Source organism: Pseudomonas putida, from assembly GCF_002741075.1.
GTDB lineage: Bacteria > Pseudomonadota > Gammaproteobacteria > Pseudomonadales > Pseudomonadaceae > Aquipseudomonas > Aquipseudomonas putida_T.
Window position 1 is genome coordinate 1 of record NZ_CP016634.1, and the last position, 56777, is coordinate 56777.

Sequence of the window (56777 nt, forward strand, 5' to 3'; positions counted from 1 at the left end):
GAGCAGAAGAAGGGGTTGAGTGACGTCACGTGGCTTGATCGAACCTAGACGAGAAGACAACATGAAAAAAATAGAAGGACATATAAAAAGCTTTTCTGAAGAACTTATAGATCTTTAGTGGATAACCTTCTGTGGATAACTACCGATAGCCCTTTGTTCACACTGGTTACAGAGAATCATAACCTTGTCGGTAAGCCGTGCCCTCGCTGTGCTGATGAGGCGCAAAACCTGTGGATCGAATAGACTGTTACCCACAGATGAGTTATCAACAGGCTTGTTGTCAGGGTTGTGCATAGCTCTCAAAGCTGGTTATCCACAGAGCTTATTCACAGCGCAGAAAGGGTATCTAGGGAGTTTTTTGACCGATTTGGCACTGCGCAAGTCGATGCCACATGTGGATAAGTGGTCTACCTCCCGGTACAATGGCGGTTTGTTTTTGCCTCATCCGGCTTTCAACTCAGGGGATATCCGTGTCAGTGGAACTTTGGCAGCAGTGCGTGGAGCTTCTGCGCGATGAACTGCCTGCCCAGCAATTCAACACCTGGATCCGTCCGCTACAGGTCGAAGCCGAAGGCGACGAGTTGCGCGTCTATGCGCCCAACCGTTTCGTTCTCGATTGGGTCAACGAAAAGTACCTGGGTCGTCTGCTCGAGCTGTTGGGCGAGCGTGGCAACGGCATTGCGCCTGCCCTTTCCTTATTAATAGGCAGCCGTCGCAGTTCAGCTCCGCGTGCCGCTCCCAATGCGCCTGTCAGTGCTGCGGTCGCTGCGTCGATGGCCCAACAGACTCAAGTCCAGCAGGCAGCACAGGTCGTGCAACCGAGCGAGCCGGTCGTTGAGCCTGCACTCGAGCTGGCCCCTGCGCTCGAGATCGAAGAACCGTCTTCGCGCGACAGTTTCGATGCCATGGGCGAGCCGGCTTCTGCGCCAGCTACCACTCGCACCGAGCAACGCACGGTTCAGGTCGAGGGGGCGCTCAAGCACACCAGCTATCTCAACCGTACCTTTACCTTCGAAACCTTCGTCGAAGGTAAGTCCAACCAGTTGGCTCGCGCCGCAGCCTGGCAGGTTGCCGACAACCCCAAGCATGGTTACAACCCACTGTTCCTTTATGGTGGGGTGGGCTTGGGTAAGACCCACCTGATGCATGCTGTGGGTAACCACCTGCTGAAGAAGAACCCGAATGCCAAGGTGGTCTACCTGCATTCCGAGCGTTTCGTCGCCGACATGGTCAAGGCGCTGCAGCTCAATGCAATCAACGAGTTCAAGCGCTTCTATCGTTCGGTCGACGCTCTGCTGATTGACGATATCCAGTTCTTCGCGCGAAAGGAGCGTTCCCAGGAGGAGTTTTTCCACACCTTCAACGCCCTGCTAGAGGGTGGTCAGCAGGTCATTCTCACCAGCGACCGTTACCCGAAGGAAATCGAAGGGCTGGAAGAGCGTCTGAAGTCGCGCTTCGGTTGGGGCCTGACGGTTGCCGTAGAGCCCCCGGAGCTCGAAACCCGTGTGGCGATCCTCATGAAGAAGGCCGACCAGGCGAAGGTGGAGTTGCCCCACGATGCGGCATTCTTCATCGCCCAGCGTATCCGCTCCAACGTGCGTGAGCTGGAGGGGGCCCTGAAACGAGTGATTGCCCATTCCCACTTCATGGGACGGGATATCACCATCGAGCTGATTCGTGAGTCCCTCAAAGATTTGCTGGCGCTGCAAGACAAGCTCGTGAGTGTGGATAACATTCAGCGCACTGTGGCCGAGTACTACAAGATCAAGATCGCCGATCTGTTGTCCAAGCGGCGTTCGCGCTCGGTCGCACGTCCACGCCAGGTTGCCATGGCGTTGTCCAAGGAGCTGACCAACCACAGTCTGCCGGAAATCGGCGATATGTTTGGCGGTCGCGACCATACCACCGTGCTGCACGCCTGCCGCAAGATCAACGAATTGAAAGAATCCGATGCGGACATCCGCGAGGACTACAAGAACCTGCTGCGTACGCTGACGACCTGATGACCGTCGGTGCAGCTAATTGAAGGCAAGGGACTAGACCATGCATTTCACCATTCAACGCGAAGCCCTGTTGAAACCCCTGCAACTGGTCGCAGGCGTCGTCGAGCGCCGCCAGACCTTGCCGGTCCTGTCCAATGTGCTGTTGGTCGTGCAAGGCCAGCAACTGTCGTTGACCGGTACCGACCTGGAAGTCGAGCTGGTTGGCCGTGTACAACTGGAAGAGCCGGCCGAGCCGGGCGAGATCACTGTCCCGGCGCGTAAGCTGATGGACATCTGCAAGAGCCTGCCGAGCGATGTCCTGATCGACATCAAGGTCGATGAGCAGAAGCTATTGGTCAAGGCTGGTCGCAGCCGTTTCACCCTGTCGACGCTGCCGGCCAATGACTTCCCGACCGTCGAGGAAGGCCCTGGCTCGCTGACCTGCAACCTGGAGCAAAGCAAGCTGCGTCGCCTGATCGAACGCACCAGCTTCGCCATGGCCCAACAGGACGTGCGTTACTACCTCAACGGCATGCTGCTGGAAGTTTCCACTGATACCCTGCGTGCTGTTGCTACCGACGGTCACCGTCTAGCGCTGTGCTCCATGCACGCCGCCATTGGCCAAGCCGAGCGCCACCAGGTCATCGTGCCACGCAAAGGTATCCTCGAACTGGCACGTCTACTGACTGAGCCGGAAGGTATGGTCAGCATCGTTCTGGGCCAGCATCACATTCGTGCGACCACCGGCGAGTTCACCTTCACCTCCAAACTGGTGGACGGCAAGTTCCCCGACTACGAGCGTGTACTGCCAAAAGGCGGTGACAAACTGGTGATCGGTGATCGCCAGGCTCTGCGTGAGGCCTTCAGCCGTACCGCGATCCTCTCCAACGAGAAGTACCGTGGGATCCGTTTGCAGCTGGCTTCCGGCCAGTTGAAGATTCAGGCAAACAACCCCGAGCAGGAAGAGGCCGAAGAAGAGATCAGCGTCGATTACAGCGGTAGCTCGCTGGAGATCGGTTTCAACGTGAGCTACTTGCTGGATGTGCTGGGCGTTATGACCACCGAGCAGGTTCGTCTGATCTTGTCCGACTCCAACAGCAGCGCCCTGCTTCAGGAAGCCGGCAATGATGACTCTTCCTACGTCGTCATGCCGATGCGTCTGTAACCTGTAGCAGGCCAAATGTCACTTCGACGTATCATGGTCACCGCGGTGCGCAACTTGCACCCGGTGACTCTCTCCCCCTCCCCCCGCATCAACATCCTTTACGGCGCCAATGGCAGCGGCAAGACCAGCGTGTTGGAAGCAGTCCATCTGTTGGGGCTCGCCCGCTCCTTTCGCAGCACGCGTCTGAATCCGGTTATCCAATACGAGCAGCCAACCTGCACGGTGTTCGGTGAGGTTCAGCTCGTTGAGGGCGGGACCAGCAACCTCGGTATATCGCGAGACCGCCAGGGGGATTTCACTATCCGGATTGATGGACAGAATGCTCGCAGCACAGCCCAGTTGGCCGAGCTGTTGCCGCTGCAACTGATCAACCCGGACAGCTTCCGGCTGCTCGAAGGCGCTCCCAAGGTGCGTCGGCAGTTTCTGGATTGGGGAGTGTTCCACGTGGAACCTCGATTCATGACTGCTTGGCAGCGCCTGCAGAAGGCGCTGAGGCAGCGGAACTCATGGTTGCGTCATGGTACACTTGACGCTGCTTCGCAAGCCGCCTGGGACCGGGAGTTATGCCTGGCCAGTGCGGAGATAGATGAATACCGTCGCAATTACATCAAGGCCTTGAAGCCTGTCTTCGAGCGAACCCTGAGCGAACTGGTTGAGCTGGACGGGTTAACCCTGAGCTACTACCGAGGCTGGGACAAGGACCGGGAACTCAACGAAGTACTCGCCTCTTCTCTTCTTCGCGATCAGCAAATCGGGCACACCCAGGCGGGTCCGCAGCGTGCTGATTTGCGTCTTCGATTGGGCGCAAACAATGCCGCCGACATTTTGTCCCGAGGTCAGCAGAAACTTGTGGTCTGTGCCTTGCGGATTGCCCAGGGCCACCTCGTCAGTCAGGCACGCCGCGGTCACTGTATTTATCTCGTGGATGACTTGCCGTCCGAATTGGATGAGCAGCATCGTCTCGCGCTTTGTCGCTTGCTTGAAGAATTACACTGCCAGGTTTTTATCACCTGTGTAGATCACGAATTACTGAGGGAAGGCTGGCAGACGGAAACGCCAGTTGCCTTGTTCCACGTGGAACAAGGCCGTATCACCCAGACCCACGACCATCGGGAGTGAAGGCATGAGCGAAAATCAAACGTACGACTCCTCCAGCATCAAGGTGCTGAAAGGGCTGGATGCCGTGCGCAAACGCCCCGGCATGTACATTGGCGACACCGATGATGGCAGCGGCCTGCACCACATGGTCTTCGAGGTGGTCGACAACTCGATCGACGAAGCCCTAGCGGGGCATTGCGACGACATCACGGTCATCATTCACCCGGACGAATCCATCAGTGTTCGCGACAACGGTCGCGGCATTCCTGTCGATGTGCACAAAGAAGAAGGTGTATCGGCGGCGGAGGTCATCATGACCGTCCTCCACGCGGGCGGTAAGTTCGACGACAACTCCTATAAGGTTTCTGGCGGTCTGCACGGCGTAGGGGTTTCAGTTGTAAACGCCCTGTCCGAAAAGCTGGTACTGACCGTTCGCCGTAGCGGCAAGATCTGGGAGCAGACTTACGTTCACGGTGTTCCACAAGCCCCGATGGCAGTGGTCGGTGAGAGCGAAACTACCGGTACCCACATCCACTTCAAGCCTTCGGCGGAAACCTTCAAGAACATCCACTTCAGTTGGGACATCCTCGCCAAGCGTATTCGCGAGCTGTCGTTCCTGAACTCGGGCGTCGGTATCCTGCTCAAGGATGAACGCAGCGGCAAGGAAGAGTTCTTCAAGTACGAAGGTGGCCTGCGCGCGTTCGTTGAATACCTGAACACCAACAAGACCCCGGTCAACTCCCAGGTGTTCCACTTCAATGTTCAGCGTGACGATGGCGTCGGTGTCGAAGTCGCCCTGCAGTGGAACGACAGCTTCAACGAGAACCTGCTGTGCTTCACCAACAACATTCCGCAGCGTGACGGTGGTACCCACCTGGTTGGCTTCCGCTCCTCGCTCACCCGTAGCCTGAACAACTACATCGAGCAGGAAGGTCTGGCCAAGAAGAACAAGGTCGCGACCACCGGCGATGATGCCCGTGAGGGCCTGACCGCGATCATCTCGGTCAAGGTGCCGGATCCGAAGTTCAGCTCGCAGACCAAAGACAAGTTGGTTTCCTCGGAGGTGAAGACCGCCGTGGAACAAGAGATGAACAAGTATTTCGCCGACTTCCTGTTGGAAAACCCCAACGAAGCCAAGGCGGTTGTCGGCAAGATGATCGATGCTGCCCGTGCCCGTGAAGCGGCGCGCAAGGCGCGTGAGATGACTCGTCGTAAAGGTGCGCTGGACATCGCTGGCCTGCCGGGCAAACTTGCCGACTGCCAGGAAAAAGACCCTGCCCTATCCGAACTGTACCTGGTGGAGGGTGACTCCGCGGGTGGCTCGGCCAAACAAGGCCGTAACCGTCGCACCCAGGCGATCCTGCCGCTCAAGGGCAAGATCCTCAACGTCGAGAAAGCGCGTTTCGACAAGATGATCTCGTCCCAGGAAGTGGGCACACTGATCACCGCCCTGGGCTGTGGCATCGGCCGTGAAGAGTACAACATCGACAAACTGCGTTATCACAACATCATCATCATGACCGATGCTGACGTTGACGGTTCGCACATTCGTACCCTGCTGTTGACGTTCTTCTTCCGCCAACTGCCGGAACTGGTCGAGCGCGGCTACATCTATATTGCCCAGCCGCCGCTGTACAAGGTGAAGAAAGGCAAGCAGGAGCAGTACATCAAGGACGACGACGCCATGGAAGAGTACATGACGCAGTCGGCCCTGGAAGATGCCAGCCTGCATCTGGACGAATCGGCTCCGGCGGTTTCTGGCGTTCAGCTTGAAAGCCTGGTGAACGAATTCCGTTCCGTGATGAAAACGCTCAAGCGTCTGTCGCGTCTGTATCCGGAAGAACTCACCGAGCACTTCATCTACCTGCCTGAAGTCACCCTGGAGCAATTGGCCAACCAGGCCGCCATGCAAGGTTGGCTGGGCAAACTCCAAGAGCGCCTGAGCAACAGCCAGAAGTCTGGACTCACTTACCAGACCAGCCTGCGTGAAGACAAGGAACGCAACCTCTGGCTGCCGGAAGTGGAAATCACCTCCCATGGCCTGGCCAGCTACGTCACCTTCAACCGCGACTTCTTCGGCAGCAACGATTACCGCACGGTAGTCGCCATCGGCGCCAAGCTCAGCACCCTGTTGGGCGAAGGTGCCTATGTGCAACGTGGCGAGCGTCGCAAGGCGGTCACGGAGTTCAAAGAAGCCCTGGACTGGCTGATGAACGAAACCACCAAGCGTCACACCATCCAGCGATACAAAGGTCTGGGTGAGATGAACCCGGATCAGCTGTGGGAAACCACCATGGACCCAACTGTGCGCCGGATGCTGAAGGTGACCATCGAAGATGCGATCGCTGCCGACCAGCTGTTCAACACCTTGATGGGTGATGCAGTCGAGCCGCGCCGTGACTTCATCGAAAGCAATGCCCTGTCGGTGTCCAACCTGGACTTCTGATCAGGTGTAGGTTCACAGAAAAGCTGCACGCTTTCACAAATAGATGACCGGCCGGGCTTCAACCATGGCCCCTGTCGGTCACCATCAAGCCCGCCTTCGCGGGCTTTTTTTTGCCTGGAATTCCTGCCGGGGCGCCCTACTCCGCTCATTGGAAAATGATGCAGATGGGGGGATTTGAGGAAGTGATTTGATGGGGCGCTGGAAGTGCTGAGAGGGTCGGCGGGCGGATCTGAGCAGCAGAGAGATTGAGAGGACTTTAAAACTAATATTTGAACACCTTAATAGTTAATTAAGCGTACGTGTTAAGTATTAATTTGAACAATTTAGTATGGAAATGGAATTTGGTGGAAGTTGCCATTTTGGATTTTTTGTAGATTTCGAAGGGATGTTGGAATAAGATCTATGACCAACTTTTCCGCTTTGCACTGAAGATTTTCAGCCAAATCAGCTGTTTGAAGCGAGAGCTTCAGACCTGATCCAAATTGCTCCAGCGATCACGAAGTGGCCGTTTAGAAATAAAGAGAGCAAGCCGATTGCTTTAGATTCTGATCAGTCATGAGAGTCATGACCAATGAGAGAAAAGGAGACCTGAAAATGTAGAAAAACGCGATCAATCCCGAGAGGACTGACCGCGCTTAGCGAAGCAGACTTGCGTCCTCAGAACCCGCAATGTCTGCTTTTTCGAAGCGACTGTCAATCCTCTCCCATTTTTTCGACCTTAGCGAGGTTACTCGACGGCACAGTGTTGCCTGTCGAAAGGCCTCACTTCGCCCGCCCTGCGCCTTGATTTTTTGGCGCAGCGTCGGCGCTCGTTTCGAGATTTTCGGAGGTGTTTCATGACAGTACGAAAGGTGGTCACGCGGCGGTCCAACCATTACCGCGGCTACTTCCCATCGCTCAAAAATAAAAAGCCTGTGCCCTGGGAGTCCCAGCTCGAAGGCGCTCTTTTTCGGCTTCTTGAGCTGTCTCCTGCGGTCATCGGCTACGTCCCGCAGCCCAGTGAGGAACGTGTTCCATCGCTCCAGGGCTACTTCAAATATTACCCAGACGTACAGGTTTTCCTCGCGGATGGGCGCGAGTGGTGGTTTGAAGTGAAGCCTCACGATCGACTGAAGATTGCCAGCGTCAGGCAGCGACTGGATGCCGCTGAGCGCTACTTCAACGCCACTGCCCGTAACTTTTCGGTGATCACTGAAAAGTTAATTGAAGCTGAACCCCTGGCTACCAATCTTAGAAGGCTGATGTATCACCGGCGCGGTCCAGAGCTTTCGCATCAGGCGTTGGAGGAGGTAATGGCGACCTTCAACGAATGGCCGCCTATGACCGTTGCAGATCTGCTCTACGTGGTTGGTGAGGGGAAAGCCTGGCGCTTGTTAGGCCTTGGGGTGGTGGGCATTGACCTTGATAGGTCAATTGACACTGACTCCCCGGTCTTCCTGCAAGGGGGGCACCGTCATGCAAACCTTTTCCCTTAGGGTGAAATTGGTCGTCATCGTTCGTGGCGTACTGATGGTGCTTGAGAAGAGGCTTATTGACCGGAAGCTGCTCTTTTTCGATGAGCTTGGTGAGCCCACGAAGCTATCCGAGAAGGAGTTCTATGAGGCCTACGAGAAGCGCGAGATCGAGATCTCCGCTGATCAGCCATACCTTGGGAGGGTTCCGTATGTGCGGAACGTCCCTCCAGATATTTCATGCTTCCCCAAAAAACATGGAGATGAGGCATTGCGTCGACGCAAGTATCTGGACGACCTAACTAAGCGCGGTAAATACAAGCTACCGGGTGACGAAGACATGATCAAGAAGCTTAGAGATATCGCCAAAAAGATTGGGGATGCGTGCGCACCCTCGGTTTCCACTATTCGACGTTGGGCAGCCAAATACATTGGCCAGAACGTAGTAAAGCTTATCCCTCAGCATGCCAAAAAGGGTCGGGCTGCCGCGATACAGGGAGAGCTCGAAGTTATTCTTGAAGGGGTGATTAATAAAACCTACCTGCAGGATACGATTCCAGCGGTCAGCGTGGTCGTTTCAGAATTCGAGGATCAGATAAAAGAGAGGAACAAAAGTCGTTTGCCTTCGGATCAGCTCAAGATCCCAAGCGGAATGACTGTCCGAAGGTACATCGCCAAGCTGGATCCGTACCTTGTGGATAAGGAGAGGCTCGGAAAACACGCAGCAGACAAGAAGCACCGTGTTGCGGCGGGTGTCCTACGTGTCCATGAGATTTTGGAACGTTGGGAAATTGATCACACCTTGTTGGACGTCCAGCTTGTGGATGAAACCTCGGGGCTGTGCATTGGGCGCCCCTATCTGACGATCGTCCTCGACCGCTTCTCTCGAATGGTGATGGGATATTTGCTCCACCTGTCGGCGCCAAATACGGAAACCGTGCTTCGTGTGATCGAACGCTCAATCCGTCCAAAAGCCGAATTGCTGAAGCGCTTTCCGAAAGTGAGAAATGAATGGTGGGCACGTGGGCTGCCGGCTCGAATAGTCCCAGACAACGCAGCGGAATTTCACGCGGGCGATCTCATCATGGGATTCAACGAGTTGGGTATCGAGATCATGTATCCCGCTTCAAGGGCCCCTCAAAGGAAAGGTGCCGTCGAACGCTTTTTCAGCACACAGAACCTGGGGCTTATCCACAACCTCCCGGGTACCACCTTCTCGAATATCCAGCAGCGTGGCGATTACGACTCGGAGAAGAATGCATGTTTCACGCTCCCTCAATTGGAGGCGGTGGTAGTGAAATGGATCGTCGATGGTTACCACCAGACTCCTCATCGGGGGCTGGACAACAGAACACCGGCTCAAGTCTGGGGGACTAGCGAGGCGAACCATGTCATCAGCCTTCCCGTCGACCTGGACTCGTTGGAGTGCATTCTGGCCAAGCGGGCCTCGGTGAAGGTTCACCATTACGGCATCGAGGTTGCCAAAGTGGGCTACCACTCTACGGAACTTGCTGAGCTCCGTATGCGTTTGGCAGACGGAGAAAAGGTAAACGTCCGCTATCGAGACGAAGCCGGGCACGTTTGGGTTCACGACCGCTTCAGAAACTTGTTCTTCAAAGTGCCCGCCAAAGATGAGCGAATGGCCGGTAAGAGCAGGGAGGTGTGGAAGGCTGCCGAGAAAGCGCTGCGAGAAAAATATAATGAGCAGCCTAGCTTCGAGGCTACGCACAGGTGCTACCAGGAAATTATGGAAGATGCAGACGAGGCCCGCCGTTCGCAGACGCTCAGAAAACGACGCGCAGCTGCCATAGCGAAAATCGACAAGGAGGGTCGAGTGACCGAAAGCACGCCTCCACCCAAGGTACTCGCTGAAGTGGAATGGACCGGTGACTCTATTCCTAACATTCCGCCAGCAGCCTTCAAGGTCTCGGTTCGTCGCCCTGCTGGGAGTTCTAAGCCATGAACGCCATCAATCTGTACGAATGCTACGAGCATGGTGAATACAGCTTTACGCTCCGCGATCGTTTTATTCACAGCCCTCAAGTCGAGCGAGCGTTGACGCGACTAGGCGATATCCACGGCGATAGTCGGCGTACCAGAGCAAGTAAAGGGTTGCTGATCCAAGGTCCAAGCGGAGTGGGCAAGAGCACATTGGTCAAGGAGTACATTCGGTCATTGGAGGAATTGGAGAGCCATGACCCACAGAAGCGGACAGTTCTGTTCGTCGAGATGCCTTCGTCTCCAACCAAAAAGAACCTGGCAGCAGCCATTTTGGCAGAGCTGAAGGATCCCTTCGCAGAGGCACGAGGACATTCGGCAGAGGTTAAATTTGCGCGAGTAGTCCTGCTGCTGAAGAACCTTGGCGTGGAGATGTTGGTCCTCGATGAGGCGCAGCACCTGGTCGATTATCGTCGTAATGGTGCGTATGAGGCAGCAGACTGGATCAAGAGTCTGATGAATGAAACCAGTATCGCGTTTGTTCTGATTGGGCTGAAGCGCACCGAAAATCTCCTGCTAGCAAACGAGCAACTGCGACGCAGGTTTTCGGCCACGGTGGCATACGATCGCTTCACCTTCTCCGCTAATACGTCTCTTCATTTCGTGATGTTGTTGCAGGCAATCGAGGGCGAACTGCCTGTTCAAACCATCAGTTTTGTAGAGCCAGCGATGATTAAACGCTTCTACCTGGCTTCCTATGGATTGATCGACTACCTCATCAAGATTGTGGACAGGGCTGTTTGGCTGGTTCAAGTCCAGGACCTTGTCGGGATTGAACTTCCTGTGCTGGCCCAGGCTTTTGAAGACGAGGTTTGGAGCTACGCCACCGAGGATCGAAACCCCTTCAGTGCGAGCTTCAATTTCCAGCCTCTGTTCGGGAAGCGGGAGCCGTTTGAGACGTTCGAAGAGAGCAGTACCTGACGGCCAAGGGCCGGGCTTATCGGCCCGGCTCTACTCCCCTGATTTTTATGTCTTCGATTTCATGGATGTGTAGGAATGTTTGGTCTTTTAATCAACCCACGACCACACCAAGACGAAAGTCTTTTGGGGTACCTGCAGCGCCTGGCGAAAGCCAACGGATTACCCAGAAAGGAACTGCTCACCGCCTTTGCACGAGCCGACGAGACCGATGTTGCGGACTGGCTGCAGATGATGGAAGGACCACTGAGCTGGCCTGCGGTATCTGCTGAGTTTCGTGATCCAAGGCCCAAGGGGGTCAAGTTATGGACGACTCATCACGCTCGTTACTGTCCGATCTGTTTGGGCGAAGCCGGTTATTGGAGAGAAAGCTGGGGCTTGACCCTGGTTACGACGTGTTCTGTCCACGGCACTGAACTCCACGGGCGGTGCCCCAACTGTCTGAAGGAAACCGATCCAAGCGCAATGAGTGCGAATAGTTGCCAAGCGTGTGGCACCTCATTGAGTGGGACCAATTTTGAGATCGCGCCGGCGAGTGATACGGCCGCCTGGCTCACCTCTGGCTTTGAAGATAGGTTTTACGCCGACTCGTTGCCAGCTGACGCGGGATTGGCGGCCCTCACCTACGAACAGTTTCACGAGTTGTCATCGCGTCTCGCTGTCAGAAGTTTGCCTACGGAAAGAACCCAGCCGCTGAAGGTTGCTGATTCGGGTTCGCTAGAGATATCGCGGCTTATGGCAAACGCGGCGGGCGTGGTTCTCATGAACTGGCCTCTCGCATTCAGAGAACTGCTGAGTGGCCTCAAGGCAGTCCATTCCGATAACGAACATTGGACGCTCAGCAGATCGTTCGGCCCGATATACCACGACATCCACCGTGATCTGGATGACTCTTGTTTTGACTTTCTTCGTCGAGAGTTCGAATCATTTCTGCAGCATGCGTGGGAAGCACCGTTAGCGAAGCGAAATCGCAATTTGAGTGAGGAGACGATTGAGAGACATCGTTGGGTGTCGTTCGATTCTGCTGCTGAAGCTTGTGGTCTCGGGGTATCAGTCATAAAACGCCTTCATCAGGAGGGACAAATCGCCTATCGGGAGAAGGTCCATGAAGATCGAGTCTTTACGGTCGTGGACCTGGATCATTTGAAGGCAATCTCGCAGCATCTCCAGGGCGTGGCTGATATGAAAGAAACCTCGACTTTGCTAAGCCTCTGTCGCAATCGGGTTAGGCAGCTGCTAGCTGGTGGTACCCTCCAGTTCTTTGGTGGAGAACCGCGCCCAGGCGAAAGGTGGCTGATTGACTGCCGCTCGATCAACGAATTGATTGATGAGAAGCTGCCTACCAGCTCTGACCAGAGCCTGGTGTCGATCAACTACTTGGCCAAGCATTCTCTGCCCAAGGGGGGTGGGTTGGTCGAGTTGGTTCAGGCAATACGTGCAGGTGAACTTCGCGCTTACGGCCCAGCTGAGAATGGCTCGGTTGCGGTAGGGGCGTGGTTACTCAAGCCGCAAGATTTTGCAGCGTGGCAACAAGCCCGAGCTGAGAACAAGAGTCCGGTCTTTCCCGGCCTGTCGGTAGTCAAGGCTGCTGCGCTGTTAGGCGTCAAAGAACAATGCGCATACGCGTTCGTTCGACTGGGTCTGCTATGGAGCACTGCTGTCGAACGAGGCCGGCGTACGCAATTGATGGTTAAGCCTCAAGCCATCGACAGATTCAGGCGTGGCTATATCTTGGGACCGGAGATTGCGGTGTATTTGGGGAAGTCGACCAGGGAGGCGTTCAAGCACCTTTGGGAGGCCAGGTTTCGCCCCGTTGCGGGGCCATCCATTCCAAACGCGGCTTGCCGGCAGTACGTTTGGGTAAGAAGCAAAAAGCTGATCGATTACCTCGCAAGTGAAGCCGCCCAGATCGACGATCCTGAAGCCATCACGTTTTTATCCACACCGATCGCTCAGCCTCGTGATTGCCGATTCAGGCATGTGGGATCAAGATAGTTAGCACGCTTTCTTTCTTGATTGCTAAAATCATCGAACCCATTTTGGAGAATCTTATGTCCCGTCTCGCTGAATTCCGCCTGCTCGAACAACAGCTCGCAGCCCAACTGGCGGAGCTGGAAGCGCTGAAAAATGACTCTGCCCTGAAGCAGGAAATGGAATTTGAAACGAAGCTGCGCAGTTTGCTCAACGAGTATGGCTACGGCCTGCGCCAAGTGGTGCTGATCCTCGATCCGCAAGCGGTGGCTTCCACTGATATGGCCCCAAAAACCTCTCGGAAACCACGCGAAGTGAAGGTCTACAAGAATCCACACAGCGGAGAGGTTGTTGAGACCAAGGGTGGTAATCAGCGTACGCTTAAGGCCTGGAAAAACGAGTATGGCGCTGAGGTAGTCGAGTCTTGGCTCGCCAATTGATTGCACTGCAGGCGGCTTCTGGCACGAGATGAATCGTGGTGCGCCCCGAATGCAAATTCCCATTCTGGGGCGTGACGAAATTTTCTGCGGGTGGTGGATTTAGAGAATTAAAACTGTCGCTAGAGGGTCCCGTCTTTCGCGGCCTGCAGCCATTTGGAGAGGAAACGCAAAACTGTCGCAATCACCCAAAACGCCGGTTCAGACTGATTCGCTAGAGAATTAAAACTGTCGCAGCCTGAAACGACGCGGCTTTCACGTGTATTCAGAGCCATCATTATCGATAGCCTGCTTACAAACATGTAATTCCTGGATCACGTGGATGACAGCTCCCAGTCGGTAAGCTTCACTCATGTCTTCATGGAGTAACAGAAATGAACACCGCTAAAAGCATTGCCGCCCTCATGCTCGTAATCGCCTCCTCATCCGCTTTAGCTGAAGGAGGATCTGATCGCTTACACGGAAAGATGATTCAGGCAAATGAGCAAGCAATGCGTGCCTACGCCGCTGCCAATGGAAAAAAACCACCTGAAGTGATCCATTATCGCTACGGAATGAAACTGGATGTGGCGAGAGTTATCAGTATGACTTCGCTCAAAGGTAGCTGCGACGTGATGCCGACACAGATGAATTACGAGGACTCAACAGGTGAGTTGAAAATCCTCGAATATCGCTCTGCTGGAATTAACTGTAGAGGTCAAAACTGACCGAAGGGACAGGGTAAGTCTTGGAGTAAGCTGACCACGACCAGCGCTGCAGCTGGTCGGCTGGCCGGCAGAAGCCCTTCCCCCGGGGCATCTTGCATTACGTGTCAGGATAACTGGCAACTACTTGATCGTCCCCACTCTTGGTGAGGCCGATGACTTGATAGGCGTGTTTCATGCCATCAACCTCCATACCTGGTGAGCCAGCGGGCATGCCAGGTACCGCGACGCCTGCCAGGTCGTTGCGCTTTATGAGCTCCTGCACCTGGGCTGCGGGGACGTGACCTTCCACAAACTTGCCATCGATAACCGCGGTGTGACACGAAGCCAGCCTCGGAGCTACTCCTAGCTCTTGCTTCACCGCCCTCATGTCCGTTTCAACGTGGTCGACGACCTTGAAGCCGTTTGCCTCCAAGTGCGCTATCCATTTCTTACAGCAACCGCAATTAGCGTCCCGGTGCACATCGATAGTCAGGGGCTCCGCAGCAAAGGCGGCTGAGGCGATTAGAAGTGACGCTGCGGTACTTAAACCGAGGAAGCGGCGCTTACTTGTCATGAGTGTGCTCCTTCCCGTCTTTGTGCACATGGGTTTTGGGAGTAGAACCTGTGTGGTGGTCCGAGTGCGCCTCGCCGGACTCGTGTTCACCGTGGTGCTCCGCTACTGATGAAGACTCCGAATGCGAACTGCCATGATCATGACTTTCCTCAGCCACGCCGTTTGCTGCGGAATCATCATGATTTCCATGACCTGATTTCGCACCACCGTGTTGGCCTTCATGGTTATGCATATCGCTTTCGCCACCGCCATGTTGGTGACCACCACTGGAAGCGACCATCATCTGGTACTGCTCAGCATTGAGTTGCGGTAGCTGGTCCAGGAACGCGACGATTCCCCAGATGTACTGGTCGTCCATGCTCTTACCCCAGGCTGGCATGCCTGTCGCTTTGATACCGTGCTTGATGGTCCAAAACGCAGCAGCAGGGTCACCGCTTACACCTATCTCGGTGAGGTTTGGTGGGGATGGGTATAGGGCTTGGCTGAGTTCAGTTTTCTCCACCCCTGGCGCGAGGTGGCAACCGATACACATGGCGTTGTAGTTGCCTGCCCCTGCTTGGATGAGAGCAGGATCTTTAAGGTTTGGCACCTCAATGTCGCTTGCTCGGACTTCAATCGAGCGATCCCGCGCCATGGCCAAAAACGCATGCACAGCGGGGAAGTGTGGGTCGTCCGCACCAACGTTCACGAGACCGAAGTAAGCAGCACCTAGCACTGCTGCGCTAGTAACAGCACCTGCCGCCACCAGCGTTGTAATTGTTTTTTTCATGTTGAGTTCTCAAAACCACATCCGAATACCGGCCACAAAACGAGCTTCGTCCACGTCCCCGCCTTCATCCCGAATGAAATCGGCGGTTTTGCCGTAGGAACGGCTCCAGGTGACACCTATGTATGGCGCGAACTGGCGAACAATCTCGTACCGTAACCGCAGCCCGACTTCGGTGTTTGCCAGGCCAGAGCCGACGCCGCGTTCCGGGTCGTTCTTGCCATAAAAGTTGGCCTCAGCGGTTGGCTGAAGAATTAAACGATTGGTTAGCAAGATGTCGTACTCGCCCTCCAGACGGGCAGCGGTTTGACCGTTCTCGCCGATAAAGGCGGTGGCTTCAGCTTCGAAGTCATACAGGGCCAGGCCCTGAATACCGAACGCAGCCCAGGTCTGCGGATCCTCCGGTTTGAAATCCTGCCGGACGCCGGCGACAACATCCCACCACGGGCTTACCGAGCGGCCATAGAGGAGCTGCAGCTCAGCATCTTCAGTCACACCATTGGTTCGTTCACCTTCCGAGCGAATCCAGAGCCTATTGATATCGCCGCCCACCCAGCCGGATGCATCCCAAGCAAGCGTGCTACCTTCATCGGCATCTTGGTATTCCAGTTGGTCTAGCAAGAAAAAGCTGTTGAACCCGCTGTCATCCATTTTGTGCCCGTCAAGCGGGGGGAAGGCAGCCTGCCGGTCGGCATCAGTCAGCACCGGGATTGGCGTACGGCTGGTCGGGGTCGGCGAATCAGCGTTCCCGTTTCCCATCGTGGAATGACCCATCGCGCCATGATCCATGCCTTCCATGGACCCGTGATCCATGCCTTTCATGCTTCCATGGTCCATCTTGCTGTGGTCCATCGAGGCGGGTTTCGCTTTGGGCTGGCCATGGCCCATTTTGCTGTGATCAACGGGTGCAGGTTGCGTGGGTTGCTTGCTCGCGCCCATCTGGCTGTGGTCCATGCCCGGCATCGCAGCCTGTGATGAGGCGTGGTCCATCTGCATGGCACCGTGGCCCATTGCCGAGTGGTCCATTCCGGAATGATCCATTTCAGCGGCGAAGCTGGGCGAAACGCCCAGCACACCTAAAGAAACGGCGAATGCCAGCAGCGATGGTCGTGCAACGCTATTGGCCATTTTTCCCTGCCTTAGCTTTGTCGCTGCCATGCGATTCCATCATTTTGCTGTGATCCATTCCTTCCATGGAACCATGATCCATGCCCTCCATAGAGCCATGATCCATGCCTTTCATGGAGCCGTGATCCATGCCTTCATGGTTCATGCCCTGGGCTTGCTTGCTCTTCGAGCCGTTCGATTGCGCCGCGTTGGACGACTTTTGAGAGTGCTGATCATGGTTGTCACTGGACCAGGAAGACGGGGCGTACACCGCGAGCAGGCCAACCATCGCGGCAGAGAGGAAAAAGGCGCTTCGTTTCATTGGTTTGCTCATCTCGTATCTCCAGTTCATTCGTCCACGCGGACTTCTCGGAACATGCCCATCTCCATGTGGTACATGAGGTGACAGTGATAGGCCCAGCGCCCGAGTGCATCTGCGGTTACGCGATAGCTTCGTTTCGAGCCAGGCGGCATATCGATCGTGTGTTTTCGCACCATGAAATTGCCGTCCTCATCCTCCAGGTCACTCCACATGCCGTGCAGATGGATGGGGTGAGTCATCATGGTGTCGTTGACCAAGGTAATACGCAGGCGCTCGCCGTACTTGAGCCGCAGCGGCTCTGCGTCAGAAAACTTGATCCCATCGAAGGACCAAGCGAACTTTTCCATATGCCCGGTAAGGTGCAGTTCGATTGTCCGGCCAGGTTCCCGGCCGTCAGGGTCGATGAAGGTGCTACGCAAATCCGAATACGTGAGAACCCGACGCCCGTTATCGCGAAGCCCGATCCCCGGATCGCTCAGCTTTGGCGTAGGGGTCATGGTCTGCATATCGACCAGAGGGTTGTTTGTTTCGGAGGCGGGATGGTTCTGCATGGCACCGCTGGCGGCCATATTGCTTTGGTCCATACCGGTCATGTTGCCGTGGTCCATGCCAGCCATCTTGCTATGGTCCATACCGGCCATGCTGCCGTGGTCCATGCCAGCCATCTTGCTATGGTCCATACCGGCCATGCTGCCGTGGTCCATGCCAGCCATCTTGCTATGGTCCATACCGGCCATGCTGCCGTGGTCCATGCCAGCCATCTTGCTATGGTCCATACCGGCCATGCTGCCGTGGTCCATGCCAGCCATCTTGCTGTGGTCCATACCGGCCATGCTGCCGTGATCCATGCCACCCATGCTGCCGTGGTCCATCCCCATATCACTCATGGAGATGAGAGGCCTTGGATCTACAGCCGGCACCGGTGCCTGCAGGCCCTCACGGACAGCCAAGGTACCCCTTGAATAGCCGGTGCGATCCATGGATTGAGCAAAGATGGTGTAAGCCTGCTCGTTTTCAGGCTCGACAATGACATCGTAGGTTTCAGCAACGGCAATCCGGAATTCATCGATCGACACTGGCTTAACGTACTGACCGTCGGCTGCGACAACCGTCATTTTCAAGCCGGGGATCCGCACGTCGAAATAGGTCATCGCCGAGCCATTGATAAAGCGAAGCCGGATTTTCTCCCCTGGCTTGAAGATTCCCGTCCAGTTCCCATTTGGCGCCTGGCCGTTCATGAGGTAGGTGTAGGTGTGCCCGCTCACGTCAGCGAGATCGGTTGGGCTCATCTTCATCTCGGCCCACATCTTTCGATCGGCCACAGCAGCAGACCAACCTTTCTCGCTCACGTCGTCGACGAAGTCGCCAACGGTGCGCTTGTGGAAGTTGTAATAGTCCGACTGTTTTTTGAGCTTGGACATAACCCGCGCCGGGTCTTCGTCGGTCCAATCACTCAGCATGACGACATAGTCACGATCGTAGGTGAAAGGCTCTGGATCCTTGGCATCAATCACCAGCGCACCGTAAACACCGACCTGCTCCTGGAAGCCCGAATGGCTGTGGTACCAGTAGGTGCCGTTCTGGTGGACCTTGAACTTGTACTCGTACATGCCGTCGGGAGCGATGCCATGGAAGCTTAGACCCGGCACGCCGTCCATATTCGCCGGCAGGATGATGCCGTGCCAGTGGATGGACGTGTCCTGCTTCAAGCGGTTGCGAACCCGTAGCGTGACCGTGTCGCCTTCGCGCCAACGGAGTATTGGTCCTGGCAGCGAACCGTTGATGGCCATCGCCGTTCGAGCTGCCCCGGTAATGTTCACCGGGAGCTCCCCGATGTACAGGTCAAAATCGGTGCCGGTCAGTACGTTAGGCTGGCCAGGGCTGGTTACGGCCCAGACCGGCGCGCGCCACATGCCCAGCCCACCCAGTAGTCCGGTAGCAGCCAGGCCTTTGACGAATGAACGTCTCGTGGTTTTGCTTTGCATGCCGTTGCGTCCAATCAGGTAGATCGCTGATATCCAGACTGCGGGATCCGCAGCCATCTGGTTTCAATTGAGCTCCCCCAAGCCTCGTAGACTTTCGCCAAAGCACAAGGATTGCGGGAGGCAATACCCCGAAAGCTGACATAGTTCAGATTCCGGGGTGATTACATTTCTGTAAGCTAAGCTCAGCAGCTCTCGTGGCCGGGGTGCTTTTGGCTTTGGGCGGTAACAGGAGCCTCTGCTTTTTTCTCCTGAGCAACCTGGTAAGCCTGCATGGAAGATGCACGTGCAGCTTCCATCCTGGCGAAGGTGCGATCCGCGCCGCCTTCAGCCAGGGCGAGGCTCGCCATGCCGAAGGTGACTACCATCACAATCGCTTTGATCATGTTCATTTGCGTTTCCTCTAAGGGTCAGTTTCGCCTGATTGGCGCCGTTCACAGTGCTCAAGCTAGCTACCCGGCACTGTCAGCAAGCTGAGCCCGACATTACTTTTCCGTCAGCTTCTGGTTGGGTGCCTTTTTTGCTGCACACTGAAGGGCATCCAAGGGGGCGCAGCAGATGAAATTACTCGTAGCCGAAGATGAGCCAAAAATCGGGGCCTACCTGCAGCAAGGGCTGACGGAGGCAGGCTTTACCGTCGATCGTGTGGTCACAGGGACCGACGCGCTGCAATACGCTTTGAGCGAGGCGTATGACCTGCTGATTCTTGATGTAATGATGCCGGGGCTAGACGGCTGGGAGGTGCTGCGGATGGTACGTGCGGCAGGGAAAGAGGTCCCAGTCTTGTTTTTGACGGCCCGTGATGGCGTGGACGATCGCGTGAAAGGGTTAGAACTCGGGGCTGACGATTACCTGGTCAAACCCTTTGCATTCTCGGAACTGCTAGCGCGTGTGCGCACTTTGCTGCGAAGAGGCAGCAGTGGCTATGCTCAGACCACTATGAAGATGGCTGACCTGGAGGTAGACCTGCTTAAGCGCCGGGCCACCCGAAATGGCAAGCGGATCGACCTCACAGCCAAGGAGTTCTCCTTACTGGAACTACTCATGCGCCGACGCGGCGAGGTACTGCCGAAGTCCCTGATCGCATCGCAGGTGTGGGATATGAACTTCGACAGCGACACTAACGTGATCGAGGTTGCTGTTCGTAGGTTGCGGGCCAAGATTGATGACGATTTCGCCCCCAAGCTCATACATACAGTTCGTGGCATGGGCTATCTGATGGATGTTCCCGAGTAATGCGCGCCCAATCGTCGCTCGTTAAACGCCTTACCCTCATGTTCATGTTCGCGGTCATCGCCGTATTGGTCGTTGCCGGCGTGAGCTTCTACATGCTCAGTCAGCACCATTTCCAGATGCTGGATGAGCAAGCCCTGGCCGAGAAACTCGAATCCACCCGGCACATCCTTTCACTTTCAGCAGCACGTGATGAACTTGAGGATCAGGAGCCTCAACTGCGTGCTTTGTTGGGGGCTCATCAGGACCTTTCTGCGGAGATTCTTGATGCTGACGGTACTGTCCTGTTCTCGGACTCCAAGGCATCCCGCATCCCTGAGCGCTTTAAGCAGGCCTCTTCTGGCGCCGTTTGGGACTGGCAAATCGACTCGCGGAACTTCCGGGGGATTACCTCTCAACTGGCTATAGCGCAGGCGCAGGCGCCGGTAACAGTCATGTTGATGCTGGATGTCACCAGCCATGCCCACTTTTTCAAGACGCTGCAATGGTGGTTCGGCATTGGCTTGGTCATCAGCGCTCTGGTTAGTGCAGGATTGGGGTGGATCGTGGCCAAGAGCGGTCTTCGGCCGGTTGGGCAGATCACCAAGGTGGCGACATCCATGTCTGCCCGGTCCCTTCGCGAGCGAATTCCATTGGAGCCCGTGCCGCTTGAATTGCAGGAGCTGATCCTCTCCTTCAACGGAATGCTTGCACGCCTGGAAGACGCGTTCGTCCGGCTATCAAACTTCTCAGCCGACATCGCACATGAGCTGCGGACTCCGGTAAGTAATCTTCTGACGCATACCGAAGTCGTTCTGACCAAAAAACGCGACCTCGATGCCTACGAAGACAACCTCTACTCCAATCTTGAAGACCTCAAGCGCATGTCGCGCATGATCGATGACATGCTGTTCCTGGCAAAAGCTGATAACGGCTTGATCATCCCCGAGCAGGTTGATATCGATCTGGTCGGGCTAGTGTCCAGACTGATTGAGTACTACCAGCTTGCAGCCGAAGACCGAAGCATTCGGCTTGCCCTTCAAGGCGAAGGTACGATCCGTGGTGACCGGCTAATGATTGACCGGGCGGTTTCCAACATTCTATCCAACGCTTTGCGCTATACCCCCGAAGGCCACGATATCGCCGTCCGGATTGTCGAGGCGGCTGATCAAGTGAACCTGTCCGTCCAGAACAATGGGGCCACGATTGATCCGGAACATATCAACAAAATCTTCGACCGGTTCTATCGCGCTGACCCTGCAAGGCGGGAAGGAAGCCCAAGCAACGCCGGCTTGGGTCTGGCCATAACGCGTTCGATCATCGAGGCTCATGGTGGGCGAATTTGGTGTACCTCCGCTGACGGCGTGACGAGTTTTCACATCGCTCTGCCGCACGCCAAACAATCCACTTCCAAGCCTCAAACGGCTTAATGCTCATTTCATGCGTGTAACCTATACTCGGCCATCATGAACCGGCTCCTACGACTGTTCACCATCCTGCTTCTAATCGCATCGCTTCCTCTCAACGGCATGGCGGGAGTCGACTCAGCCATTGAACCATGCCCCATGCAAACCATGGGGATGGAGATGATGGCGGGGATGGATCACGATTGTTGCCAGGATACTGATCCAGGATCAGCTGCCGACCACTCCAAAGCCTGCAAAGTGGGCCAGGAGTGTAGAACCGCGAGCACAGTTCAGGTCGAAATAATTAACCCCACGCTCACCTATTCTGCGCCTAGGCCAGTAGATACCTATGCGGTGAGCCTCGTAAACAGGGCGCCTCCTGACCCTTGGCGGCCACCCCGCGCCTGATTACCTCTTAAATTCACCCCATCGTCCTGTTTTGCAGCCGGATGATGGCATGCGCTTGCGCGCTGATTTTTTGAGGAATCATTTCCATGACTCCCCCACGTTACCGATTAGGGATGGCATGTCTGGCCGCTCTGATCAGCCTGTTGTCGACGTTACCGGCTCAGGCTACACCGTTGTCTCTGGAGGAAGCGCTTCAACTTGCCGAACGCAATGCCCCCATCCTCCAGGCCAGGCAAGAGCAAATGACGGCCGCTCGACACGCTGTGATCCCAGCAGGCGAGCTGCCTGATCCACGTCTCAACCTAGGAGTGCAGAACCTTCCTGTTGACGGCAGTGATCGTTGGAGCATGAACCGCGATTTCATGACGATGCAGGTTGTCGGCCTCTCCCAGGAAGTACCAAACCGGGACAAGCGGGAGGCACGAGTTGAGACGGCACGAGCGAGCGTTGAGCGAGCCGATGCAGAGGCGGTGTTCGAGCGCTTAAAAGTGCGTGCTGCCACAGCCCAAGCTTGGGTCGCGGCGTACACCGTTCAACGGAAACTGCAGCAGTTTGAGGACTTCTACAAAGAAAACCGTCTGTTGGCCGCAGCAATCCGCGCACGCCTGGCCGGCGGTACCGGCGCGACGGCCGACGCACTTGCTCCTGACCAGGAAGCTGCGCAACTCGATGAGCAAAAAGATGTTCTGCTCACACAGGCCGCTCAGGCACGGGCTGCACTCAAGCGATGGATTGGAGAGGATGCTGATCCGCAAGCTCAAGCATTTCCGCGCTGGCCAGTGAGCGCGCCGGACTATCTACACGCTATACATGCACATCCAGAATTGGCGACCTACAACGCCCTTACGCGGGAAGCACAAGCTCAAGTGCACCAAGCCTTGGCAGAAAAGAAGTCGGACTGGGGGTGGCAGGTGGATTACCAGCGGCGCGGGCCTGAATTCAGCAATATGGTGAGCCTGCAGGTAAGTTTCCAACTGCCCTTGTTCGCTGGCTCACGGCAGGACCCGATGATCGCGGCACGTCGCGCACAAGTCCGGCAACTGGAGGACGAACAGGAAGCGGCATTGCGTGAGCATAAAGCGCAGCTGGAGACAGATCTTGCGGATTACCAGCGATTGCAGCGAGCAGTGCAGCGCAGCCGTGAAACATTGTTACCGCTAGCGGAGGATCGAGTCCGCCTCGCCCTTGCTGACTATCGAGCCGGTAAATCACCCTTAAGTGAGGTTCTCACCGCTCGACGTCAGCGGGTTGAAACACGACTGCAAGACATCGATCTGCAAGGACAGTTGGCCGCGACAGCTGCACGGCTGCACTTCGCGTATGGAGAGGTGCGCGCATGAGAAATTCAACTATCAGCCTTGTGGTATTGGCCGCGTTGGCTATCGGCGGTGGCGTTGGCTATCAGCTAGCAAAGCGTGGGCAGGTGTCCACTGCCTCCCCTGAAACGCTACAGAAGGTGCTGTATTGGTATGACCCGATGTACCCCCAGCAGCACTTTCCAGCACCGGGCAAGTCGCCCTTCATGGACATGCCACTGGTGCCGAAGTACCAGGAAAGCACCGCTGCTGAGGTGAGCCCCGCAGTTCAAGTTTCACAGGGGCTCCAACAAAACCTGGGGGTCCGTCTGGCTACCGTAGCGAAAGGGCAGCTTGCTCGAACCCTCCAGGTGAGCGGCGTGCTTACCTTCGATGAGCGGGATTTTAGCGTTCTGCAGGCTCGTACCGGTGGCTACGTCGAACGCACCTATGGCCGCGCTACAGGCGACGTGGTTGCCAAGGGCGCCCCATTGGCAGATGTGTTGACGCCTGAATGGGCGGGCTTGCAGGAAGAGTACCTGGCGCTTCAGCGATCTGGGGACAATGAATTGCGCGCTGCAGCTCGGCAACGACTACTGCTGGCGGGTATGCCTGCCGATCTTATCAACCGGATTGACCGTACGGGAAGGGTCCAGAATTCGGTAACGCTCTTGGCCCCAACAGCAGGCGTCCTTCAGGCTCTGGAATTGCGGCCAGGCATGACAATGACACCGGGTGCAACGTTGGCGAAGATCAATGGTATCGCGAACGTCTGGCTTGAGGCCGCAGTACCTGAAGCGCAAGCCCAAGGCCTACAGGAAGGACAGGCAGTGCAGGCGAATCTGGCAGCGTTCCCAGGCGAACCTGTTCCCGGCAAGCTGACCGCATTGCTGGCTGATGCGGATCTGCAAAGCCGCACCTTGCGGCTTCGTATAGAACTGCCCAACCCCGGCGGCCGGTTGCGCCCAGGCATGACCGCGCAGGTTTCCCTCCATCCGTCCGGGCAACAGGATGACAGCCTACTGGTGCCAGCCGAGGCGATCATTCGGACGGGGAAACGCGATCTCGTAATGGTGTCAGAAGACGGAGGTCGATTCCGGCCGGTGGAAGTAGTGCTCGGCCAGGAAAGTGCTGGCCAGGTGGTCGTGCTGCGAGGCCTTCAGGCGGGCCAGCGCGTTGTGGCGTCCGGGCAGTTTCTGCTGGACTCCGAAGCGAGCTTGAAAGGTATCGAGGCCGTTACTGCTGGCGATGCTCCACTTGCGCAACCTGTACAGCCGGCTCTACATCAGGCCAATGGGCGCATCGTTCAAATAGAAGGTAATCAGCTGACCATCGCTCATGGACCGTTCGTGACGCTGGGCATGCCTGGTATGACGATGACTTTCCCTGTGGCAGATCCCCGCTTGATTGCCGGACTCAAGGTTGGCGAACGCATCCGGTTTGGAGTGCGCGAGCGCGATGAAGGCATGGTCATCGAGCAAATAACCCAGCAGGAGAACCAGCCATGATCGCGAACCTGATTCGTTGGTCGGTTGGCAACCGCGTCCTGGTCCTGCTGGCAACACTGTTTGCCGTAGCTTGGGGCGTTTTCTCTCTGCGCAGTTTGCCGATCGACGCGTTGCCTGACCTGTCAGATGTGCAGGTGATTATCCGCACCTCCTACCCAGGGCAGGCACCGCAGATCGTGGAAAATCAGGTGACATATCCCCTGACCACCACAATGCTTTCCGTACCCGGAGCCAAGACAGTGCGGGGCTTTTCAGCATTTGGAGACAGCTTCGTATATGTGTTGTTTGAGGACGGCACAGATCTCTATTGGGCGCGGTCCAGGGTGCTCGAATACCTAAGCCAGGTTCAGTCTCGATTACCGGCGTCCGCTAAGCCAGTGCTCGGACCCGATGCCACTGGTGTAGGCTGGATCTACCAGTATGCGCTGGTGGACCGCAGTGGTACCCATGACCTGGCACAGCTGCGCAGCCTTCAGGACTGGTTCCTGCGCTTCGAGTTGAAAACTCTTCCGGACGTTGCCGAAGTGGCGACGATAGGCGGGATGGTCAAGCAGTACCAGGTAGTGCTCGATCCGCTGCGCATGGCCAGCTTGGGAATCACTCAAGTTGAGGTTTCGGACGCCATCGCCAAGGCCAATCAGGAAACCGGTGGCGGCGTGCTCGAACAAGGCGAAGCTGAGTTCATGGTAAGGGCTTCCGGCTATCTGAAGTCACTCGATGATTTCCGAGCCATTCCCCTGCGCCTGGCTGCGAAGGGTATACCCGTAACACTGGGCGATGTAGCCACTGTACAGCTGGGCCCTGAGGCACGTCGCGGCATCGGCGAGCTTGATGGACAGGGCGAAGCGGTGGGCGGCGTAGTAATTCTGCGCAGTGGCAAGAATGCGAAAGATGCCATCGCTCACGTCAAATCCAAGCTTGAATCGCTGGAAAAAAGCCTGCCTGCCGGGGTCGAGCTGGTCACTACCTACGACCGTAGCCAGTTGATCGATCGTGCTGTGGAAAATCTGAGCCAGAAGCTGATTGAAGAGTTCATCGTGGTCGCACTGGTGTGCGCTGCATTTCTTTGGCATCTGCGCTCATCGTTGGTCGCCATCGTCTCGCTTCCGGTTGGTGTCCTCATTGCCCTGATCGTCATGCGCCACCAGGGCATCAACGCCAACATCATGTCGCTTGGGGGCATAGCCATTGCAATCGGTGCGATGGTGGACGCCGCTGTGGTGATGATTGAGAACGCGCACAAACGGGTTGAGGCTTGGCATACGTGGCACCCTGGAAAGTCGTTGCGTGGCGAAGATCATTGGAAAGTGATGACTGAGGCAGCAGTCGAGGTCGGGCCTGCGCTGTTCTTCAGCCTCATGATCATTACGCTGTCCTTCATACCGGTATTCACCTTGCAGGCTCAGGAGGGAAGGCTGTTTGCGCCCCTCGCATTCACCAAGACTTATGCAATGGCAGCAGCAGCGGGCCTTTCGGTTACCCTGGTACCCGTGCTGATGGGGTACTGGATTCGGGGTCGTTTACCGGCAGAAGAGCGCAACCCACTCAATCGAACCCTGATACGGCTCTATCGCCCAGCATTGGAGATCGTTCTACGCCGGCCAAAGCTCACGTTGGCGGGTGCACTGTTGATTTTGCTCAGCAGTGTCTGGCCCCTGAGCCAGCTCGGCGGCGAATTCTTGCCGCCACTGGATGAAGGCGATTTGCTGTACATGCCGACTGCCCTGCCAGGTCTTTCGGCGCAGAAAGCCTCTGAGCTTTTGCAACGTACGGACCGGCTGATCCGAACGGTACCGGAGGTCGCCAGTGTCTTCGGTAAAGCGGGCCGGGCTGAATCAGCGACCGACCCGGCCCCGCTGGAGATGTTCGAGACGACTGTCCGACTTAAACCGAAGGATCAGTGGCGAGCAGGGATGACCACTGAGAAGCTGATCGAAGAGCTGGACCGTACCGTGCAGGTACCTGGGCTAACCAATATCTGGATCCCACCGATTCGAAACCGTATCGACATGCTCGCAACCGGTATCAAAAGCCCGATCGGCGTAAAGGTTGCCGGCAGCAATTTGAATGAGATCGACCGGGTGACTCTGGCTATCGAGAAGGTGGCCAAAACGGTTCCAGGGGTGACTTCCGCCCTCGCCGAGCGATTAACCGGTGGACGCTACATCGATCTGGATATCGACCGCCAATTCGCAGCGCGTTACGGCCTGAACATTGCTGATGTCCAAGCGATTGTTGCCGGCGCCGTTGGGGGCGAAAACATCGGCGAAACCGTAGAAGGCCTGGCGCGATATCCCATCAGTGTTCGGTACCCACGGGAGTGGCGTGACTCTGTTGATGCCCTGCGGCAGCTACCGATTTACACCAGCCAAGGGGGGCGAATCACACTGGGAACCGTGGCACGGGTGCGTATTGCGGACGGTCCACCCATGCTCAAGAGTGAAAACGCGCGCCCCTCGGGCTGGGTGTATATCGACGTGCGGAGACGGGACCTGTCCTCCGTCGTTGCCGACCTGCGCCGGCTAGTCGATCAGCAGGTGAAGCTCGATCCTGGCATAAGCTTGAGCTATTCCGGGCAGTTCGAATACCTGGAGCGCGCCAATGCGCGCTTAGCATGGGTAGTACCGGCGACGCTGGCCATTATTTTCGTCCTTCTCTACCTCACGTTTGGCCGCCTCGGTGAAGCGCTGCTGATCATGGCTACCTTGCCATTTGCGCTAACCGGCGGCGTATGGCTGCTGTACATGATGGGCTACAACCTGTCGGTGGCCACGGGTGTCGGTTTTATCGCCTTGGCTGGGGTCGCAGCAGAGTTTGGAGTCATCATGCTGATCTACCTCAACAATGCCTGGACTGAACGAAACGGCAACGGTACGCAGGGGCAACCTGCGCTTCTGGATGCTATCCGCGAAGGGGCCGTGCAGCGCATCCGCCCCAAAGCCATGACCGTAGCAGTGATCGTCGCAGGCTTGATGCCAATCCTCTGGAGTAGCGGTACCGGCAGCGAAGTCATGAGCCGGATCGCTGTACCCATGGTCGGCGGCATGCTCACCGCGCCTTTGCTCTCACTATTTGTAATCCCTGCGGCTTACTGGCTCGTCAGGCGCCGCGGACTCGCTGTACACGATAACCCCCAAACAGGAGTAACCCGATGAAGAAGCTACTGATCAGCGCTGGCCTGGTGTTCGCCGTTGCGGCGGCGGTGCAGGCCCAAGACATGTATGGCACGGATATGAAGAATATGCCCATGGAAGGCAACGAGACCCAAGGCAGCCAGGCGGCTCCGACTGCATCGGCTGAGGGAACCATCAAAGCTTTGGAACCAGGTAAAGTTACCTTGGCGCATGGACCAGTATCAGCCCTGAAATGGCCGGCAATGACCATGGGCTTCAGCGCTACCGAGCAGCAACTCAAGGGACTCAAGGTAGGCGACAAGGTCAGCTTCGATTTCCGAATGAATGGGGGCACAGCGACGATCGTAGGCATTCGCAAGCAGTGACGGATTGACTTCTAACCCTGCCTATTAGAGCTGATAGGCAGGGTCATTTAGCCAAACTTTGGAAAAAGTGCTGCCGCAATTCCTGACCGCGCCGCCTTCAGCTCTGTGCCTCGGGACGCTAGTTGGTCTTTGCGCTCTGTAGCCGGGATGCATTCAGATCAGAGTAGTAGCTGACGTTTGAGCAGAGATCTTCGTGCATCACGATCTATATGGGTCGAAAGCGGACAGGGCATCGCAAAGTCATCCAACTGCCTGAGTTATCCGAACGCCAACAAGGATTCCACCGAGCTTGTCGACAAGAAAACCCGCGACAACTCAGAGTGTTATCCGAGCAAACAGACTTTGGATACCCTATTCCCGCTAGAAACACTGCCGCTGAAACCCTCCTGGCATGTAGCTCCTTCGTCCTACGCTTCAGCCTCTATGACCCCCACCCAACCTTTCGCGCAGGTGCGGAACGAACCTAGGCGTAACGCGGGTATAAGCTTCGTAGGCAGCGCCAAACTGCTTGTGCATTTCCCGCTCTTCGGAAACCGCCAAACGCCCGTACATCACCAGCAACACCGGGAACATTGCCAGCGTCAGCAGCGTCGGCCACTGAAGGAGAAAGCCCAGAAGAATCAGCACAAATGCCACGTACTGCGGATGTCTGATCCAGCCATAGGGCCCGACCGTTGCAAGTGAACGGCGGCGTTGCGCGTGATATAGCACGTTCCAGGCGGCAGAAAGCAAATAGAAGCCGAAACCCAGGAATAGGTAACTGGCAATGTGCAAAACACTGAAGTGTGGGTTGCCCTGGTCACCGAGCAACGTCGACCACAGATGGCCGGATTCGTGGGAAAGCAGATCGAGGTTGGGGAACCTGGCCTGCAACCAGCCTGACAACAGATAGATCGTCAGGGGGAAGCCATACATTTCCACAAACAGGGCAACGATGAAGGCCGAGAATGCACCGAAGCTCCTCCAGTCTCTCGCCGTTGCCGGCTTGAAGAAACTGAAGGCAAACATGATGAAGATCGCGGAGTTGATGAAAACCAGCGACCAGAGGCCATACGCGCTTTCACCATGATTCATGATGGATCTCCCGGCTTATGGATATCAGCCTTATCGGAGGGGGCCGGTTTGCTCTGGCCCTGGTGATGGTGTCCCCCATGTCCTCGATGCATGAAGACATGCATCAGCGGACAGGCGAGCAACAACAGATAAGGCAGGGCTCCAACGACATGGGCAAGGTGCTCGGTGAGCAGGAAGTAGACGGCGATCCCACCGATTACCACCAGGCCGATTGCATAGCGTGAACGCCAGAAACTGTGTGGTGAGCCGTTTTCATCGAAGTGAGGGTTCATAGCGACTCCTGGGAAAGGAGATGGGTTACTTCGATGCAGCAGATGGCATGCGGTCCATCATCATCTGCATCATCGACTCCATCATGTCCATGCGCTTTTCCATCATCTGGTGGCGGGCGGCCATATCCCCGCCCATGCCGCCATGCATGCCCCCCATTTCAGGCATGCCACCCTCCATGGACTTCATCATGGCCATGCCATTTTTCATCAGCGCCATATGCTCGGCCATCAACGCCTGACGGGCTTCCGGCGTTTTGGCTGCAGCCATCTTTTCGTGCATGGCTTGCATGGCCTTCATTTGCTGGTCCATCGCCGCCATTTGCCCTTTGTCCATTGGCTGAGAAGGCGTCTTCTCGGTAGCCGCCGCGCTTGGCGCATCGGCCGGGTGATGTGTCGAGTGTTCATCGGTGTTTTGCGCCATGGCGCCCACGGACGCTGCGGCCAAACAAAGTCCGATCAGTAAATTTCGAACGTTGTTCATCATCATCTCCTTAGCACTGTTTTAAAGCCGGATGCCTTGGTCTGGGCGCTAGGCCTCACCTGGCACGACAAGCAAATTACTGCGCCGGCGTGAATGCTCATTTTTCGCGTCGTGCTCGGGTTGTACACCGACGGGCTATTATTGGGCACTCGGCGGCTCGAAGCTGATCCCGTTTGGCCCGGCGCCAACCTTATGGGTAGCAACGACCTTTCGGCTGCTCGTATCGATGACAGATACGGTGCCCGCTTCAATATTGCTGACAAACACATAAGCGCCGTCGCTGCTGATGGCCACACCATGGGCACCCTTGCCGGTGGTCACGGTGCCCAGGCTGCTACGCGTCTGGAGATCTACGATGGAGACTCGGTCGTCCGGATTCTGGCCACTGCCCTGATTCGCGACATAGACCTGGCGACCGTCAACGGTGGCCATCATCTGGATTGGCGTGCGGCCGACATCAACCTTGCTGATCACCTTGCGTCTGGCCGTGTCGATGATGCCAAGCTGATTTGTCGCACTGAGCGAGACGAATGCCAGGCGACCGTCAGGGGCAAAGCCGACCTGGACAGGGCCTTTGCCCACGGGAATCTGCGCGGTTTCTTTGAGTGTGACGACATCGATAAGCGATACGCTGTCGCTCTTCATGTTCGCGATATAGAGTGTCCGGCCATCAGGGCTCAAGCGCAGCCCATGGGGATAACGCCCAGTTGGAATACCGGGCAACTCGATTCGCTGCTCAAGGTCAAATACTCGCACCTGGTTGGCAGCGGAATCGGTCACAAAAGCTCGCAGCCCGGTGACGTCGGTGACCACATGAGCCGGGTGATCGCCTGCCGGGAAGCTGAACGGTGGCCTGTCCAGCGCGCTGGTACTGAACACCAGCAACTGCCCACCGGGCTTTTCACCGCTCGAATGCCCCGCATGTCCAGCCACTCCAACAACCAGAAGCAAGCTGCCGTCGGGCGAAACCTGTAGGTTGTGGGGTGCGATCGGCAAGGCGACCGTGCTCACATCACCTGTCGCAAGATTTACCTGGCTAATGGAAGCGGACCGTTCATTGGCCGTGTAGACGTTACCCGTAGGGTTTGCCATGACCAGCCCCAGAGGGATGAGCAGGGATATCCCCAAGGCCATAGAACTAAACCGCTTGGCAGTCATCATTGTGAATGAGCTCCAACGAGGGGCCGGGGTATGTGAGCCAGGCTGGCCTATACATTTACTCAAGATAAACACCAATCGCGAAGCATTTTCTTGATCAGCGTCAACGTCCACAGCTTGACTCGGCACTGGGTGATCGAAGGCCGTCCATTTCTTGGGGAGTATTGCTGGCTATCCCGACCCGGAGTCAGTCGACATCAGGCTGTATATGAAGAAACCGCGCCATGAAACATGGCACGGCGGCTTGCCATCTGAGCGGTAACGAGACTTAGCGACTGACTTTGGTTGGGTAACCAAGCGCCTGGACCAGTGCACCGACGCGTTCCGCCTCGATGTTGCTTTGGACACTCACTGTACCGGCAGCACGATCAACGATCACCTTCGCGTCGCCATCGGCAGCCTGGATGGCCTTGGTGATCTTGTTGACACAACTGCCACATCCCATACCGGAAACTTCCAAAACGAACATAGCGGGCCTCTCATGCTGGTACGGCTTTTCTCGCCGCATTTACAGCTTCAACCTTGACACGATGACAAGGTCAAGGCCCGGTCAAAGGATTTATCTTCGCCCTGAAATCTTGTCCAACTCCTCTGGCGGCGGCCCCTGCTGCATCACAATTGTCCCTTACGATCTTGGCAGAAGATGGCGGACGTCGCAGTTGCCCGATGTCCTCCATCAGGACCAGATTGGCGCCGAACTCGCGGACATACCCGCTAAGGCCAAAGCCCTAGACAGTCAGTCATATGGATCAGGCGTTGAAACGCTGATGGCGGAACTTCCTCTCATAGGTTGCGGTGTGCCCATTTCAGTCTGTGACTACGCGCTTCAGCCGCAGTGCGTTGAATACCACGGAAGCCGAACTTACGCTCATGGCCAATGCCGCAATCATCGGTGACAATAGATGGCCGGTAAGCGGGTAGAACAAACCTGCCGCCAGCGGTATGCCCATAGCGTTGTAGAAGAATGCGAAGCCCAAGTTTTGACGCATGTTCTTCACCGTGGCCACGGATAGTGTTCTGGCCCGCAGGATGCCCATCAGGTCGCCCTTGACCAGCGTCAACTGGGAGCTGTTCATGGCAACATCGGTGCCAGTTCCCATGGCGATCCCGACATCAGCCCGGGCCAGCGCAGGGGCATCGTTGATCCCATCTCCTGCCATGGCAACCCGGCGCTTATCGCCCTGCAGGAGCGCCACCAGTTGCTCCTTGTCCTCGGGTTTCACTTCTCCGTGGACTTCCTCGATGCCGAGTTGTTTCGCGACCGCACGTGCCGTAGTCAGGCCGTCGCCGGTGGCCATGATGACCTTCACATCTTCTGCCTGTAGCCGGGTTACCGCCTCCTTGGAGGTGGGTTTGACCGGATCGGACACCGCTAGCAGGCCAGCGAGCACGCCATCGACGGCCAAGTACATGATACTCATGCCTTCCAGACGCAGCTGCTCGGCGCGGTCTCGCAACGGACTGGTGTCGAGGCCAGCCTCTTCCATCAAGGTCGTGTTGCCAAGCTGCAGCCGTTTGCCGTTCACCTGGCCACGTACACCGATCCCAGAGCCCGACTCAAACGCCTCTGGCTTGGACAAGCTGTGTCCATGCGCTCGCGCATGATCGACAATCGCATGTGCCAGCGGATGCTCGCTGCCTTGGTCCAGGCTGGCGGCAAGGCGCAAGACTTCGGGTGGCATGAACTGCCCGGTACCGACCACGCTATGAAACACTGGCCGGCCCTCGGTGAGGGTCCCGGTCTTGTCGACGATCAGCGTGTCGATCTTGCAGAGGTTCTCGATAGCACTGGCGTCTCGGAAGAGCACGCCACTGCTGGCAGCCTTCCCGGTAGCGACCATGATCGACATGGGAGTGGCTAGGCCGAGCGCGCAGGGGCAGGCAATGATCAGGACCGCGACCGCATTGATCAGGCCGAAGACCCAGCCAGGCTCCGGTCCGAAAAGCCCCCAGCCGAAGAGCGTGACCAGCGCGACCAGAATCACCCCCATGACGAAATAGCCGGCCACGGTGTCCGCCATCCGCTGCATCGGGGCTTTCGAGCGCTGAGCCCGCGCGACCATCTGCACGATTTGCGAGAGCACTGTCTCGGCGCCGACCTTCTGCGCCGCCATCACAAGGCTGCCGTGGGTATTCAGCGTGGCACCGATGAGTGCATCCCCAGCTTTCTTCATCACTGGCACGGGCTCGCCTGTCAGCATGGATTCATCGATAGCACTTTCGCCTTCCAGGACCACCCCGTCGACCGGCACCTTCTCGCCAGGGCGAACGCGCAGGTGGTCGCCCGTATGCACGTGGGTGAGCGGAATATCTTCCTCCTGACCATCGGCCCCGATGCGACGGGCCGTCTTGGGGGCAAGACCCAGGAGCGACTTGATGGCGGCGGAGGTTTGTGAGCGCGCCTTGAGCTCGAGCATTTGGCCGAGCAACGTTAATGAGATGATGACTGCAGCCGCTTCGAAGTAGACACCGATGCGGCCATCCTGCATGAAAGTCGTCGGGAAAACCTGCGGGAACACTGTGGCCGCAACGCTGTATAGGTACGCCGCAGCCGTTCCCAAACCTATCAGGGTCCACATATTCGGGCTGCGATTACGAATCGATGCGACCCCACGCACGAAAAACGGCCAGCCAGCCCATAGTGTCACGGGAGTGGCCAGAATCAACTCCACCCAATTCTGTGTGGCACCATGCAGCAATTGGAGTTGGTGGGCAGTCATGGCCAACACGGTCACGATGACCGTCAGGGGCAAGGTCCACCAGAAGCGGCGGGAGAAGTCCTTGAGTTCCGGGTTCTCGTCTTCCTCAAGCTCCGGTATTACCGGCTCTAGGGCCATGCCACAGATTGGGCAACTGCCCGGCCCACGCTGGCGGATTTGGGGATGCATCGGGCAAGTGTATTCGGCGTCCGCCGCGTTGCTTGGCTGCGGGGCAGCCGAGTGGAGATGGCCCGCGTGTTCTTGGTCCTGGGGAGGGCTAAGATAATGCACAGGCGCTGCGCGGAATTTCGTCAGGCACTTTTCACTGCAGAAGCGGTATGTCCTTCCCTCGTATAGCTCGAAGTAGCGACTATCCGGTGGCACCGTCATACCGCATACCAAATCGCGCTGACTACCATCCGGTTGCTCATACGGGTGCGAGTGGTCATGGTCATGGTCATGGTCATGCTGGCACGATTCGGTGTGCATGAAGTAGTTCCCTTTGTTGTCCGGTTTGGACGAGTTTTCACCCTTCTGGTGAGAATACCCGCCATGGTTGTGCCCGAAGAGTTGCGTCAGCGGACAGAGCAACAAAATTAAATAACTGTAGTGCCTGTGACAGGTGGCCATAGTGCACGAGCCACATAAAACAGGCCAAATATGGCCAGCATGATCAGTGCAATACCGCCTTTAGTCCGCCAAAAAGGTATTGCCAGATCTGTACCACGGCGATGGGCTCCATCATGATCAACTCCCAAGCTGGGTGGGAAATATCGGCCGCTGCCGTATTGTCCAGCCTAGACAACATCTCCTTGAACAGCTGTGACGCCAATCAATGCTCCTGTAAGCGTGTCGATTATTGTTGTGGTGTAGCGTCATGGCATAGATCATTTCTGGAGGTTGCTGATCCTGCTGCTGCACCAGTGGTTGCCCTTCGACAATGCGCTGGCTGCCTTGTACCCCGGCGAGGGAGTGCCCAAGCCGCTGGAGGAGTACGACGCCGGCTCCCGGTGGGGAACGCCGTCCATGCTTTCCTGCCTGGACGGCCTATACTTGCTCGACCCCTTCTACCAGGCCTGTCAGGAAGGCCTGCCCAGTGGGCTGTAACGCCTGGAGGAGATCGCTTCTGACCAGTTCCGTCAAAGCGAGTACTTCCTCAGTTACTTCCACGCCAACGCATTGGAAGACGAGGTGCAGTTCGTTCTCCAGTTGCCGGCCAAGGTAGCCTTATGCGATCTAACAGCTCAAGCCCCAGACCTGATACATGCGGTGCGGTACAGCGCTGATCGGGTCACTCTTCGCTGTTCCCCTTCCAGCTTTGCCTTTGCCCACAGCAGACGTCGGAGATGAAACTGCTCGGCGGACTCACAAACCTGCTCCAGTGCTCTCGCACAAGGCTTTGATCTGGCCATCTTTGCTTGAATGGCTGACCCGTGGCAGGGCGTTGGCCGTGTTTTCTTCGTGCGTGTTGAGCCCAAGGCGAGCGCGATCCACCATCCACAGGCCGCTACTGCCGCGCGCCAATTCTATGCCGGCACTACTCGTCAAAAAATAGGTGAGTGCTTACCCGGCAGGCAATGGGCTACTATCGAGCCCTATATCTATCCGAAAGGGTTAGCTCCGTTGCCAGGGAATTGCATGCAGGCCATCGATATTGAAAACGCGATCGTTCTTCCTTGGGGGCTTGGCTCAAGATCGCCCCATGACCTGTTTTCTGTGTGCGCAGAAATCATTAACTGCCCTGGTGACATCGTTTTAGACGCTAGCAACCTCTCGTATATCGATCCGTTAGGGATGGCCACGCTGCGAGCGTTGTTTGAAAACCAGTTGGTCCAGAAGCGAGTTTCGATGCAGTTTTTGAGCAGAGACCTGACCTCCTACCTGGCCAGGATGGATTTTTTCAAGGACATTGATGTAGAGGGTGTAGATCTATCGGGGGTAGGACGTCGAAACGACCGAAGCACCTCGTTGGTGGAAATCACCAAAATCAGCGAACACCATCAAGCAGAGGCTGCAGCCTCTCGCCTCGCTAGAGCTATTACGGGAAGGTTGACTCAATCGGACCCGGATGCCCCAGTCGACGAGCACACGGGACGGAATGAGTTTGACTCCTACCGGGGCCCTCTGGAGTATTCGCTCAAGGAGCTATTGGAAAACTCGCTTACTCACGCCCGCAGAGAGGGACGTGGTGACGCCGCCGTTTGGCTGACCTGTCAGTTTTATCCAAAATTGAACCTTGTACGCATGGCCATCGTCGATAATGGGTGTGGGTTTCTCGCGACACTGAGGAATCACCCTGAGCTTCATGACCGCACGCATTTGCACGCGATCGAGGCGGCACTCAAACCGCGAGTGAGCTGCAACCGGGGTGCGATGGCCCAGATCCTGGGTAGCGAGAACCAAGGTATCGGGTTAACAACTACCGCAAAAATTGCAGACGCGGCGGGCGGTGGTTTGATCATCGTGAGCGGCAATGGCATACATGACACAAAGCGTCGGCAGTCTCAGGAGCTGCATGATGCGCTGTGGAATGGTGTATCGATCGCGTTTAGCTGTACCCGTGAGCTGCTGCCCACCATTTCGATCAGTGACTTGCTGCCGAAGGACGATGCAGGACAGGTTGACGACGATCTCGACCTAGATCTGAATTTCCGCTAGCTCTGGCTTTTTGATAGCTCGAGGGCTAGAGTCGATCATGCAAGGAGCGGTAAATGGGAGATTCAGCGTCAACTGAAACTCTCGGGCTGCAAAAAAGGATTATGCAATACAAGGGGTTACGACATGCAAACTCAAATTCGATTAAGTAGGGATAGTTCTATCCGAACGTACGGAATGCGAGCTTCAGCGATCCCCTACCGTACCGAAATCGAACGCTCGCTCAGCAGTGGTGAGAGCGTTGTCATAGATTTCGCTGGGAACGATGTCACTCAGTCCTTCGTCGACGAGTTGATCGGGGCGCTGATTCTGAAGGAGGGTCGCCAGGTGGTATCGCGCCTTGCCTTTGAAAACTGCACCAACGATGTCAAAGGAATCATTAAATTTGTGGTCCATGATCGAGTTCGACAGCTGCAAAAAATGCCCGCGTGACGGATCCGCATTGAATTTAAGGCCCTCAATATTGAGGGCCTTTTCATTGGTGCCAGGCAAAAGATAGCCGTCTTGAGTGGCCCCCATAGCTCGCCCTGAAAAGCGAATGTCAGGGGACACACCGCAGAAAAGCGTTCTGTAGCGGAGGAATACGTGGAAAACGGAGCTTAGGTTTCCTCATTGAGATGTGTAGAAATCCATCGCGACTCACCTATGCAAAGGCTGCGAAAAGCCTGAATCTACTGGGGTATCGTGGCGTGAGATATGTGCAAAAAAATGTGCACAGCATCTGCGGATTGGAGAGCTGGCTTGGCTCCTTAAGTAAAACCATCAAGCTGCAACGGACCTGCAACTCCTGCGGCTTGAAGCAAAGCGGGTAATACCACCCCTGAGCCCTACGAGGTGGTGTTCCGGTTTTTGACCAAACGAGAGCACGCCAGGCGCGCAAATGAGCTGCACGACCAGCTGAATGAAGTGCTCGGGGTGGCCAGAAATCTCAACGATGGGCTGTACTTCGGTGGAGCAGACGTCACGGTGCTACAAGACTTTACCATGCTCGATGCGGAAGACTTCGTGCGGTACAACCTTCACGACTGGCTCAGTGTTGGGGATACCGATGAAGATGAAGAAGGTGCCGATGATGCTGACTGAGCTGCTATCGGCCTCCCCTTTAGGATCTGGGTTTGACCTTAGCTGACCGGCTGCTCTACAAACCAATTGATTTTCTCCGGAGCCGGTGTCACTGTCGCTCCAAGAATAGCCCCCACGCCTCGGGCAGGTCCCAGACCTGTACTGCGCATCAGGGGGTTAGTTGTTTCTAGGGCCCGCCCAGGTCGATCAGGCATGCTTTGGGCTGGCCTCAAACCAGTGGGTGACCACCAAAAGGGTCAGTTAGGCCTACTGCTGCCTATCCTCGCTCGTTACCATCCAGAAACCCTCTATTGATACGGTTTCAGCAAAGATGGATGTCTATAAGCTCCGCATCGAAGACACAGAAAGCAAGATCATCGACAAGGAAGGTTTCGAGGCCGAGACCTTCCGCAGAGATCCGTGGTACCAGCCTGGAAGTGCGGGCAAGCTAGCTCAGTTTGCTGTATGCCCGGCATGCGACAACCCTGTCCAGCTGGTTGGGCTGTATGAGCTACCGCCTAACGTGAAGAACCCATTCGGGAAACATGCTACTAAGAGCATTCGCGGCATCGCTCCATTTGATAGTGAGGCCCGTAACGATTGCCCGTACTTCAAGCCTCGCCAGCATAAGAAAACAGAACGAAAAACCAGGTTTGACGGCGTCCCGCGGAAGATTCTCAAGCTATTGATCGAACAGTTCGATCGCGTGGTTTACATCCTGGAGAAAGAGACCCAACTGGTCCTTTCCGAGAACGCGTTGAGAGGCATGCTGCAGCGTTACAAGGGAGAGCGTGGCTACCTCTATACCGGCGCGACGCTTCGCAATGTGCCATGGATCTTTGCTTACATGTCGGACGCCACCCGCCTGTTTGGCCAGAAGGTCAGTGGAAATGCTGAGCTGGTGAAAGCTATTGCCGCTGAGGTGCCGGGGGCGGAAATCAGCAGCACTGGTCGGCTGGAATCGAAGAAGGTGCCTGGTTCGAAGGCGGCATATTTTGATCTCAAAATGAGTTTCATCCGCCATCGAATCGTCAAAGACAGTGAAGCGTCTGGCTTGGTTGAAAGCATGGAGTTTGTAGTGTCACAGCCTCGCGGAGGTGAGCTTGAGCACATTCACAAGGAAGTCATCAAATTCGATTCGGCTTGGTTCGAATCTCTTATCCGGATGCCGGTTGATCATCCTTATCGCAGAATGGATAGAGTGAAGATGGCCCGGGAGGAACTGGGCGATCTGCTGGAGCTGACTCAGGCCTGAGGAGGCCTGCTGTAAACCACTTTTTTTCACTGTAAACCACAGTGGTTTACAGTGAAAAAAGTGGTTTACAACGTAGCTATGACACGCGCCCTGGCCACTCCCCAGGCCAGCGCGCTCCTCATTGGTTCGTTCAGCCGGACGTCGAACACCTGTGCTGCTCGGGGCCTTGCCACGCCGCGGTGTCCTATAATTCATCTTCAGCTGAGTGGAGCAAAATGTTGTGAAGCGCACATTCATTGGAATGGTCGAGGCTGGTGAGCCACTGATGAGGCAAGCGCTTGAAGCTATCCGACAGGCCCACGAAGCGGAGGCTGCTGGATTGCCAGACCTTGAGGTACAGCGTCTTCACCTATTGGCAGATTCGCTCTATCAGGCGGTCATTGATTTTCAGCTCCTCAAAGCAGGTAAACCACCGTCGACTATCCAGTGAGGACCTGCCGCTACATGACGAAAAAGATACCAGCTCTTCTCCCCGACCACCCCATGTATACCGACGCAGTGGATGCGATGAAGCAATACCACGAGGCGCAGGCTTCTGGCTCATCTGCCGAAGAGGTTGAGCGCCTGCGTCAAATCGCAGAATCACAATTTCGGGCTGTCAGCGAGTATCAGCTCAACGCTCTGGGATATCAGTCTCGTCGTCCGCACTGAAGGGATAACCGATCCGGAGGTAGCTTCAGAATCCATCAAGCCAAGCGGAAGACTCACGACGCGGTCCGATTGATCAGCGAGACGGTCGGGAGGGTTTGCACACAGCCCCAAAAAAAAAGCAGCTCCCGAGAGCTGCTTTTTTCTTACTCCCCCTTTTTGTGCTTGTGGGGTTTCAGGTCCGGATGGTCCTTCTGCTTTTCAGGGGTGACTCGCTGCCTTTTGTCCGGAGTGCCATCTTCATTGGTGCGCTTTGGGCCTGGCTTGATGCTCATGCAAAACTTCCTTTTCCGCTTGGGTTGTTGAATGCAGCTATGTAATTAGTCCAGCTTCTCTCAGCTGTCAAAGCAGGCTGGTGCAGAACCGCCTGGCCGATGATCCGGTCCACATCGAACATTCAGAGGCCAGAATAAGAGCCTCCGACAAAGGGCTTACAAGGGGCAGTGAAATCCAGCGCTGAGCGATACGAAGACGTCTGGACGTTCATCATGCCGAGCACGGTGTGGAACAGGTTGTCGTGGCTCAGCGGTGACGTGGTTTGAGCTTTCAAACAACCCACGTTGACCTTTTCGCTCTTCGCGAGCGAGTCAGACATCCAAAGTACCAACGGCACCTTTGTTTGCTCGTCAGGAGCCATCGCGTAAGGCAGCCCGTGTAGATAGAGCCCACCCTCCCCCAGCGATTCGCCGTGGTCCGAAACGTACATCAGCGCAGTGTCGAACTTGGTGTTGGCCGCCAGGATATCGATGAGATTTGCAGTCACATAATCGTAACCGTCCGGCCAACTCACCTTCCTGACCCCGACGCCAAAGGCGATGGTGTCCACCTAATTTAAGTGGACACCATTTCTAGCCTTTTAAGCGGGTCTTTCCATGCAGTCACAACGCCGTTCCTATTCAAAATCCTTCAAGGCCCAAGTTGTCCAAGAGTGCGCCCAGCCCGGCGCATCGATTGCCAGCGTCGCGCAGAAGCACAGCCTTAACGCGAACCTCGTACATAAATGGATTAGGGTACTCACGAACAAAACTATGGCGCTGCAACCTGCTTTCATTCCAGTGCCCTTGCCGCTAGCCGGAGGACATTCGCAGGCAGCTTCATCAAGTATCTGCATTGAAATCCAGCACCCGCGTGGCACCGTCAAAGTGAACTGGCCGACCGAAAGCGCTGTCGCCTGTGCCACCTTTCTGCGAGACCTGTTGGAATGATTCGGATCGATGCCATCTGGCTTGCCACCGAGCCTATGGACATGCGCGCCGGTACCGAGACCGCGCTGGCCAGGGTGATCGCGGTGTTCGGTGTGGCGAAGCCGCACTGCGCATACCTCTTCGCTAATCGCCGTGCCAACCGAATGAAAGTCTTGGTGCATGACGGTGTGGGCATTTGGCTGGCAGCGCGACGATTGAACCAAGGCAAGTTTCATTGGCCCGGCATCCGTCACGGATCGGAAGTCGAACTCGATAACGAGCAACTTCAAGCCTTGGTACTGGGTTTGCCGTGGCAGCGGGTCGGCGCAGGCAGCGCGATCACAGTGCTTTAGCCCCTGCCATTAGCCCATCGGTTTATCGCTGTTGACGACCTGCTCTGACACAATCAGCGGCATGACTTCCTCGCCCAATCTCGACCAGATGACACCGGAACAGCTGCGCGGCTTGGCCGAACAGGCTATGCAGTTGCTGTCCCAGGTCGACTCCATGAGCCAGAAAATCCAACGCCTCGAAACGGTCAACGAGCAACTGGCTCATGAAATCGCCATCCTCAAGCGACACAAGTTCGCCAAGCGCAGCGAGCAACTGAGCCCCGACCAAGGCAGTCTGCTTGATGATCTGCTCGATACCGATATCGCAGCTATCGAAGCCGAGCTGAAGGCAGCCAATCCGCCGGCCGCACCGGCCGAGCCACGTCATAAGCCCAAGCGTGCACCACTGCCGCCGCAGTTTCCGCGAACCGTGATCCGTCACGAACCAGAGAATACTCAGTGCGTGTGCGGCTGCCAGCTTCAGCGAATCGGCGAAGACGTCAGCGAGAAGCTCGATTACACTCCGGGCGTGTTCACAGTTGAGCGGCATGTGCGTGGAAAATGGACGTGCCGTCAGTGTGAAACACTGATCCAGGCGCCTGTACCGGCCCAAGTGATCGACAAGGGCATCCCGACCGCAGGCCTTTTGGCCCACGTGATGGTGGCGAAGTTCGCCGACCATTTACCGCTGTACCGGCAGGAGAAGATTTTTGGTCGGGCCGGACTGCCCATCGCCCGTTCGACACTGGCGCAATGGATCGGACAGAACGGTGTGCAGCTCCAACCTCTGGTCGATGCGCTGCGTGAGCATGTGTTGGCCCAGGGCGTGATCCACGCCGATGAGACCCCGGTTCAGATGCTCGCACCAGGCGAAAAGAAAACCCACCGCGCTTACGTGTGGGCCTATAGCACCACGCCTTTCTCGGCCCTAAAGGCCGTGGTCTACGACTTCAGCCCCAGCCGTGCCGGCGAACATGCGCGTAACTTCCTGGGCACGTGGAACGGTAAGCTGGTCTGCGATGACTTCGCCGGCTACAAGGCCAGCTTCGAGCTGGGCATCACCGAAATCGGCTGCATGGCCCATGCACGCCGCAAATTCTTCGACCTGCATGCAGCCAATAAAAGCCAGTTGGCGGAGCAGGCGCTTCACTCGATTGGCGGGTTGTATGAAGTCGAGCGACACGCCAAGGAAATGAGCGACGAAGCCCGCTGGCGATTACGTCAGGAAACAGCGGTGCCCATCGCTGAAAAACTGCATGAGTGGATGTTGGCCCAACGCGAACTTGTGCCCGAGGGTTCGGCCACGGCCAAGGCCCTGGATTACAGCCTTAAACGCTGGGTAGCGCTGACGCGCTACCTGGAAGATGGTGCTGTGCCCATCGACAATAACCAGATCGAGAATTTGATCCGGCCGTGGGCGCTTGGGCGCTCGAACTGGTTATTTGCCGGGTCGCTGCGCAGTGGAAAAAGGGCGGCGGCAATCATGAGCCTGATCCAGTCGGCGCGTATGAATGGGCACGATCCGTATGCCTATCTCAAGGATGTACTGATGCGGCTTCCGACACAGCGGGCGAGCGAAATCACGCAATTACTCCCGCAGCATTGGATGCTTGCCTGAGGCAGGCTCTGCATGACCTACGTCAGATACAGGCTTATTCAATGGGTATACCTGCGGGCAAGGCTTTGTTTTCCACCCGTTCTTGTCCGAGCTGGTCTGTGTGCTGAGGGGTGAGTTGGCCAGACGGTTACACATAATCGGTGTAGAGGATTGAGTTGTCGTAGGCATTGACCACCTCCTCCTGCTTACATTTGTCGAGCTCGTTGGTCTCGCACACCGGTGCGAATTTCTTGAATTGCGAGGGGTAGCGCTTGTAGTAGGCCGGGCCGTGACTGCCTTTGTAGTGGAGCACCAGGACAGCATCGCCTTCCTGGCGCTTGATGAAGTCTTGCATCTCCGTGAGCAGCACCCCGTCCTTACACTCCTCGCTGGTGCACAGTTGGGAATCCGCGTGAGAGGCAGCCTTGTGGTTGGGAACCCTGTCGCAGACCCCTTTGCACCCCGAGTTGTTGTCAGTCCACATGACACTGATGCCAGCGCGTTGAAGCACGTCGAGCAGCCCTTCTCGGCTCTTGGCCAAGCCATCTTTGTACTGGGCCTTACCCACGTCCAGGAACATGCATGGCAGCGAGACCGCGGTAGCGGTACCGCAGGAGCTCACGTTCGTGAAGCTAATGACATTTCGCTTTTCTAGTTCCGGATTCGTTTCACGGGAGTAGCCGTTGAGGGAGAAGTTGGCGGAGCGAGCGGTCTCTCCTACTGCCAGTACCAGCAGCCTGGGTTTACGAGCCGCACCCTGTCGATTAACTACCGCATCAGTACCAATGGCCGTCAGCGTTTTAGGTGAGGCCAGCTGACGCTTCAGGTACCCATGGCCAGCCGCAAACAAGTTGGTAGGTACCAGAATCAGCCGGATCTCCCGATTGTTGCGCAGCAAGGAGGCATACGACTGGTACTGACTCAACGCGATGCCAGATAAGGTCAACAGAGCGAGCGACAGAGCAATGAACCTGCTGACCAAAGCTTTGGCCCAAGGCTTGCGCCGGAGGGGAACCCGGGCAATCAGGTAGACGGGCAACACCCCAACCATTGCGACCCAAAGACCGAGCTTCCAATTCAGCAGCTCGGTTGCCTCAGCGACGTCGGTCTCCACAACGTTGGTGAACATTGTGTAATCGATCACGATGCCGTAGGCATTCATGAAGTAACTCGCAAAAGACGCGCTGATCAGTACCAGGCACAGTATGGGTTTGGCCAGCCGCCCCCATGACAGCAAGCTCAGAACGGTAAACACCCATGCGAATACTATGACTGGGAGGCTAGCCGCTAGCTGCCAGTTCACTTCATCGGTTTTGAATACCAGCTTCCAGAGCACGTTCCAGAGCTCAGCGTTCGCGAATAGCAGTAACCAAAAAGTCACCAGGCCGATTAGCAAATTAGTACTGATGCCTTTCTGCCGCGCATTGCGAATAGCAAAGATCCATTTGCTTAACAGGGTGTGAACAATGGATTTGGAAGGTGTCATTATCAAACTCTGGAAGCTGCTTATCCATGGCGGTAGCTATGGAGTTAGCGGGAGCTACAAGGCAAACCGTCGACAGATGCTGAGCGATTGCGCAATGTGCGGAGCGTCAGAGGCCTTAGGCCCCTAGGCGTTGGGGACGCTTAGTATGTGTGAGGCATAGGGATAAAAAGAGAAATGAATCTCGCTGAGCGCATTATTTCCGGGACCTGATAACGACACGATGACCTCGGGATTACAATGCTGACAGAAATCCAATTACTGCTGTTTTGATTGTCATTGATCACGCTATGATCAAAATTAGGGGAATACTACCCACCAAAAGCAATGCTCCGCTCAGCTAGATAAATTTAATTTCACAAACAAAACGGTTTCGTTTTGTCGTAGGCTAATTTTGAACTTTCAATTCAACTTACAAGTCTTTCTCGCGAGCAGAACATAATTTTCAACTTTTGCTCGTTAATATGTCACCCATCAATGAGGGGCGAATACCATGAGCTTTTTCAAAAACATCCTGGGCGGGCACCATGGCCGTGGAAACCACGGTGGAGGCAAGCACCACAGCGGGGGACATGGGGCCGAGCAATATGATCGCCATGGCCGGCAGCAGGGCTGCGACGGCGGTAATCAGGTGTATGACGGCGGGCGCCCTCCCACTCCTGCCCCCATCAAAGATCTGCAGGGCTGCAGGCAGTGCCGGACGGCCAACGATCCGTCAGCACGCTTTTGTCTAAACTGCGGAACACCGCTATCGAGTGGTTGCACCGCCTGCGGCTCGCTGCTGAGTGCAGGAGCAAGATTTTGCAGTCAGTGTGGCCAAGCGACGCTCTAAGGCTAGGTAGACAGGAAGGCCAACGAGACCACAACCCTGCGCAAGGAGAAATACGTGGGTTCAAATCATGACCATGGCAGCGCTGCAGTACGCGAGGGGCATCAGAAGAAGCTAATCATGGCGCTCGGCTTGACTGGCAGCTTCATGATTGCAGAAGTGATCGGTGCGTGGATTACCGGCAGCCTGGCGCTGCTGTCGGACGCATCTCACATGTTCACAGATACTGCCGCCTTGGCGATCTCACTGATTGCACTTCAGATAGCCAAGCGGCCGGCGGATCAGAAAAGAACCTTCGGCTATGCGCGCCTGGAAATTCTGGCTTCGACGTTCAACGCCGTGCTGCTCTTCCTGGTGGCGATGTACATCTTGTATGAGGCCTACCAGCGCTTCTTCATGCCGGCGGAGATCGCTACCGGAGCGATGATGTGGATCGCAATCGCCGGCCTGATCATCAACCTAATTTCGATGCGCCTTCTGGCATCTGCGAGCAACGAAAGCCTCAACGTCAAAGGAGCCTACCTCGAAGTTTGGAGCGACATGCTCGGCTCGCTTGGCGTAATCATCGCGGCACTTATCATCCGCTTCACCGGCTGGACCTGGGTCGACACGATTGTCGCTGTGGCGATCGGCCTTTGGGTTCTGCCGCGGACGTGGCAGTTGCTTCGCGAAAGCCTGGGGATCCTCATGGAGGGTGTCCCGAGGGGGCTCGACGTTACGGCAATCGAGGCCACCATCCTCGGAGTAGATGGCGTGACGGACGTTCATGACTTGCACGTGTGGGCTGTCAGCAGTGGCAGTAACGTGATGACGTCGCACGTAGTGGTTCGGGATTCTGCAGATGGGGATGCTGTGTTGGCGGCCGTCGTGGATGCTGTCAGCGATGCATTCGAAATCCATCACTGCACCATCCAGATCGAGCGGGCAGCTTTCCACGAGAGCGTTCCCTCACCCTCGCACTGACCGATCGGTAAACACCATGCAAACACATCACCCTCCTGGCTGAGGGTGATGTTGCAAAAAAAATGCGGTGAGGGATGCCGTAAACGGCAGGAGCGCTTCAAGGGGGTTGGTGAATGGCTTCGCCTGCCCTCGTCAACAACCTCCAGAAGGCTCAGCGATGGCCTGGATCATCACGAAGTACCTACTCACTGCCGGTATAGTGATTCTCGTGTCAGAGCTGGCGAAACGCAGCGACAAGCTGGGCGGCTTGGTCGCCGCCCTACCCTTGGTCACGGTCGTGACGTTGGTCTGGCTCTATTTAGAGAACCAGAGCATGGAGAAGATCTCCAACCATGCTTGGTACACGTTCTGGTACGTGCTTCCGACCCTGCCGATGTTTATTGCTTTTCCATTGCTGCTACCTAAGCTCGGCTTTTGGCCGACACTGATCAGCAGCATCCTCATCACAATGGCCAGCTTCGGAGGCTTCGCCATACTGCTGCGCCGGTTCGGCATTGAGCTTCTATGATCCGGTGGCCGCAGGGATCATCTTGATGAGTCTTAACGGCTATTAACACACTCGCCCTTCACCAGGTAGCGAACCATGTGCAGTTCGCCTTTCGAGTCTTCGTAGGTCATCATGCTTCTTACATTACCGCAGTACCGCACATTGGGTGATACATACACCAACTTACCAACGTCCAGGTCCATGCCATAGGCGTAGTCTTCTAGTTGAGGCATGGGCTTTTTTACGCGTTGAGCATAATCCGCTGTAGCCTCTCTAGCAGTACGCTCGATGTGTTTATTGATCTCCATACCGCTTTGGGCATTGGCTGTTAGTGATGTAAAGAGCATAAACACGGCGATCGCTGATACAGTAGTGTTCATAAGAAGTCCCTTAATAAAAAAGCGCCCGTAGGGGGGCGCTAAAATTCACCTACCAAAGGAGCGTATGGTTTACAGGTGAATGCACTGGCGCGAACAACTGCTCGGTGCTCTTGCCAAGCTGCTTTGAAATGAGACAATTTCCAAAGCAGCGATGCCTCTTCCGCTGCCCTTAAACTAGCAAAGGAGGCTAACACCAAGATGATCGTGCAATTACAATTTGGACATGTAATAGATTGTAAGATAATTATTCGAGAGAATATCGAGCCGCCACGTGAACTAATTTGCAGAAAGGCGCTGCGGTTTGCGGCCGTGCATGGGGTCTGCCTGCGTGGCGCCCTCGATCCAAGGCCAGTACCAGTCCTTGCAAGCTAACGACCGAAATGCTGCCTGTCCTGGCCGATTCCACCTGCCAGGCGAATCTGTCATACACCGCCGCAGGCCCCAGAATCCGCTATGCTTAGGGGTGGAGCCTGCATGACTGTCAGAAATCTTGCGGCTACATTACAAATTTGTAGGATTTCGCCGCGGCCAGCTTCTTCGCGTTAAGATTCAAGCGTCCTCAGGTGACCCGGCGTATGGACAGAGGTAGCGACTACCACATGCCATACCCTCAGCCAAACTTTCGAACAGCCTGCAACCATAATCTTGGCGGATTAGGCCAACTCCTTCCTCACACCTTGAGATAAGTTATGCGCGTTCTAGTTGTGGAAGACGAAATTAAAACTGCCGAATATCTTCAGCAGGGCCTATCCGAAAGCGGGTATGTCGTAGATATCGTGCACAACGGTGTAGATGCTCTGCACTTGTTCAACACTAATGTCTATTCGTTGGTCCTCCTGGACGTGAACCTCCCGGGTATCGACGGCTGGGACCTGCTGGAAACCATCCGTAAGACCAGCCGGGTCCGCATCATCATGCTGACCGCCCGCGGACGCATCAATGACAAGCTCAAGGGCTTGGACGGCGGCGCGGATGACTACCTTGTGAAGCCATTCGAATTCCCTGAGCTGCTTGCTCGCATCCGTTCGCTGCAACGCCGTGGTGATGAGTTAGTCGAGAAGAGCTCGCTGAAAATTGCCGATCTGGAACTCGACTCCGTCCGCCATCGCGTCTTCCGCGGTGGCACACGCATCGATCTCACCACCAAGGAATTTGCGCTTCTGCACCTGCTCATGAGCCGAACGGGCGAAGCGCTGACTCGCTCTCAGATCATCTCGTTGGTCTGGGATATGAATTTCGATTGCGACACCAATGTCATCGATGTAGCCATCCGGCGCTTGCGCTCGAAGATCGATGACCCGTTTGAAACCAAGCTCATTCACACGCTTCGTGGCGTTGGGTACGTTTTTGAGGAACGCGCATGAGGCCATTCAGCCTGGCTGCAAAGCTGGGGTTAAAAGTTGGGTTGATGAGCGCAGCGTTGCTGCTTCTGTTCGCCACCTTTGGCTATCTGATGGTAGGCAAGGCTCTGGAAAGAAATGCCAGAGCAGACCTGGAAGTAAAGATGGCGGGGATGGCTCACAACCTGTCCACCATCCCGGACATCTCCGGCGTCAACGCGGATGCGCATCAGCTTGTCGATTTGGTCATGGGCCACAACAACCTGTATGTGAGCATATTCGATACCTCACAGAATCAGACTCCCCTGCTCTCGATTGGCTCGAAACAGGTCAATCTGGAGGTGCACAAGTTTCAGCCGGCGGCCCAGCCCAAAGAGCACGAATGGCGTGATACGCAGGACCGTCCTCTGCTGAGTGCTTCTCGAATCATGCGTTTGGGCGATGGAACAGAGGTCAGCGTCTATATGACCATGGACCAGTCATCCAGTGAGGCGCTGCTCGATGCGTTGCTGACCTGGGCCTTGATGATGTCCCCCGTCATCCTCGCACTGATCTTGGCCATTGGCTGGTGGACTGTGCGCAGAGGCCTGCTACCACTGACCAAGTTCCTCAAGATCGCCTCGAAAATCTCAACCGAGAGCCTCGACCATCGCCTTCCAACTGATGGGATGCCGGCAGAACTCAAAATGCTCGCCGACGGCATCAACATCATGCTGGCTCGCCTGGATGATGGGGTTCAGCAGCTCTCGCAGTTTTCTGACGACCTTGCTCACGAACTTCGAGCACCGCTTTCCAACCTGATGGGCAAGGCCCAGGTTGCCTTGACCAGAGAACGATCGCTTTCCGAGTACCGGGAGGTTCTGGAGTCGTGCACAGAAGAGCTGGACCGCATGAGCCGCATGGTTTCCGACATGCTGTTCTTGGCCCAGGTCAGTCATCCAGCATCAATGGTGGAGTTCGAATCCGTCTCCTTGGTCGACGAGGTTCAGCGAGTGTGCGATCTCTTCAGCATTTCAGCAGAAGAAGGCGAGATTCAGCTGCAGATCTCCGGCAGTGATGACGTGGTGCGCGGGAATCGCCTGATGGTTCAACGTGCCGTCTCGAATCTGGTCTCGAACGCGATCCGTTACTGCCCTCGCGGCCGCACGGTCTACGTTAAGGTGCAGCATAGTGCGAGCGGTACGACGTTGAGTGTCGGCAACCCCGGCCGTGGTATTGCCAAGGAACACCACGCGCACTTGTTTGAGCGGTTCTACCGTGTGGACAAGAGCCGAGCACGGAGCGAAGGCGGTACCGGTCTTGGCTTGGCCATTGTGCAGTCGATCATGAGTCTGCACCAGGGATCGGCGAGCGTGGAGGTGACCGAAGAAAACTTCACCTGGTTCCACCTTCACTTTCCGGAAGCCCAGCAAATGCAGCCGGCAATGACCGCCGCTTAAATTGCGCAGACACGATTAGGCCCGTCAATCGACGGGCCTTTTGTTTGCCTCAATGCATCAGTGCCGAAGGACCACAGGGTCCATGGGCGACCGCAGAATCACCGACTTAATAATCTTCTGTTCGTCAGGATTGGCGTTTTTCCACAGGTGTGAGAAGTACTGAGCATTCACTTTCTCTTGAGCACTTACGCTGCCGGCGGCATCGATCAGGCGCATGGTCGAGTAGACACAGATCAGCGCCAGAATGAAGAACGCCGTGGCGACCACCATCACATAACGCTTGGCCAGCACCGGTGCCCGCTTGAGCTCCTGGATAGAGGCGTCCGCCGCCTTTGTCGCTGCTGTAAGCTCCGAGATCAGTGGCTGGATGGCGGTGTCGACTCCGCGGCATGCAGCTGAATACGCTGATGCAGCGGCGCGCAAGGCAACCTCCTCCGCGTTCGACCAAGCCTTCTCCGCCTTTCGCACCTCCTCCTGAATCTGCCGGCCGACAGCGTCCACCTGCTCCACCAGTTCGTTCGACCTCTCCAAAACAGCGCTGGAGGTGCGCGTCTGCGAGGTCAGCTCATCGAGCTGGACAGTGAGTTTTTCAGTGCAGCGGCGAAAGTCACCGATAGCAACTGCCCAGGGCTCTATGTCATTCATGGCTATCTCCTAGGGCGGCCAACAACGCCGCGCTGAATTAACGCGCTAGATATCAAAATTGTAATTTAAGAGAAAATTCGAAGTCGCCCTCGACAGTGCCGAGATAGACATGATCCTTCCAGATTTGAAGATTTAACGCATCCTATCTGCAGCCAAAATTACGGAATTGTAATTATTGACTCACCTTGTCGTTAGCTTCGCGTTCCTAAACTACAAACCAACAAAGGCCGCTAATCAGGTTGGCCTAGTATGAGCCGAGGTTCACAATGAAATTTGTCAAATCTATCGCTATTGGCAGCCTGCTGCTGGGTCTCATGGGTACCGCTTACGCTGAAGGCGGCTTCGAGCGAACGAAACAGTTCAACGAGAACTTCCGAACCGAACAGGCTCGCCTATGGAGCGATGACTCTTCGGACCAGAACAAACAACAAGTCGCTCAAGAGCAAAAGAAAGAAAGCAAGGATGGTAAGGAACAAGCCGACAATTAATCGGCGGTTAAATAGGACTTCAAATGACGAAAGAAATCGACAAAAAAGCCAGGGTAAAACCTGGCTTTTTTGTGCTTGGAATTTAGCCTTCGTTCTTGCGAGGCGTTTCCGCATTGCTTTCTCCGGCCAGACCCTCGGCACCTTGTGCGGGGCGTTTCCAATGGCACAGCAGGAGCTGGCTGGCGTTCGCTTCGGTGATCGATGTGCAAGCTAGATCAGCGGGCAGACCATCCTTGCTGTCTCGCAAGCGCCTGGACAGATAGAACGAGCCATCCCGCGGCCACTTGGCAGGATCCTTGATGTTCTCGGACTTCCCGCTGCTGTAAAACTCCGACGAGTATGAGCGGCGGCCAGGATAGATCAGGGGAGCGGAATGAGCAGACTGCACATTGAGCCAGGCTTGAACCACATCCCGCTGATTCTGAGGGCGCTCCTCTAGTACCCCGGCGTAGATGATGCCCGCACCGATGATTGGCAACACCAATGCGCTCGCAGCGGCAGCCCAGGTGGTCTTCGGGCCAACTTCGCTGACCCGTGCAGACAGCAGCAATGCCCACGCTGGCAGCGCGGGTAGCAGGTAGGTCCACAGAATGTTGCCTGCAAATGTGAAGAAGACCGGTGTCGCCAAGGCCCACAGCCAGAGGTAGGCTTTGAAGCGCTGCATCGATCCACGCTTGCGGATCAACAGTGGTAGAAACAAGGCCCATGGCAGTAGCGACAATCCGAGCTGGATCCAGATGCTGCCGTACGGCTTGGCATGAGCACTACCATAGAGGTCCCCTGCCCAGTTACTGACGACGTAGCGGCTCCAGTGCTCACCAACGAAGAAGTACTCCATGAAGCCGGGCGTTTTCATCTCGGCCGCGACATACCATGGCACGGATATACCGAACATAAGTACAAGGCCGCTAATCCAGGGAAGCCTCAGTACCCGTCCCCATTCCTTGTAGATAACGAACCAGGCGAATGCCGGCGCCCCCATAAGCACCAGGGTCAGCGGCCCTTTGGCAAGCAAGCCCAGCCCGAGACCTGCGAACATCAGGTAGGCATCCGCCTTGCTGGCGCACTTCATCCAACGCCAGAAACCGTAGCTGGCCAGCAGAATCGAGAACGACAAAACAGGGTCAGTCAGCACAACACCGCTGGAGACCAGGCCAAGTGTGGTGCTGGAAAAAATAATGGCAGCCCAGATGCCGGCGTTACGAGAAATCTGCTGCGTGCCGAGTTTGATGATGATGAAACAGCTTGCCAGGTGGAGTAGCCACGCTGGGAAGCGCGCAGCGAACTCGTTAACGCCGAAGACCGTCATGCTCGCGGCCTGGGTCCAGAAGGACAACGGAGGCTTGCCCCAGAACGGTACCCCGTAGTCGAACATGGGCGTGATCCAGTCATTCAACTCGACCATCTTGCGAGCCATTTCAGCGTAACGGGCCTCAGATGTGTCCATCAGCGGGTAGATGCCCAGCCCCACCAAACGCAATAGCAAAATCGAACCCAGGACCCACCACAGCGTCCTCTCGTTCTTCAGGTTCAGCATTTCTTACCCTCGATCGAAGCCATCGAAGGGTGGAGTGACACGGGATCTGCCTTGTTGCTGTGCTTCAGGAAATAGAGAGGCCGGCGCTTCACTTCCGCGAGTGTCACGCCCAGGTACTCCCCCACCATGGCGACACCGACGCACATGAATGAAGCCATTCCGACGATCAGGTGATGGATGTCGAAACTGCCTGCCACAAGCGACGCAAGCATGTAGCAGATGCTGGAGACGAAAAGACCGAAACTGATGAGGCTGAAAATGCGCAGTGGTTTGCGAGAGAAGCTGACGATGCTCTCGATGGCCAGATTGAACAGGCCAGCTGCATTCCATTTGGTGCTCCCGGCATGGCGAACAGTGCGATTGTAGGGCAGTTCGATGGTACGAAAGCCTACCCAGCCGATCATGCCTTTGAGAATCCTGGAGCGTTCATCCAGGGCCCGCAGGGCTGCCAGCGGCGCAGGCCCAATCAATCGGAAATCGCTGACATCGGCCGGCATGTCCACCTTCTCCACCAGGCGCTGCATGACCCAGTAGTAAGCCCGGGCACTCATGCGCTTGAACCACGAATCACCGATTCTCAGGTTGCGCTGCATGTTCACCACGTCGTAGCCGCGTTGCCAGTAGTCCACCATGGCCGCGATGAGCTCTGGTGGATCCTGCAGGTCGACATCAATGAAGATCAGCGCACTGCCACGGGCATGGTCTATCCCGGCGCTCAGTGCAGCCTCTTTGCCGAAGTTGCGACTCAGGGACAGGCAACGTACAGATGACCCATCCTGATAGTGGCGAAGAATGTCGGCCGTCCGGTCATTACTGCCGTCGTCGACATAGAGGATTTCGCAGGAGACGGGTAAGCGCTTCACCACGCGGGTGATTCGCTGGTGGAACTCGGGGATGGTTTCCTCTTCCTGGAAGCAAGGGACCACGATGGTTAACAAGGGATCAGGGCGCTCGGGAAAGCGATGTAATGTCTGCATGATTGAATGTCCAAAAACGATGTGCAATGAATCCAAGTGCAGTGAGGCTTAAGGTCACTACGACTTGGGAGATGAGCGGTGACAGATTCGACTTGATGAGGAACCACATACCCACGCCATTGCCGAAGTTTGTGGTTAACGCGACCAGTGCAAACCTGACAGGCTGAAACTTACGAGAGCCATCTGCCACAAAACAGAGCGCCCTATTTCCAATGAAGCTCGCGATTGCGCCAACCATGCCGCCACAGATACTGGCCAGTAACGGAGTAACGAATTCTGTCGTAACCAGCAATAGGAACACCGCATAATGGACTCCCGTTGCTATGAAGCCGATCCCCAGATAACGAATCAGTAAGGTAGTAAGAGGTGGGGTTTGATTTTCCATGCCCAAAGCCTATGGAGGCAAAGGTGAAAAAATAGTGAACTAAATGTAAATGCGTAATTAGCCGAATCTATATATGGTAAGTAACAAGTCGGCGCACTAGGCTAGCACGCTACAATATCAGAGGGATTGCCTGAAAATTACGCTTTCGAAATAAAAGCCTTCCGATAACGCATGCATGACCCGTGGATTACAATGTTGACAAGATAAGGAAACACCGGGTGGCATTGAGATAGATTCCCCGAATTAAGGGGGACCTAATGGTTACACAAAATGAAACATATACAAGCACCGTTGTTCCTTACAGCCCTGACATATTGGATGATTTGCCAATTGATGATCAGCTGGCCGTAGAGTTTTTCGCAACAGCACGTTGTGCCAGTTTCAAACAGGCTGCCCGAGGGCTCAATGTGCCAGTGGTAGGCCTGCGGAAACGCTTGGAGAAACTGGAAGAGCACATTGGTGCTCCCGTGTTTGTCTACAAACACAACAAGCTTGCCCTGACCCGCACAGGCGAGAGGGTCAGCCATTACCTGTGCCAGCTCTTCGGCCCAGACGGCCTTGGCAAGTCCGGTGAAAAGGAAGTCCCCAGGCTTACCATCGCGATCACAGAGCCAGTGCTGAACGACATCGTAAACCGCGATCTAGTCGCCTACGTGCGTGATCATGCCGAAATGCAGCTGGAAATCCATTCAGAATGCACAACGCAGATGCTTTCTGAGTGTGAAGTCGATGTGGGTATCGCTTTGGTGAGCCCAGATGATAAAGGCGCGCTTGATCGCCATCCTACGTATAGGTTTGAACGGCTTGGCCGGATTGGGCACGCCCTGTTCATTTCCAGCCGCTATTCAAGAAGCGTCACCCTTCCAGTGGAGAGCTTGGATTTGCACAACTTCATGCTCGTTGTCCCTTGGGATGAAGAGATCTTGGCGGGCTCACGAAAGTGGGCATCGATAATGGCTGAGCATCAGGGCGGTACCACTCGGGTCAAGAGCTACAACCTATCACGAGGCCTTGTCGTTGGCGGTGCGTGTATTGGAGTGCTGCCCGACTACAGCCGAAAACTGGAGAGAAATATCCTACCCGTGCCGGGTTTCCTGGACGACCTGGAGGAGAAAGATGTCTATCTTGTTATCAAAACGAAGCTTGTCCGCAATCCGCAGGTTTTGGAAATTCGAAGATTGATCAAGAAGAGCTTCTTTGATAAGAAGGACTGGCTTGTTCGGTAACAGTTTTGTTAGGTTTGAAACTCCTCCGTTAACACTACAGAAACACAACTGTCATATTCGCTTGCAACCTAGTCAGAGTGCTTAGAACAAAGGCATCTTGTTACAGCAGGTGACAACCGTGGCCTGCTCCCATCTGCAAGATAAATTTAGGCCGGCGCAGGGCGAAATATAACGTCGGTAGCTAAGCACTTAACATACGAGAGGCAAGCAATGATCCGTTCTTCGAACATGCGGGAAAAGCTGTTGGCTGCCGCAATAATAGGCACATTTTCCTCGCAAGCATTCTCCGGAACAGTAACCACTGACGGAGCTGACATCGTTCTGAAGACCAAGGGCGGTCTTGAAGTATCGACTTCTGACAAGGAATTCAGTTTCAAACTGGGCGGCCGAGTTCAGGCCGACTACGGCCGTTTCGATGGTGTCTTCACCAAGAATGGCGATACCGCTGACGCAGGCTACTTCCGTCGCGCCTACCTTGAGCTCGGTGGCGTGCTGTACCGCGACTGGAAGTATCAGCTCAACTACGACCTTTCCCGCAACACGGGCAACGACTCCGACGGCTACTTCGACGAAGCCAGCCTGACCTACACGGGTTTCAAGCCGGTGCAACTGCGCTTTGGCCGTTTCTACACCGACTTCGGTCTTGAGAAAGCCACCAGTTCGAAGTGGACCACCGCCATGGAGCGGAACCTCTCGTACGACCTGGCGGACTGGATCAACGACAACGCCGGCATGGGTGTTCAAGCCACCAGCACCATCGCTGACATGGCTTATGTTTCCGGTAGCGTTTTCAGCGAAACCAATAACAACTCGGATGGCGACAGCACCAAGCGCTACAACGTACGTGGCGTGTTCGCACCGCTGCACAGTGATGGCAACGTCCTGCACGTCGGTGCTCAGTACGCTTACCGCGACCTCAAAAACAGTGCGGTCGATACCCGGATTCGTTCGCGTCTGGGCGTCCGCGGTGTAGATACCAATGGCGGCGGCGATGCCGGCACCAACGGCAACCGCATGCTGTTTGGCGGTGCTGCTGCACAAGATGGCCTGTGGAAGGACGACTCGGTCTGGGGTCTCGAAGGTGCCTGGGCCACCGGCCCGTTCTCGGTTCAAGCGGAATACCTTCGCCGCAAGCTGAAAGCTGACCAGGCCAACAACGACATGAAGGCCTCCGGTTACTACGCCCAGATGGCTTACACCCTGACCGGCGAGCCGCGTATCTACAAGCTCGATGGTGCCAAGTTCGACACTATCAAACCAGAGAACAAGGAACTGGGGGCCTGGGAAGTCTTCTACCGCTTTGACGATATCAAGGTCGAAGACGGCAACCTGGTCACCGCGGCGGACCAATCGAACGAGCGCAAGGCCAAGAGCCACACGGTGGGTGTGAACTGGTACGTCAACGAGGCGGTGAAAGTCAGTGCCAACTACATCAACGTGCGCACCGACAACAACGAGAACACCGTGGGCGACGACAGCGGCAATGCCATCGTGACCCGCCTGCAATACGTCTTCTGATCCCTCTCATCAGTCTGACGTGAGAAAGCCGGAAGCGCTCAACGTGCTTCCGGCTTTCCTGTTTCTGGAGGTGATCAAGCATGGAGCGCCCTCCTCCTACCTGCTTTCGCTTACCGATGACCGCTCTTGCCAAAGCTCGGCGAATCTGATGTGATTGCCGCGTCGGGCTTTGCATGGTGGCCGTGCAAGCAAATCAAACCTGACTCCTATTCATGATTGAACCTGATTCGACGTCCAGCTTCGCGTCTAACGGCCCTACAAGCGCAGCTACCCCAACGTCGCTCATTAGGGGATAGTCATGTCTGCAAAAAAGCTGCTTCAACCTCTCGCTGCTCAGCTGCACGCCTCGTTCTCGGCTTCTGGCCGCCCGTACTCTCATCTGCACCTCCACCAGCTGTTCCACGCGGCCATCGGCTCCGTTGCACCGCAAGT

The 56777-nt window shown here is 56.0% G+C and carries 53 protein-coding genes and 3 pseudogenes (1 of these 56 running past the window's edge); 35 read left to right on the forward strand and 21 right to left on the reverse strand.

The annotated features are described in order from the left end of the window. The first annotated feature begins 470 nt into the window (after positions 1-470). The 10 genes from dnaA (at position 471) to IEC33019_RS00375 (ending at position 14173) form a co-directional block, all read left to right on the forward strand. On the forward strand, positions 471-2003 hold the full coding sequence (gene dnaA / locus IEC33019_RS00330; RefSeq protein ID WP_070091298.1) for a chromosomal replication initiator protein DnaA: 1533 nt from the start codon (positions 471-473) through the stop codon (positions 2001-2003). Between the two features lie 40 nt (positions 2004-2043). Next, positions 2044-3147: a DNA polymerase III subunit beta gene (gene dnaN, locus IEC33019_RS00335; RefSeq protein ID WP_070091299.1), complete on the forward strand. Its 1104-nt coding sequence runs from the start codon at positions 2044-2046 to the stop codon at positions 3145-3147. A gap of 15 nt (positions 3148-3162) precedes the next feature. Beyond that, on the forward strand, positions 3163-4266 hold the full coding sequence (recF, locus tag IEC33019_RS00340; RefSeq protein WP_043214211.1) for a DNA replication/repair protein RecF: 1104 nt from the start codon (positions 3163-3165) through the stop codon (positions 4264-4266). Between the two features lie 4 nt (positions 4267-4270). Then, positions 4271-6691, forward strand: coding sequence for a DNA topoisomerase (ATP-hydrolyzing) subunit B (gyrB, locus tag IEC33019_RS00345; RefSeq protein ID WP_070091300.1), 2421 nt, complete (start codon positions 4271-4273; stop codon positions 6689-6691). 836 nt (positions 6692-7527) lie between these two features. Then, positions 7528-8166: a TnsA endonuclease N-terminal domain-containing protein gene (locus IEC33019_RS00350; RefSeq protein ID WP_011953077.1), complete on the forward strand. Its 639-nt coding sequence runs from the start codon at positions 7528-7530 to the stop codon at positions 8164-8166. Further along, a complete protein-coding gene (locus IEC33019_RS00355; RefSeq protein ID WP_011953078.1) occupies positions 8147-10105 on the forward strand; it encodes a DDE-type integrase/transposase/recombinase in 1959 nt (652 codons plus the stop codon). Before IEC33019_RS00350 ends, IEC33019_RS00355 begins: the two co-directional genes overlap by 20 nt. Continuing rightward, positions 10102-11061, forward strand: a complete 960-nt coding sequence (locus tag IEC33019_RS00360) for a TniB family NTP-binding protein (protein WP_010951429.1) — start codon at positions 10102-10104, stop codon at positions 11059-11061. The genes IEC33019_RS00355 and IEC33019_RS00360 overlap by 4 nt, the downstream gene beginning before the upstream one ends. Positions 11062-11136: 75 nt before the next feature. Further along, positions 11137-13053 carry a TniQ family protein gene (locus tag IEC33019_RS00365; RefSeq protein ID WP_010951430.1) on the forward strand — a complete coding sequence of 639 codons (1917 nt, stop codon included), beginning with the start codon at positions 11137-11139 and terminating at the stop codon, positions 13051-13053. Positions 13054-13109: 56 nt separating this feature from the next. Continuing rightward, positions 13110-13469 carry a histone-like nucleoid-structuring protein, MvaT/MvaU family gene (locus IEC33019_RS00370; RefSeq protein WP_010951431.1) on the forward strand — a complete coding sequence of 120 codons (360 nt, stop codon included), beginning with the start codon at positions 13110-13112 and terminating at the stop codon, positions 13467-13469. Positions 13470-13840: 371 nt separating this feature from the next. Next, the gene (locus IEC33019_RS00375) at positions 13841-14173 is read left to right on the forward strand and encodes a DUF2790 domain-containing protein (RefSeq protein ID WP_011953079.1); all 333 of its coding nucleotides are present in this window, start codon (positions 13841-13843) and stop codon (positions 14171-14173) included. A 97-nt stretch (positions 14174-14270) separates the two neighbouring features. Here the strand turns inward: IEC33019_RS00375 and IEC33019_RS00380 are convergent, their stop codons facing one another. The 6 genes from IEC33019_RS00380 to IEC33019_RS00405 all read right to left on the reverse strand — a co-directional run bounded on the left by IEC33019_RS00380 (position 14271) and on the right by IEC33019_RS00405 (position 19295). Beyond that, positions 14271-14726 (reverse strand): DUF411 domain-containing protein, encoded by a 456-nt coding sequence (locus tag IEC33019_RS00380; protein WP_011953080.1) that lies wholly within the window; start codon positions 14724-14726, stop codon positions 14271-14273. Continuing rightward, positions 14716-15495 carry a c-type cytochrome gene (locus IEC33019_RS00385; protein WP_011953081.1) on the reverse strand — a complete coding sequence of 260 codons (780 nt, stop codon included), beginning with the start codon at positions 15493-15495 and terminating at the stop codon, positions 14716-14718. The genes IEC33019_RS00380 and IEC33019_RS00385 overlap by 11 nt, the downstream gene beginning before the upstream one ends. Before the next feature lie 9 nt (positions 15496-15504). Then, positions 15505-16620, reverse strand: coding sequence for a copper resistance protein B (locus IEC33019_RS00390; RefSeq protein ID WP_011953082.1), 1116 nt, complete (start codon positions 16618-16620; stop codon positions 15505-15507). Then, complete coding sequence (locus IEC33019_RS00395; protein ID WP_012269845.1) at positions 16610-16933, reverse strand: hypothetical protein; 324 nt, start codon at positions 16931-16933, stop codon at positions 16610-16612. Before IEC33019_RS00395 ends, IEC33019_RS00390 begins: the two co-directional genes overlap by 11 nt. A gap of 14 nt (positions 16934-16947) precedes the next feature. After that, complete coding sequence (locus tag IEC33019_RS00400; protein ID WP_012269846.1) at positions 16948-18906, reverse strand: copper resistance system multicopper oxidase; 1959 nt, start codon at positions 18904-18906, stop codon at positions 16948-16950. A 182-nt stretch (positions 18907-19088) separates the two neighbouring features. Further along, positions 19089-19295: a co-regulatory protein PtrA N-terminal domain-containing protein gene (locus tag IEC33019_RS00405; protein WP_011953085.1), complete on the reverse strand. Its 207-nt coding sequence runs from the start codon at positions 19293-19295 to the stop codon at positions 19089-19091. A 166-nt stretch (positions 19296-19461) separates the two neighbouring features. Here IEC33019_RS00405 and IEC33019_RS00410 point away from each other — a divergent pair, with 166 nt between their 5' ends. The 6 genes from IEC33019_RS00410 (at position 19462) to IEC33019_RS00440 (ending at position 28231) form a co-directional block, all read left to right on the forward strand. Further along, positions 19462-20139: a heavy metal response regulator transcription factor gene (locus IEC33019_RS00410; RefSeq protein WP_011953086.1), complete on the forward strand. Its 678-nt coding sequence runs from the start codon at positions 19462-19464 to the stop codon at positions 20137-20139. Further along, positions 20139-21545: a heavy metal sensor histidine kinase gene (locus IEC33019_RS00415; protein ID WP_011953087.1), complete on the forward strand. Its 1407-nt coding sequence runs from the start codon at positions 20139-20141 to the stop codon at positions 21543-21545. Before IEC33019_RS00410 ends, IEC33019_RS00415 begins: the two co-directional genes overlap by 1 nt. A 470-nt stretch (positions 21546-22015) precedes the next feature. Continuing rightward, positions 22016-23269 (forward strand): TolC family protein, encoded by a 1254-nt coding sequence (locus IEC33019_RS00425; RefSeq protein WP_011953089.1) that lies wholly within the window; start codon positions 22016-22018, stop codon positions 23267-23269. Further along, a complete protein-coding gene (locus tag IEC33019_RS00430; protein ID WP_011953090.1) occupies positions 23266-24732 on the forward strand; it encodes an efflux RND transporter periplasmic adaptor subunit in 1467 nt (488 codons plus the stop codon). Before IEC33019_RS00425 ends, IEC33019_RS00430 begins: the two co-directional genes overlap by 4 nt. Next, the gene (locus IEC33019_RS00435; protein ID WP_011953091.1) at positions 24729-27887 is read left to right on the forward strand and encodes an efflux RND transporter permease subunit; all 3159 of its coding nucleotides are present in this window, start codon (positions 24729-24731) and stop codon (positions 27885-27887) included. The genes IEC33019_RS00430 and IEC33019_RS00435 overlap by 4 nt, the downstream gene beginning before the upstream one ends. Next, positions 27884-28231, forward strand: a complete 348-nt coding sequence (locus IEC33019_RS00440; protein WP_011953092.1) for a copper-binding protein — start codon at positions 27884-27886, stop codon at positions 28229-28231. Before IEC33019_RS00435 ends, IEC33019_RS00440 begins: the two co-directional genes overlap by 4 nt. A gap of 414 nt (positions 28232-28645) precedes the next feature. On the opposite strand, the gene IEC33019_RS00450 is transcribed toward IEC33019_RS00440, so the two are convergent. The 7 genes from IEC33019_RS00450 to IEC33019_RS27450 all read right to left on the reverse strand — a co-directional run bounded on the left by IEC33019_RS00450 (position 28646) and on the right by IEC33019_RS27450 (position 34747). Continuing rightward, a complete protein-coding gene (locus tag IEC33019_RS00450) occupies positions 28646-29305 on the reverse strand; it encodes a methyltransferase family protein (protein WP_011953093.1) in 660 nt (219 codons plus the stop codon). Next, entirely contained in the window at positions 29302-29577 is a 276-nt protein-coding gene (locus IEC33019_RS00455; RefSeq protein ID WP_011953094.1) for a DUF2933 domain-containing protein, read from the reverse strand. Before IEC33019_RS00455 ends, IEC33019_RS00450 begins: the two co-directional genes overlap by 4 nt. A gap of 25 nt (positions 29578-29602) precedes the next feature. Next, a complete protein-coding gene (locus tag IEC33019_RS00460) occupies positions 29603-30058 on the reverse strand; it encodes a hypothetical protein (RefSeq protein ID WP_011953095.1) in 456 nt (151 codons plus the stop codon). 138 nt (positions 30059-30196) lie between these two features. Next, entirely contained in the window at positions 30197-31219 is a 1023-nt protein-coding gene (locus IEC33019_RS00465) for a cytochrome D1 domain-containing protein (protein WP_011953096.1), read from the reverse strand. A 265-nt stretch (positions 31220-31484) separates the two neighbouring features. After that, positions 31485-31685, reverse strand: coding sequence for a heavy-metal-associated domain-containing protein (locus IEC33019_RS00470; RefSeq protein WP_004575963.1), 201 nt, complete (start codon positions 31683-31685; stop codon positions 31485-31487). Positions 31686-32022: 337 nt separating this feature from the next. After that, positions 32023-34545, reverse strand: a complete 2523-nt coding sequence (locus IEC33019_RS00475) for a heavy metal translocating P-type ATPase (protein ID WP_137108948.1) — start codon at positions 34543-34545, stop codon at positions 32023-32025. A 43-nt stretch (positions 34546-34588) separates the two neighbouring features. Beyond that, entirely contained in the window at positions 34589-34747 is a 159-nt protein-coding gene (locus tag IEC33019_RS27450) for a hypothetical protein (protein WP_011953098.1), read from the reverse strand. Positions 34748-34794: 47 nt separating this feature from the next. Between IEC33019_RS27450 and IEC33019_RS27455 the strand changes: the two are divergent. The 7 genes and pseudogenes from IEC33019_RS27455 to IEC33019_RS00515 form a co-directional block, all read left to right on the forward strand. Beyond that, a pseudogene (locus tag IEC33019_RS27455) lies at positions 34795-35130 on the forward strand (helix-turn-helix transcriptional regulator); the annotation flags it as partial. A gap of 423 nt (positions 35131-35553) precedes the next feature. Continuing rightward, on the forward strand, positions 35554-36573 hold the full coding sequence (locus IEC33019_RS27595) for an ATP-binding protein (protein WP_015268415.1): 1020 nt from the start codon (positions 35554-35556) through the stop codon (positions 36571-36573). A 174-nt stretch (positions 36574-36747) separates the two neighbouring features. Beyond that, positions 36748-37002, forward strand: a complete 255-nt coding sequence (locus tag IEC33019_RS28030; protein ID WP_128337688.1) for an STAS-like domain-containing protein — start codon at positions 36748-36750, stop codon at positions 37000-37002. 417 nt (positions 37003-37419) lie between these two features. Beyond that, entirely contained in the window at positions 37420-37653 is a 234-nt protein-coding gene (locus IEC33019_RS00500; RefSeq protein ID WP_156867445.1) for a hypothetical protein, read from the forward strand. A 310-nt stretch (positions 37654-37963) separates the two neighbouring features. After that, positions 37964-38887, forward strand: a complete 924-nt coding sequence (locus IEC33019_RS00505) for a hypothetical protein (protein WP_011953102.1) — start codon at positions 37964-37966, stop codon at positions 38885-38887. Between the two features lie 220 nt (positions 38888-39107). Beyond that, positions 39108-39317 carry a hypothetical protein gene (locus IEC33019_RS00510; RefSeq protein ID WP_015268418.1) on the forward strand — a complete coding sequence of 70 codons (210 nt, stop codon included), beginning with the start codon at positions 39108-39110 and terminating at the stop codon, positions 39315-39317. Positions 39318-39331: 14 nt separating this feature from the next. Continuing rightward, a complete protein-coding gene (locus IEC33019_RS00515) occupies positions 39332-39538 on the forward strand; it encodes a hypothetical protein (RefSeq protein ID WP_011953104.1) in 207 nt (68 codons plus the stop codon). A 143-nt stretch (positions 39539-39681) separates the two neighbouring features. Here the strand turns inward: IEC33019_RS00515 and IEC33019_RS27955 are convergent, their stop codons facing one another. Further along, on the reverse strand, positions 39682-39810 hold the full coding sequence (locus IEC33019_RS27955; protein WP_003253468.1) for a hypothetical protein: 129 nt from the start codon (positions 39808-39810) through the stop codon (positions 39682-39684). 122 nt (positions 39811-39932) lie between these two features. Then, a pseudogene (locus IEC33019_RS00520) lies at positions 39933-40259 on the reverse strand (sulfatase-like hydrolase/transferase); the annotation flags it as partial. Between the two features lie 148 nt (positions 40260-40407). Between IEC33019_RS00520 and tnpA the strand changes: the two are divergent. The 3 genes from tnpA (at position 40408) to tnpC (ending at position 42669) form a co-directional block, all read left to right on the forward strand. Next, a complete protein-coding gene (tnpA, locus tag IEC33019_RS27240; RefSeq protein WP_009684096.1) occupies positions 40408-40740 on the forward strand; it encodes an IS66-like element accessory protein TnpA in 333 nt (110 codons plus the stop codon). Then, positions 40737-41072, forward strand: a complete 336-nt coding sequence (gene tnpB / locus IEC33019_RS27690) for an IS66 family insertion sequence element accessory protein TnpB (RefSeq protein ID WP_009684097.1) — start codon at positions 40737-40739, stop codon at positions 41070-41072. Before tnpA ends, tnpB begins: the two co-directional genes overlap by 4 nt. Positions 41073-41133: 61 nt before the next feature. Further along, the gene (gene tnpC / locus IEC33019_RS00535) at positions 41134-42669 is read left to right on the forward strand and encodes an IS66 family transposase (RefSeq protein ID WP_099592754.1); all 1536 of its coding nucleotides are present in this window, start codon (positions 41134-41136) and stop codon (positions 42667-42669) included. 130 nt (positions 42670-42799) lie between these two features. Here tnpC and IEC33019_RS00540 read toward each other — a convergent pair. Beyond that, positions 42800-44134 (reverse strand): annotated as a pseudogene (locus IEC33019_RS00540) (phosphoethanolamine transferase); the annotation flags it as partial. A 490-nt stretch (positions 44135-44624) separates the two neighbouring features. Between IEC33019_RS00540 and IEC33019_RS00545 the strand changes: the two are divergent. From IEC33019_RS00545 to IEC33019_RS00555, 3 genes are all read left to right on the forward strand, one after another. Further along, entirely contained in the window at positions 44625-44963 is a 339-nt protein-coding gene (locus IEC33019_RS00545; RefSeq protein ID WP_079732563.1) for a zinc ribbon domain-containing protein, read from the forward strand. Between the two features lie 54 nt (positions 44964-45017). Then, on the forward strand, positions 45018-45923 hold the full coding sequence (locus IEC33019_RS00550) for a cation diffusion facilitator family transporter (RefSeq protein ID WP_010951438.1): 906 nt from the start codon (positions 45018-45020) through the stop codon (positions 45921-45923). A gap of 157 nt (positions 45924-46080) precedes the next feature. Then, a complete protein-coding gene (locus IEC33019_RS00555) occupies positions 46081-46431 on the forward strand; it encodes a DUF3147 family protein (RefSeq protein ID WP_011953105.1) in 351 nt (116 codons plus the stop codon). A gap of 32 nt (positions 46432-46463) precedes the next feature. On the opposite strand, the gene IEC33019_RS00560 is transcribed toward IEC33019_RS00555, so the two are convergent. Then, a complete protein-coding gene (locus IEC33019_RS00560; protein ID WP_010951440.1) occupies positions 46464-46790 on the reverse strand; it encodes a DUF2790 domain-containing protein in 327 nt (108 codons plus the stop codon). 689 nt (positions 46791-47479) lie between these two features. On the opposite strand from IEC33019_RS00560, the gene IEC33019_RS00565 reads away from it, so the two are divergent. Then, on the forward strand, positions 47480-48154 hold the full coding sequence (locus IEC33019_RS00565) for a heavy metal response regulator transcription factor (protein WP_003253457.1): 675 nt from the start codon (positions 47480-47482) through the stop codon (positions 48152-48154). After that, positions 48151-49569 (forward strand): heavy metal sensor histidine kinase, encoded by a 1419-nt coding sequence (locus IEC33019_RS00570; protein WP_010951441.1) that lies wholly within the window; start codon positions 48151-48153, stop codon positions 49567-49569. Before IEC33019_RS00565 ends, IEC33019_RS00570 begins: the two co-directional genes overlap by 4 nt. Before the next feature lie 57 nt (positions 49570-49626). Here IEC33019_RS00570 and IEC33019_RS00575 read toward each other — a convergent pair whose 3' ends face one another. Next, positions 49627-50214 carry a hypothetical protein gene (locus IEC33019_RS00575; protein WP_010951442.1) on the reverse strand — a complete coding sequence of 196 codons (588 nt, stop codon included), beginning with the start codon at positions 50212-50214 and terminating at the stop codon, positions 49627-49629. A gap of 266 nt (positions 50215-50480) precedes the next feature. On the opposite strand from IEC33019_RS00575, the gene IEC33019_RS00580 reads away from it, so the two are divergent. Continuing rightward, a complete protein-coding gene (locus tag IEC33019_RS00580; RefSeq protein ID WP_010951443.1) occupies positions 50481-50702 on the forward strand; it encodes a hypothetical protein in 222 nt (73 codons plus the stop codon). An 82-nt stretch (positions 50703-50784) separates the two neighbouring features. On the opposite strand, the gene IEC33019_RS00585 is transcribed toward IEC33019_RS00580, so the two are convergent. The 3 genes from IEC33019_RS00585 to IEC33019_RS00595 are packed head-to-tail and all read right to left on the reverse strand — an operon-like array spanning position 50785 to position 53601. Continuing rightward, positions 50785-52239, reverse strand: a complete 1455-nt coding sequence (locus IEC33019_RS00585; protein WP_010951444.1) for a phospholipid carrier-dependent glycosyltransferase — start codon at positions 52237-52239, stop codon at positions 50785-50787. Further along, positions 52233-53216: a glycosyltransferase family 2 protein gene (locus tag IEC33019_RS00590; RefSeq protein WP_010951445.1), complete on the reverse strand. Its 984-nt coding sequence runs from the start codon at positions 53214-53216 to the stop codon at positions 52233-52235. The genes IEC33019_RS00585 and IEC33019_RS00590 overlap by 7 nt, the downstream gene beginning before the upstream one ends. Further along, positions 53182-53601, reverse strand: a complete 420-nt coding sequence (locus IEC33019_RS00595) for a GtrA family protein (protein ID WP_010951446.1) — start codon at positions 53599-53601, stop codon at positions 53182-53184. The genes IEC33019_RS00590 and IEC33019_RS00595 overlap by 35 nt, the downstream gene beginning before the upstream one ends. A 257-nt stretch (positions 53602-53858) precedes the next feature. Here IEC33019_RS00595 and IEC33019_RS00600 point away from each other — a divergent pair, with 257 nt between their 5' ends. The 3 genes from IEC33019_RS00600 to IEC33019_RS00610 all read left to right on the forward strand — a co-directional run. Continuing rightward, the gene (locus tag IEC33019_RS00600; RefSeq protein WP_010951447.1) at positions 53859-54827 is read left to right on the forward strand and encodes a LysR family transcriptional regulator; all 969 of its coding nucleotides are present in this window, start codon (positions 53859-53861) and stop codon (positions 54825-54827) included. Positions 54828-55037: 210 nt separating this feature from the next. Then, positions 55038-56345 carry an OprO/OprP family phosphate-selective porin gene (locus IEC33019_RS00605; protein ID WP_009395904.1) on the forward strand — a complete coding sequence of 436 codons (1308 nt, stop codon included), beginning with the start codon at positions 55038-55040 and terminating at the stop codon, positions 56343-56345. 298 nt (positions 56346-56643) lie between these two features. After that, positions 56644-56777 carry the start of a hypothetical protein gene (locus IEC33019_RS00610; RefSeq protein ID WP_011953109.1) on the forward strand. 892 nt of this gene lie beyond the right edge of the window, so only the first 134 of its 1026 coding nucleotides appear in the window; its start codon is at positions 56644-56646; its stop codon lies off the right edge, out of view.

What these genes read in the sequence shown, in the direction of transcription:
- dnaN (WP_070091299.1), top strand. Translation starts at nt 2,044, where the DNA reads ATGCATTTCACCATTCAACGCGAAGCCCTGTTGAAACCCCTGCAACTG.
- recF (WP_043214211.1), top strand. Translation starts at nt 3,163, where the DNA reads ATGTCACTTCGACGTATCATGGTCACCGCGGTGCGCAACTTGCACCCG.
- gyrB (WP_070091300.1), top strand. Translation starts at nt 4,271, where the DNA reads ATGAGCGAAAATCAAACGTACGACTCCTCCAGCATCAAGGTGCTGAAA.
- IEC33019_RS00350 (WP_011953077.1), top strand. Translation starts at nt 7,528, where the DNA reads ATGACAGTACGAAAGGTGGTCACGCGGCGGTCCAACCATTACCGCGGC.
- IEC33019_RS00355 (WP_011953078.1), top strand. Translation starts at nt 8,147, where the DNA reads ATGCAAACCTTTTCCCTTAGGGTGAAATTGGTCGTCATCGTTCGTGGC.
- IEC33019_RS00360 (WP_010951429.1), top strand. Translation starts at nt 10,102, where the DNA reads ATGAACGCCATCAATCTGTACGAATGCTACGAGCATGGTGAATACAGC.
- IEC33019_RS00365 (WP_010951430.1), top strand. Translation starts at nt 11,137, where the DNA reads ATGTTTGGTCTTTTAATCAACCCACGACCACACCAAGACGAAAGTCTT.
- IEC33019_RS00370 (WP_010951431.1), top strand. Translation starts at nt 13,110, where the DNA reads ATGTCCCGTCTCGCTGAATTCCGCCTGCTCGAACAACAGCTCGCAGCC.
- IEC33019_RS00375 (WP_011953079.1), top strand. Translation starts at nt 13,841, where the DNA reads ATGAACACCGCTAAAAGCATTGCCGCCCTCATGCTCGTAATCGCCTCC.
- IEC33019_RS00380 (WP_011953080.1), bottom strand. Translation starts at nt 14,726, where the DNA reads ATGACAAGTAAGCGCCGCTTCCTCGGTTTAAGTACCGCAGCGTCACTT.
- IEC33019_RS00385 (WP_011953081.1), bottom strand. Translation starts at nt 15,495, where the DNA reads ATGAAAAAAACAATTACAACGCTGGTGGCGGCAGGTGCTGTTACTAGC.
- IEC33019_RS00390 (WP_011953082.1), bottom strand. Translation starts at nt 16,620, where the DNA reads ATGGCCAATAGCGTTGCACGACCATCGCTGCTGGCATTCGCCGTTTCT.
- IEC33019_RS00395 (WP_012269845.1), bottom strand. Translation starts at nt 16,933, where the DNA reads ATGAGCAAACCAATGAAACGAAGCGCCTTTTTCCTCTCTGCCGCGATG.
- IEC33019_RS00400 (WP_012269846.1), bottom strand. Translation starts at nt 18,906, where the DNA reads ATGCAAAGCAAAACCACGAGACGTTCATTCGTCAAAGGCCTGGCTGCT.
- IEC33019_RS00405 (WP_011953085.1), bottom strand. Translation starts at nt 19,295, where the DNA reads ATGAACATGATCAAAGCGATTGTGATGGTAGTCACCTTCGGCATGGCG.
- IEC33019_RS00410 (WP_011953086.1), top strand. Translation starts at nt 19,462, where the DNA reads ATGAAATTACTCGTAGCCGAAGATGAGCCAAAAATCGGGGCCTACCTG.
- IEC33019_RS00415 (WP_011953087.1), top strand. Translation starts at nt 20,139, where the DNA reads ATGCGCGCCCAATCGTCGCTCGTTAAACGCCTTACCCTCATGTTCATG.
- IEC33019_RS00425 (WP_011953089.1), top strand. Translation starts at nt 22,016, where the DNA reads ATGACTCCCCCACGTTACCGATTAGGGATGGCATGTCTGGCCGCTCTG.
- IEC33019_RS00430 (WP_011953090.1), top strand. Translation starts at nt 23,266, where the DNA reads ATGAGAAATTCAACTATCAGCCTTGTGGTATTGGCCGCGTTGGCTATC.
- IEC33019_RS00435 (WP_011953091.1), top strand. Translation starts at nt 24,729, where the DNA reads ATGATCGCGAACCTGATTCGTTGGTCGGTTGGCAACCGCGTCCTGGTC.
- IEC33019_RS00440 (WP_011953092.1), top strand. Translation starts at nt 27,884, where the DNA reads ATGAAGAAGCTACTGATCAGCGCTGGCCTGGTGTTCGCCGTTGCGGCG.
- IEC33019_RS00450 (WP_011953093.1), bottom strand. Translation starts at nt 29,305, where the DNA reads ATGAATCATGGTGAAAGCGCGTATGGCCTCTGGTCGCTGGTTTTCATC.
- IEC33019_RS00455 (WP_011953094.1), bottom strand. Translation starts at nt 29,577, where the DNA reads ATGAACCCTCACTTCGATGAAAACGGCTCACCACACAGTTTCTGGCGT.
- IEC33019_RS00460 (WP_011953095.1), bottom strand. Translation starts at nt 30,058, where the DNA reads ATGAACAACGTTCGAAATTTACTGATCGGACTTTGTTTGGCCGCAGCG.
- IEC33019_RS00465 (WP_011953096.1), bottom strand. Translation starts at nt 31,219, where the DNA reads ATGATGACTGCCAAGCGGTTTAGTTCTATGGCCTTGGGGATATCCCTG.
- IEC33019_RS00470 (WP_004575963.1), bottom strand. Translation starts at nt 31,685, where the DNA reads ATGTTCGTTTTGGAAGTTTCCGGTATGGGATGTGGCAGTTGTGTCAAC.
- IEC33019_RS00475 (WP_137108948.1), bottom strand. Translation starts at nt 34,545, where the DNA reads ATGGCCACCTGTCACAGGCACTACAGTTATTTAATTTTGTTGCTCTGT.
- IEC33019_RS27595 (WP_015268415.1), top strand. Translation starts at nt 35,554, where the DNA reads ATGCAGGCCATCGATATTGAAAACGCGATCGTTCTTCCTTGGGGGCTT.
- IEC33019_RS28030 (WP_128337688.1), top strand. Translation starts at nt 36,748, where the DNA reads ATGCGAGCTTCAGCGATCCCCTACCGTACCGAAATCGAACGCTCGCTC.
- IEC33019_RS00505 (WP_011953102.1), top strand. Translation starts at nt 37,964, where the DNA reads ATGGATGTCTATAAGCTCCGCATCGAAGACACAGAAAGCAAGATCATC.
- IEC33019_RS00515 (WP_011953104.1), top strand. Translation starts at nt 39,332, where the DNA reads ATGACGAAAAAGATACCAGCTCTTCTCCCCGACCACCCCATGTATACC.
- IEC33019_RS27955 (WP_003253468.1), bottom strand. Translation starts at nt 39,810, where the DNA reads ATGAGCATCAAGCCAGGCCCAAAGCGCACCAATGAAGATGGCACTCCG.
- tnpA (WP_009684096.1), top strand. Translation starts at nt 40,408, where the DNA reads ATGCAGTCACAACGCCGTTCCTATTCAAAATCCTTCAAGGCCCAAGTT.
- tnpB (WP_009684097.1), top strand. Translation starts at nt 40,737, where the DNA reads ATGATTCGGATCGATGCCATCTGGCTTGCCACCGAGCCTATGGACATG.
- tnpC (WP_099592754.1), top strand. Translation starts at nt 41,134, where the DNA reads ATGACTTCCTCGCCCAATCTCGACCAGATGACACCGGAACAGCTGCGC.
- IEC33019_RS00545 (WP_079732563.1), top strand. Translation starts at nt 44,625, where the DNA reads ATGAGCTTTTTCAAAAACATCCTGGGCGGGCACCATGGCCGTGGAAAC.
- IEC33019_RS00555 (WP_011953105.1), top strand. Translation starts at nt 46,081, where the DNA reads ATGGCCTGGATCATCACGAAGTACCTACTCACTGCCGGTATAGTGATT.
- IEC33019_RS00560 (WP_010951440.1), bottom strand. Translation starts at nt 46,790, where the DNA reads ATGAACACTACTGTATCAGCGATCGCCGTGTTTATGCTCTTTACATCA.
- IEC33019_RS00565 (WP_003253457.1), top strand. Translation starts at nt 47,480, where the DNA reads ATGCGCGTTCTAGTTGTGGAAGACGAAATTAAAACTGCCGAATATCTT.
- IEC33019_RS00570 (WP_010951441.1), top strand. Translation starts at nt 48,151, where the DNA reads ATGAGGCCATTCAGCCTGGCTGCAAAGCTGGGGTTAAAAGTTGGGTTG.
- IEC33019_RS00575 (WP_010951442.1), bottom strand. Translation starts at nt 50,214, where the DNA reads ATGAATGACATAGAGCCCTGGGCAGTTGCTATCGGTGACTTTCGCCGC.
- IEC33019_RS00580 (WP_010951443.1), top strand. Translation starts at nt 50,481, where the DNA reads ATGAAATTTGTCAAATCTATCGCTATTGGCAGCCTGCTGCTGGGTCTC.
- IEC33019_RS00585 (WP_010951444.1), bottom strand. Translation starts at nt 52,239, where the DNA reads ATGCTGAACCTGAAGAACGAGAGGACGCTGTGGTGGGTCCTGGGTTCG.
- IEC33019_RS00590 (WP_010951445.1), bottom strand. Translation starts at nt 53,216, where the DNA reads ATGCAGACATTACATCGCTTTCCCGAGCGCCCTGATCCCTTGTTAACC.
- IEC33019_RS00595 (WP_010951446.1), bottom strand. Translation starts at nt 53,601, where the DNA reads ATGGAAAATCAAACCCCACCTCTTACTACCTTACTGATTCGTTATCTG.
- IEC33019_RS00600 (WP_010951447.1), top strand. Translation starts at nt 53,859, where the DNA reads ATGGTTACACAAAATGAAACATATACAAGCACCGTTGTTCCTTACAGC.
- IEC33019_RS00605 (WP_009395904.1), top strand. Translation starts at nt 55,038, where the DNA reads ATGATCCGTTCTTCGAACATGCGGGAAAAGCTGTTGGCTGCCGCAATA.